The organism is Geodermatophilus sp. SYSU D00705 (assembly GCF_054050135.1).
Window position 1 is genome coordinate 1 of record NZ_JBJGYT010000008.1, and the last position, 57070, is coordinate 57070.

Genomic DNA, 57070 nt, shown 5'->3' on the forward strand with positions numbered 1-57070 from the left:
GGTTCTCGGCCCCGTCCAGGGCACCGCCCCGAGCGTGCGAGGGGTGGGGAGGACGGGGTCAGCCCTCGGTTCTCGGCCCCGTCCAGGGCACCGCCCCGAGCGTGCGAGGGGTGGGGAGGACGGGGTCAGCCCTCGGTTCTCGGCCCCGTCCAGGGCACCGCCCCGAGCGTGCGAGGGGTGGGGAGGACGGGGTCCTTTCTCATGCGGGTGAGCCGTCGTCCCGGCGGGTGCGGCGCTCGAGCTCGCGCAGGAACTCCGGGTCGTCGTCGGGCGCCAGCGGAGGGCCGCTGCGCGTCGGCCGCGGCCGAGGAGGCCGCATCGCGGGCCGCACACCCCTCCCGCCGGGCCCACCCGTCGGCGTCGCGCGCAGGACGAGCACCACCACGGCGACCACCAGAACCAGCACCACCAGGAACGCCATGGCGATCTCCCCCTCCACCGAGTCGAGCCCGAGTGCACCCCACAGTACGTCCGCGGCGATACTCGACCGCGGCACTGGAGCGCCGCGGGAGGGGAGAGCGCCATCGACGCCGTCGACCGGCAGCTGATCGACCTGCTCGGCGCGAACGGGCGGGCCAGCTACGCCGAGCTCGCCCGCCAGGTGGGGCTCTCCGCACCGGCCGTGCACGAGCGCGTCGGCAAGCTGGAGGCCGCGGGCGTGATCATGGGCTATCGGGCCGTCGTCGACCCGGCCGCCGTGGGCCTCGACGTGACCGCGCTGATCAGCGTCATCGAGAGCGACGCCGTCGACGACACCGGCATCGAGGACGCGCTGCGCGCCATGCCGGAGGTCGAGGACTGCTGGCGGGTCGCCGGCGCCGAGGGCTACGTGCTCAAGGTCCGCGTGACCGACATCCCGGCACTGGAGGCCACCATCAGCGCGTTGAACAGGATCCGGGGCGTCGCACGCACCCGGACGACCGTCGTCCTGAGTACCAAGTGGGAGGGCCGCCATGGCCGAGAACGCTGAGCCGACGGTGCCGGGGGCGCCGACGGGCGGGCCGGCGGCACCGCCGAAGATCGCACCCTGGCTGGTGATCTACACCGTCGGCCGGTTCGCCACCGCCGCCGCCCTGGTGCTCCTGCTGTGGTGGGTGGGCCTGGACTTCTGGTCCGGCGCGCTGTTCGGGCTGCTGCTGTCGATGCCGGTGTCCTACCTGTTGCTGCGCCCGTCGCGAGAGCGGCTCACCGAGGGGCTGGCCGCCCGCAGCCTGGCCCGGCAGCAGGCCAAGCGGGACGTCCAGGCCCGCCTCGCCGGCGACGACGCCTGACGGAGGCCCCGCTGCCCCGCTCGCAGGCTCGCGGCGGGAGCCTGCAGCGGGGCCTCAGCCGCTGAGAGCGAGGCCGGCGCCGAGCAGGACGCCGGTGACCAGTGTGAGCCGCCCGGTGCCGCCGAGGGCGCCGATGAGCGCCGGCCCCCGCCCGCCGGTGAGGACGGTGCGCACCGGCGGCACGGCCAGCGGGACGGCGAGCAGCGCGAGCAGCGCCTCCGGCCGGACGACGCCGATGCCGACCACGACGGCGAAGGCGACGACCGGCAGCGCCGCGAACGTGACGCGGGTGCCGCGGTCGCCCATCAGGACCGCCAGTGTGCGCTTGCCGACGGCGGCGTCGCCCTCGATGTCACGCAGGTTGTTGACCACCAGCAGGGCCACGATCAGCAGGCCGATCGGCACCGACGCGGCGACGGCCAGCCCCTCCACCGAGCGGGTCTGCACGAACGTCGTCCCGACGACGGCGACCAGGCCGAAGAAGACGAAGACGAAGACCTCGCCGAGGGCCCGGTAGCCGTAGGGGAGCGGGCCGCCGGTGTAGGTCCAGGCGGCGACGATGCACACCGCACCCACCGCGACCAGCCACCAGGACGACAGGGCCGCGAGCGCCAGCCCGGCCACCCCCGCGACGGCGAAGGACAGCACCGCCGCGACGAGCACCTGCCGCGCCGTGGCCGCGCCGGAGCCGACCAGCCGCATGGGCCCCACCCGCACGGTGTCGGTGCCGCGCTTGCCGTCGGAGTGGTCGTTGGCGTAGTTGACCGCGACCTGCAGCGCGAGCGCGACCACCAGGGCCAGCAACGCCGGCACCAGCCGGAAGCCGTCGAGCGCCGCGGCCGCGCCGGTGCCCACGAACACCGGGGCGACGGCGGCGGGCAGCGTGCGGGGGCGGGCGCCGGCCAGCCACTGGGCGGGGGTGGCCATCAGCGTGCGCTCCCGGGGTCGATGGAGGCGGCCAGCCCACGACGGTCGGGCTTGCCGGTGTGCAGGGTCGGGACGGCGGCGACGCGGTGCAGCTCCCGGGGTGCGGCCGGTGCGCCGAGCCGCTCGGCGACCCACGGCCGCAGCACGGCCAGCTCGGGCTCGGCTCCCGGCACCGGGACGACGGCGGCGACCACGCGCTGCCCCCACTCGGCGTCGGGGCGGCCGAAGACCACCGCGTCGGCGACGGACGGGTGCTCGCGCAGCGCCGCCTCGACCGCGGCCGGGGCGACGTTGACCCCGCCGGTGATGACGACGTCGTCCAGCCGGCCGTGCACGGTGAGCCGGCCGGCCGCGTCGAGGCTCCCGGCGTCGCGGGTGCGGAACCAGCCGTCGGCGAAGGCGGCCGCGGTGCCCTCGGGATCCAGGCGGTAGCCCAGCGCGAGCACCGGACCGGCCAGCTGGATCCCGCCGTCGCTCACCCGCAGGCGGACGCCGTCCAGCGGCTGCCCGTCGTACACGCAGCCGCCGGCGGTCTCGGTCATGCCGTAGGTGGTGACCACGGCGACGCCCTCGTCGCGGGCGCGCGCGAGCAGCGCGGGGTCGGTGGCCGCACCGCCGACGAGGACCCCGGCGAAGGCGCGCAGCGCGTCGGGCTCGGCGTCGAGGTACCGGCGCAGCTGGGTGGGGACCACCGCGGTGTAGCGCCGCTCCTCCGGCATGCGGGCGACCGCGGCGGCCAGCGGCTCACCGGCGGCCAGCACGGTGGGCTCCGAGCCGGCGAGCGCCGACCGGCAGAGCACCTGCAGCCCGGCGATCGCCGACACCGGCAGGGCGAGCAGCCACGCGCCGGGGCCGCCCAGCCGGCGCAGGGTCGCCTCGCCGGAGGCGCGCACCGCGGACGCCGGCAGCAGCACGCCGCGGCCGCTGCCGGTCGATCCCGAGGTGACGACGACGAGGTCGGCGCCCGCCTCGAGCGGCTCCTGCGGGCGCAGCACCCGCTGGGCCGCCTCGACCGCGGTGGGCGGCCCGGCGGGGAGCACGGCCAGCGGGGCGGTGCCGTCGAGGGCGGCTCGGAGGTGGGGCAGCAGCGCCAGGGGATCGGCGGGCGCGGGCACGAGGGTCAGGTGCCGGGCCACGGGTCCTGAGAGTAGGGGCCCTCCTGCCCCCCACCGCTCACAGGCTCGTGGCGGGGCCCCGCAGGAGGGCCTGACTACGCTGATGCGCGTGATCGACACCGACGGGGCTCGGGTCTGGTCGGTGCCGATGCGCACCCGGTTCCGCGGCATCGACGTCCGCGACGGCGTCCTGGTGCGGGGGCCGGCCGGGTGGGGCGAGTTCTCCCCGTTCTGGGACTACGACGTCGCCGAGAGCCGCCGGTGGTGGGCCGCGGCCGTGGAGGCGGCGGTCGACGGGTGGCCGCCGCCGGTGCGCGACACCGTGCCGGTCAACGTCACCGTCCCGGCGGTCGACGCCGAGCGGGCCCACGCCATCGTCACCGCGTCGGGCTGCCGCACCGCGAAGGTCAAGGTCGCCGAGCCCGGGCAGACACCGGCCGACGACGAGGCCCGGGTCGAGGCCGTGCGCGACGCGCTGGGCCCGGCCGGTGCGATCCGCGTCGACGCCAACGCGGCCTGGGACGTCGACACCGCCGTGGCCCGCATCCGCGCGCTGGACCGCGTCGGCCTCGAGTACGTCGAGCAGCCCTGCGCCACGCGCGAGGAGCTCTCCGCGCTGCGCCGGCGCATCGACGTCCGGGTGGCCGCCGACGAGGTGGTGCGCCGCTCGGCCGACCCGCTGCGGGTCGACCTGCGCGAGGTGTGCGACGTCGTCGTCCTCAAGGTGCAGCCGCTGGGGGGCGTGCGGGCCGCGCTGCGGGTGGCGGAGGCGCACGGCCTGCCCTGCGTGGTGTCCTCGGCGCTGGAGTCCTCGGTGGGCATCGCCGCCGGCGTCGCGCTGGCCGCGGCGCTTCCCGAGCTGCCGTTCGCCTGCGGCCTGGCCACCGTCGCGCTGTTCACCGGCGACGTCACCAGCGCGCCGCTGCTGCCGGTGGACGGCGTCCTGCCGGTGGTCCGGCCCGAGCCCGACCGGCTGGCCGACGTCCCCGCCGACCCGGCCACCGAGACGCGCTGGCGCCACCGGCTGGCCGCGGTGGCCGCCGCGTGAACCCGTCCACCGCCTGCGCGCGCGTGCTGGTCGACGAGCTGGTCCGTGGCGGCGTCACCGACGCGGTGCTCGCTCCCGGCTCCCGGTCGGCGCCGCTGGCGCTGGCGCTCGCCGAGGCCGAGCGCTCCGGGCGGCTGACGCTGCACGTGCGCGTCGACGAGCGGACGGCGTCGTTCCTCGCCCTGGGCCTGGCCAGGGCGTCGGGGCGGCCGGTGCCGGTGCTCACCACGTCCGGGACGGCGACGGCGCACCTGCACGCCGCCGTCCTCGAGGCCGACGCGGCCGGGATCCCGCTGCTCGCGCTGACCGCCGACCGCCCGCCGGAGCTGCGCGACACCGGCGCCAACCAGACGATCGCCCAGCCGGGGATGTACGGCCGGGCGGTGCGTGCCGCGGTCGACGTCGGCGTCCCGGAGGCCGGGCGGGAGGCGGCGCAGAACCGGTACTGGCGCTCCCTGGTGGCCAAGGCCCTGCTGACCGCGCGCGGCACGCTCTCCGGCGACCCCGGCCCCGTGCACCTCAACCTGCCGTTCCGCGAGCCGCTCATGCCCGAGGGGGCCGTCCCCGAGCTGACCGGTCCGTGGGCCGGCCGTCCGGACGGCGCGCCGTGGACGGCCGCGACCGCACCGTCCCCGGCCCCGGTCGGGGACGCCGGCCCGGCGCGCACCCTGGTCGTCGTCGGCGACGCACCCCCGGCGCTGGGCCGGGCGGCGGCCGCGCTGGCGACCGCGCAGGGCTGGCCGGTGGTCGCCGAGCCGTCCAGCGGCGCGTGGGGGGCGTCGCTGCGCGCCGGCGCGCTGCTGCTGGGCGCGCCGGACTGGCTGGCCGGGCACCGCCCCGAGCGGGTGCTGGTCGTGGGCCGGCCGACGCTGTCGCGGCCGGTGTCGGCGCTGCTGTCCGACCCCGCCGTCCGGGTCGAGACGGTCGCCGCCGCACCGCGCTGGGCCGACGCCGGACGGTCGACCGCCGCCGTGGGCGCGCTGCCGGCCGGTGGCGCGCCGGGCGACGCCGCCTGGCGGGGACGGTGGGCGGCCGCGGCCGCGCGGGTGGGGACGGCGGTCGACGAGCTGCTGGACGCGGCCGAGGGGCTGACCGCGGCCCGGCTGGCCCGTGACCTCGTCGCCGGCCTGCCCGACGGCGCGCTGCTGGTGCTGGGCTCCTCCACCCCGGTGCGCGACGTCGACCGGCTGGCCGTCCCCCGGGCGGGGGTGACCGTGCTGGCCAACCGGGGCGTGGCCGGCATCGACGGCACGGTGTCCACCGCCGTCGGCGCCGCGCTCGTGCACCAGCGGGCGGGGGGCGGCCCGGCCGTCGCGCTCCTGGGCGACCTCACGTTCCTGCACGACCTGCAGGGGCTGCTCGGCGGCGAGGGCGAGCCGCGCCCGGACCTCACCCTGGTCGTGCCCGACAACGACGGCGGCGGCATCTTCGCCCAGCTGGAGCCCGGGCAGCCGCAGTACGAGGCCGGCTACCGGCGGGTGTTCGGCACCCCGCACGGCCGCGACCTCGTCGCCGTGGCCGAGGCGCTCGGCTGGACCGCGGTCCGGGTCGACCGCCCCGACGACCTCGCCGCCGCGGTCGCCGCCGGAGGGCCCCGGGTGGTCGTCGTCCGCACCGGTCAGCGCGCCGAGGCCGACCTCGCCCGGCAGCTGCGCACCGCCGCGACCGAGGCCCTGGGCTGATGGCCGCGCCCGCCACCCTCGAGGAGTACCTGGCCGGGCTGCCCGAGGAGGTGCGGGGGCGGATGGCGGCGATCCGGGCCGCCATCCGGGACGCCGTCCCCGGGGTCGGCGAGACGATCCGGTACGCGATGCCCACGTTCACCCTCGACGGCCGGTCGGTGGTGCACGTCGCCGCCTGGAGGCGGCACATCGCGCTGTACCCGCTGCCCGAGCCGGGCGCCGACCCCGATCTCGGGGAGGAGGTGGCGCCCCACCGCGGTGCGAAGGACGCGATGCACCTCCCGCACCGCGACCCGCTGCCCCTGGACCTGGTGGTGCGGGTGGTGCAGGTCCTGGCCCGTCGCGCCGAGGGCTGATCGAGTGGCTGCCGGGAGGCCGGCGGAGCACGCTGTGACCCCCGTCCCACCGTGCTGGAGGAGCCTGCGATGGTGAGCCCCGAGCCCGAGACCGGCCGCGAGTTCTGGCGCGACATCAAGCCGATCGAGAACGTCTTCCGCAAGGACGCCGCCCCCGAGATCTTCCTGCCCGACACCCTCGACGACGACGAGCGGTACTTCATCCCGCTGTCGGACACCGTCGGCTCGCGCCCGCTGTGGATCTCACTGACCCAGAACCGGTGGGCCGACGTCCTCTGGGCGAGGGAGGCCGGGCTGGTGAACCGGCACTACCACCCGCACCAGGTCTTCGGGTACACGCTGTCGGGCAAGTGGAGCTACCTGGAGCACGACTGGGTGGCCACCAGGGGGACCTTCGTCTACGAGACGCCGGGCGAGGCGCACACCCTGGTGGCGCACGAGTCCGACGAGCCGATGCGGGTGCACTTCAACGTGACCGGCCCGCTGATCTGGCTCGACGAGGACGGCCAGCCCAACGGCACCTTCGACGCCTACGACTACCTGGAGCTCGCCCGCGAGCACTACGAGCGCGTGGGTCTGGGCGCCGAGGCGGTGGAGCGGCTGCTGCGCTAGCTCTCCAGTGCCGCCTGGAACGCGGCGAACTTGGCCTGGGTCTCGGCGAGCTCCGCGGCCGGGTCGGATCCGGCGACGATCCCGCAGCCGGCGAACAGCCGCGCCGTCGCCGGGTCGTCGTCGCAGAGCTGGGCGCAGCGCAGTGCGAGGCCGAACTCGCCGTCCCCGCGGGCGTCGAGCCAGCCGACCGGGCCGGCGTAGCGGCCGCGGTCCATGCCCTCGAGCTCGGCGATCAGCCCGGCGGCGGCCGGGGTGGGGGTGCCGCAGACCGCGGCGGTGGGGTGCACCGCGCCGACGAGCTCCAGCAGCCCGGCCCGGCCGCGGGCACCGCCGCGCGCCTGGACGCCGGTGACGTCGGTGGCCAGGTGGCGCACGTTGGCCAGCGTCAGGAGCTCCGGCTCCTCCGGGGCGGTGAGGGTGGCGCAGTAGGGCTGCAGGGCCCCCACCAGCGAGTCGACGGCGAGCGCGTGCTCGGCGCGGTCCTTGGCCGAGCCGAGCAGCGCCGCGGCGAGCCGGTCGTCGTCGGCGCCGGCCCCGCGGGGCGCGGTGCCGGCCAGCACGCGGGAGGAGAGGGTGCGGCCGGTGCGGCGCAGCAGCAGCTCCGGCGTCGCCCCGAGCAACCCGTCGACGGCGAAGGTCCAGCAGTCCGGGAACCGCGCGGCGAGCCGGGCCAGCAGCGACCGGGGGTCGAGCGGGGCGTCCGCGGTCACCAGCAGGTCGCGGGCGAGGACCACCTTCTCCAGCTCCCCCGCGGTGATGCGCTCGACCGCCGCCTCGACCGTCGAGCACCACGACGCCGGGTCCAGCGCGCCGTCGGCGTAGCGCAGTCGGCCCAGCGCGGCGGGCACCGCGGCCGGTGCGGACGCCAGCACCTCGGCGGGGTCGGCGTCGCCGACGGTGGTCACCCAGGCGACGCCGTCGCGCCGGCCGACGACCACCTCGGGGACGACGAACACCGACGTCCCCGCGGCGGGGTCGAAGGCGATGCCGGCGAAGAGGACCGGCCCGGACCCGGGGACGCCGATCGGGTCGTCGACGTCGAGGCCGGCGCCGTACTCGGCCCACCAGTCGGCCGCCTCGGCGAGCGCGGTCGGCCCCGAGACCTCCAGCCGGGCGGCCTCGCCCCAGCCGACCAGCCCCTCGCCGCGGCGCACCCAGGACAGCGCGCCGGTCGCGGGGAGGAGCTCCAGCAGGGCGGGGGCCGCGGGCAGCGGCGTCGTGGTGACGAGAGGGGTGACCGCGTCCCGGGAGGTCACGGCAGCCACTGTCACAGGACCCAGCGTAGGCAGCCCGGTAGCGTCGCCGCTGTGGGAGACCGGCGAGAGAGCGCACACACCGCGGGGTTGCGGGCCGGTCTGGACAAGCAGCCGGCCGACGTCGCGGCCATGTTCGACCGGGTCGCCCGGCGCTACGACGTCACCAACACGGTGCTCTCCGGCGGCCTGGACGCCTCCTGGCGGCGGGCCACCCGCGAGGCCCTCGGTGCGCGCCCGGGGCAGACGGTGCTCGACGTGGCGGCGGGGACCGCGGTCTCCACGGTCGAGCTGGCCGCCGGGGGCGTCTCCGCGATCGCCTGCGACTTCTCCCAGGGCATGCTGCGGGCAGGGGCGTCGCGCCCGGTCCCCAAGGTGGCCGGCGACGCGATGGCCCTCCCGCTGGCCGACGAGAGCGTCGACGGCGTGGTCATCTCCTTCGGCCTGCGCAACGTCGCCGACCCCGACGCGGCGCTGCGCGAGTTCTCCCGCGTCACCCGGCCGGGCGGCAGCCTGGTGGTCTGCGAGTTCTCCAGCCCGACCTGGGCGCCGTTCCGCACCGTCTACACCGAGTACCTGATGCGGGCGCTGCCGCGGATCGCCCGCGCGGTGAGCAGCAACCCCGACGCCTACGTGTACCTCGCCGAGTCCATCCGGGCCTGGCCCGACCAGCCGGCGCTGGCCGCGCGGCTGCAGGCGGCCGGCTGGGCCGACGTGGGCTGGCGGGACCTCACCGGCGGCATCGTCGCGCTGCACCGCGGCCGCAAGCCCCGCGCCTGACCCCCTCCGCGGGCGGGATCGCCGATCTCGCACACCTCCGCTCCCACGACCCGCGAGATCGGCGGTCTCGCTCGCCGGCTCGGCTCCGAGCTGCGGAGATCCCCTGTCCCGGCACCCTGGGCACGACCGTGACGTGCGTCTCCCGGAAGGGTGACTTGTCAGCAACGTCACACCCAGGCCTAGAGTGGAGCCGACGGACTTTGTGAACCATTTCACAAAGTCGGCACACTCCAGGGGAGGGGTCGACGGTGGACGTGCGCGACCGGCGGGCCGACGTGGTCGTCGTCGGTGCCGGTCCGGCCGGGTCGGCGGCGGCGTGGCACCTGGCCCGCGCCGGGCGGGACGTCGTCGTGCTCGAGAAGTCCCCGTTCCCGCGGGAGAAGGTCTGCGGCGACGGGCTCACCCCGCGCGGCGTGAAGGCGCTGGCCGACCTGGGCGTGGACACCACCGGGTGGGTCCGGCACAAGGGGCTGCGCGTCACCGGCGGCGGTCAGGTGGTCGAGGTCGACTGGCCGGTGCTGGAGCGGTGGCCCTCCCACAGCCTGGTACGCAACCGCCGCGACCTCGACGCGCAGCTCCTCGCGCACGCTCGGGACGCCGGCGCGCGGGTCGTCCACGAGATCACCGTCACCGCGCCGCTGCTCGACGACGCCGGCCGGGTCGTCGGCGTGCACGCCGAGCACGGGCCGGACCGGGAGCCGGCGACCTGGCGGGCGCCGCTGGTCGTCTCCGCCGAGGGGCTGTCGGGGCGGCTCGGCAAGGCCCTCGGGCTCGTCCGCCGGGAGGACCGGCCGCTCGGCGTCGCCGTCCGCCGGTACGTCCGCTCGCCGCGCACCGGCGACGAGTACCTCGACATCTCCTTCGACCTGTCGCCGACAGGCCCCAGCGCGGACTCGATGCCCGGCTACGGCTGGGTGTTCGGCATGGGTGACGGCACCAGCAACGTGGGCTTCGGGCTGCTCGACCGCCGCCGCGGCACGGGCGCCGAGCCGCGCACGGTGCTGCGCGAGTGGCTGGCCACGCTCCCGCCCGAGTGGGAGCTCGGGGAGGAGTCCGCGGTCACCCCGCTGCGCGGTGCGGGCCTGCCCATGGCGCTGCACCGCCGTCCGGCCTACACCCGGGGGCTGCTGCTGGCCGGCGACGCCGCCGGCGCCGTCAACCCGTTCAACGGCGAGGGCATCAGCTACGCGCTGGAGACCGGCGCCATGGCGGCGGCGGCGGCGATCGAGGGCCTGGGCCGCCCGGCGGGCCCCGCTCGCGAGGAGGCACTGCGCCGGTACCCGGCCCGGCTCCGCGAGGAGTACGGCCGCCACCACCGGCTCGGCATGGCCTTCCTTGCGCTCCTCGACCGCCCTGACCTGGTTCGCTTCGCCACCGCGCACGGGCTCAAGCGGCCGGCGTTGGTCGGTGCGGCCCTGCGGCTGATGGGCAACCTCTCCGACGGCCGGGACGGCGACCGCTTCGACCGCGTCGTCGCCGTCCTCACCCGACTGGCTCCGGCGGTCTGACCATGCATCCCGTCACGCCCCGCTGCCGTGTCGACACGTCGTGTCCACGATCACCTGTTACCGACAGCGTGATCTCCATCACCGTAGGGTGCCGCTGATGCTCTCGACCTACGTCCCGATCGTCGGGCTGTTCGCCCTGGCCGCGGCGTTCGCGCTGTTCTCGGTCACGGTCGCGCCGTTCGTCGGGCCCCGCCGCTACAACCGCGCCAAGCTCGCCGCCTACGAGTGCGGCATCGAGCCGGTCGACCAGCCGCTCACCGGCGGCCGGTTCCCGGTCAAGTACTACCTGGTGGCGATGTTGTTCATCGTCTTCGACATCGAGATCGTCTTCCTCTACCCGTGGGCCGTGGCCAACGACGCGCTCGGCGTCTTCGGGCTGGTCGAGATGGTCGTGTTCATCGGCACCGTCTTCATCGCGTACGCCTACGTCTGGCGCCGCGGTGGGCTCGACTGGGACTGACAGGAGCGCACCCATGGGACTCGAGGAGAAGCTGCCGAGCGGCGTCCTGCTGACCACGGTCGAGAAGCTGGTCAACTGGACCCGCAAGTCCTCGCTGTGGCCGGCCACCTTCGGGCTGGCCTGCTGCGCGATCGAGATGATGGCCACCGGCGCCGGGCGCTACGACCTGGCCCGCTTCGGCATGGAGGTCTTCCGGGCCTCGCCGCGGCAGGCCGACCTCATGATCGTGGCCGGGCGGGTGAGCCAGAAGATGGGTCCGGTCCTGCGCCAGATCTACGACCAGATGCCCGAGCCGCGGTGGGTGCTGGCGATGGGCGTGTGCGCCAGCTCCGGCGGGATGTTCAACAACTACGCGATCGTCCAGGGCGTCGACCACATCGTGCCGGTGGACATGTACCTGCCGGGCTGCCCGCCGCGGCCGGAGATGCTCACCGACGCCATCCTCAAGCTCCATCACAAGATCATGAACGAGCCGCTGGGCCCGAAGCGGGCGCGCGAGCTGGAGCGCGCGCGGGAGGAGGGCCGGGCGAAGGACCTCCTGGTCGAGATGCCGTCGACGGTGCGGGTGGACAAGGCGGCGCGGGAGGCCTACGAGCGGGCCGCCGCCGAGCGGCGCACCGGCCAGTTCGCGATCGAGCAGCGGGGCGGGAACGCCGTCCTGCTGCCGGAGCCCTACGTGCGGGGTGCCCGATGACCGGGCCGGGCGACCGCAGCGGCACCGACGCCGGCCAGGGCGCGGTGGCTCCCTCGGGTGGCTTCCGCAAGGGCGCGTTCGGGGTCTCCGGCAGCGGCGACACCTCCGGCTTCGGCGGGCTGGTGCGGGTCGAGCCCGGCGGCGCGGTCGCACTGCACTCGACCGACCGGCCCTACGGCGCGTACTTCGACGAGGTCACCGACGCGCTGATCGAGGCGGTCGGCCCGGCGACCTACGACGCCGCGGTGCAGCGGGTGCTGGTCGACCGCGGCGAGATCACCTACTTCGTCGCCCGGGAGCACCTGCTGACGCTCGTGCGGGCCCTGCGCGACGACGAGGCGCTGCGCTTCGAGCTGTGCAGCAGCGTCTCCGGCGTCGACTACCTCGACAGCGGCGGTCCCTCGGCGACGCCGGGCCGGCCCCGGCTGCACGTCGTCCTGCACCTGACGTCGATGACCTACCGGCGGCGCATCCGGCTGGAGGTCGCCGTCCCCGCCGAGGACCCGCACGTCCCGTCGGTCACCGGGATCTACCCGACGGCGGACTGGCACGAGCGCGAGACCTGGGACATGTTCGGCGTCGTCTTCGACGGGCACCCGGCGCTGACCCGGATCCTCATGCCCGACGACTGGGACGGCCACCCCCAGCGCAAGGACTACCCGCTCGGCGGGGTCCCGGTCGAGTACCACGACGCCACCATCCCGCCGCCGGACACCCGCCGGAGCTACCGATGACGAGCACGTACAACGCCAGCGACCCGTACGCCGGCTCCCGGGAGACCACCGAGGGCCGCGTCTACACCGTCACCGGCGGCGACTGGGACCAGACCCTCGGCACCGAGGCGTACGGCGAGGAGCGGCTCGTCGTCAACATGGGCCCGCAGCACCCGTCCACCCACGGCGTGCTCCGGCTCGTGCTCGACCTCGAGGGCGAGACGGTCACCAAGGCGCGGGTGGTCATCGGCTACCTGCACACCGGCATCGAGAAGAACACCGAGTACCGCACCTGGACGCAGGGCACGACCTTCGTGACGCGGATGGACTACCTGTCCCCGCTGTTCAACGAGGCCGGCTACTGCATGGCGGTCGAGAAGCTGCTGGGGATCGAGGTGCCGCAGCGGGCGCAGACCGTCCGCGTGCTGGTGATGGAGCTCAACCGGATCGCCTCGCACCTGGTCGCGCTGGCCACCTTCGGCATGGAGATGGGCGCGCTCACCGGCATGACCAACGGCTTCCGCGAGCGGGAGCTGGTGCTCGACCTGCTCGAGGAGATCACCGGGCTGCGGATGAACCACGCCTACATCCGCCCCGGCGGGCTGGCCCAGGACCTCCCCGAGGGCGTGGTCGAGCACATCCGCGAGTTCCTCGACGTGATGCCGGCGCGGGTGGCCGACTTCCACAAGCTGCTCACCGGCCAGCCGATCTGGCAGGCCCGGCTCAAGGACGCCGGCTACCTCGACGTCACCGGCTGCGTCGCGCTCGGCGTCACCGGGCCGGTGCTGCGCGCCGCCGGGCTGCCGTGGGACCTGCGCAAGGTCGAGCCGTACCTGGGCTACGAGACCTACGACTTCGAGGTGCCCACCGCCGACACCTGCGACGCGTGGGGCCGCTACCTGGTCCGCATGGCCGAGGTGAACGAGTCGCTGAAGATCATCGAGCAGGCGCTGGACCGGCTGGAGCCCGGGCCGGTGATGGTGCAGGACAAGAAGATCGCCTGGCCCGCGCAGCTGTCCCTCGGCCCCGACGGCATGGGGAACTCCCTCGAGCACGTGAAGCACATCATGGGCCAGTCGATGGAGGCCCTGATCCACCACTTCAAGCTGGTCACCGAGGGATTCCGCGTGCCGGCCGGACAGGTCTACGTGCCGATCGAGTCCCCGCGCGGCGAGCTCGGCTACCACGTGGTCAGCGACGGCGGCACCCGGCCGTGGCGCGTCCACGTGCGCGACCCCAGTTTCGTGAACCTGCAGGCGACGGCCGCGATGAGCGAGGGCGGCATGATCGCCGACGTCATCGCCGCGATCGCCTCCCTGGACCCGGTGATGGGTGGTGTCGACCGATGAGCGCGCTCCCGGGGAGTGCCGAGGGCACGGCGGTCACGGGGCTGGACTCCAGCGCCGTCGAGCCCGCGGCCGCCGACCTGCCGCCGCTGACCGAGCAGACCCGGCTGGAGGCGCGGGAGATCATCGCCCGCTACCCGCAGCCGCGGTCGGCGCTGCTGCCGATGCTGCACCTGGTGCAGAGCTACCAGGGCTACGTCTCGCCCGAGGGCGTGGCGCTGTGCGCCGAGGAGCTCGGCCTCACCAAGGCCGAGGTCGGCGCGGTCGCGACCTTCTACACGATGTACAAGCGCCGTCCCACCGGCCGGCACCTGGTCAGCGTCTGCACCAACACGCTGTGCGCCGTCCTCGGCGGGCAGCGGATCTTCGACGCGCTCGCCGCCGACCTCGGCGTGCACCACGACGAGACCGCGCCCGACGGCTCGGTCACCCTCGAGCACGCCGAGTGCCTGGCCGCCTGTGACTACGCGCCGGTGGTCACCGTCGACTACGAGTTCTACGACCAGCAGGACGTCGACAGCGCCCGCGCGCTGGTCGCGGCCCTGCGGAGCGGGGAGAAGCCGCATCCCACCCGGGGCGCCCCGCTCACCGACTTCCGTGGCGTCTCCCGCCAGCTGGCCGGGTTCGACCAGTACGGCGACCAGGCGTCCCGGCGTGCCGCCATCGACGCCGAGGGCGCGATCGAGCCGACGCTGGCCGGGCTGCGACTGGCCGCCGAGCGCGGCGAGTGGGCCCCGCCGATGCCCGGGCCCGAGCAGCCCGCGGCCGACACCGGTGCGCCGCGGGAGACCGTCGCGCCGTCGGGCCGCACGGAGAAAGGACTCCGTCCTCCCCACCCTTCGCAGGCTCAGGGCGGGACCCGGGACGGAGCCGGTCAGACACCGGAGGAGGAGGCGGCCGACGCCCGCGTCGCGGCCGCTGACACCCCGGCCGAGCGGGCCGGTGCCGCCCAGGCCCACCCCGACAGGGGGGCCGAGTACGGGCAGCCGCGGGGACGGCAGCGGGCCGGCACCGAGAACCCGCCCGCCGCCGAACCGGCCACCGGCACGAACCCCACCGACGGGAAGGCGTGACATGCCCCTCGCACCCGTGCTGACCACCCGCTGGGCGCAGCCGCAGTCCTGGCGGCTGGCGACCTACGAGCGGCTCGACGGCTACACCGCGCTGCGCACGGCGCTCGGCATGACCCCCGACGAGCTCGTCGCGCTGGTCAAGGACTCCGGCCTGCGCGGTCGCGGGGGCGCCGGCTTCCCGACCGGCATGAAGTGGAGCTTCATCCCGCAGCCCAAGCCGGGGGAGACGCCGACCGGCCCGGCCGCGATGCCCAAGTACCTCGTGGTCAACGCCGACGAGGGGGAGCCCGGCACCTGCAAGGACCTCCCGCTGATGATGGCCGACCCGCACTCGCTCATCGAGGGCGTGGTCATCGCGGCCTACGCCATCCGGTCGAAGCTCGCGGTCATCTACGTCCGCGGCGAGGCCGTGCACGCGCACCGCCGGCTGGTCAACGCCGTCCAGGAGGCGTACGCGGCCGGCTACCTCGGCACCGACGTCCTCGGCTCCGGCTACGACCTCGAGCTGATCGTGCACGCCGGGGCCGGCGCCTACATCTGCGGCGAGGAGACCGCGCTGCTGGACTCCCTCGAGGGCTACCGCGGCCAGCCGCGGCTCAAGCCGCCGTTCCCCGCCGTCGCCGGTCTCTACGGCGCCCCGACGGTCATCAACAACGTCGAGACGCTGGCCAGCGTGCCGTTCGTCGTCCGCGGCGGGTCGGACTGGTTCAAGGAGTTCGGCCCCGAGAAGTCGCCCGGCCCGAAGATCTACTCGCTGTCGGGGCGCGTCGTCCGTCCCGGCCAGTACGAGGCCCCCATGGGGACGACGATGCGTGAGCTGCTGGAGATGGCCGGCGGCGTCCGCCCCGGGCACCGGCTGAAGTTCTGGACGCCGGGCGGCTCGTCGACGCCGTACTTCACCCCCGAGCACCTCGACGTGCCGCTCGACTTCGACTCCGTCGCCGCGGCGGGTTCGATGCTGGGCACCACCGCGCTGATGGTCTTCGACGAGACCGACTCCATCGTCGAGGCCACCCTGCGCTTCACCGAGTTCTACGCGCACGAGAGCTGCGGCAAGTGCACCCCGTGCCGCGAGGGGACGTACTGGCTGGTCCAGATCCTGCAGCGGCTGGTCGACGGGAAGGGGACGGCGGCCGACCTCGACCTGCTGACCGACACCTGCGACAACATCCTGGGCCGCTCCTTCTGTGCCCTCGGCGACGGCGCGACCAGCTGCATCAGCAGCTCGCTGAAGTACTTCCGCGACGACTACGTCGCCCTGCTGCCGCCGGAGGAACAGGCCCGCCTCGGCCGCAGCCTCCGGCTCGAGCCCGTCGGAGTGGCCTCGTGACGACGCCCCCGCCCGCACCCGCCGCCGTCCCGGCCGTGCCGGGCCCGCACACCCCGCCGGACGCGGTGCACTGCGTCATCGACGGGTTCGACGTCGCCGTGCCCAAGGGGACGCTGATCATCCGGGCCGCCGAGATGATCGGCGTCCAGATCCCGCGGTTCTGCGACCACCCGCTGCTCGAGCCGGTCGGCGCCTGCCGGCAGTGCCTGGTCGAGGTGGAGGGCCAGCGCAAGCCGGTGGCCTCCTGCACCATGCCGGTCACCGACGGGATGGTGGTGAAGACGCAGCTCACCAGCCCGGTCGCCGACAAGGCGCAGCAGGGCACGATGGAGCTGCTGCTGATCAACCACCCGCTGGACTGCCCGGTCTGCGACAAGGGCGGCGAGTGCCCGCTGCAGAACCAGGCGATGAGCAACGGCCGCGCCGAGAGCCGCTTCGTCGACGTCAAGCGGACCTACCCCAAGCCGCTGCCGATCAGCAGCGAGGTCCTGCTCGACCGGGAGCGCTGCGTGCTGTGTGCCCGCTGCACGCGGTTCTCCCAGCAGGTCGCCGGCGATCCCTTCATCGAGCTGTTCGAGCGCGGCGCGCTGGAGCAGGTGGCGATCTACGAGGACGAGCCGTTCTCCTCCTACTTCTCCGGCAACACCACCCAGATCTGCCCGGTCGGTGCGCTGACCAGCGCCCAGTACCGGTTCCGTTCCCGCCCGTTCGACCTGCGCAGCGAGCCCAGCGTCTGCGAGCACTGCGCGTCGGGCTGCGCGCAGCGCACCGACTACCGGCGCGGCAAGGTCCTCCGCCGGCTGGCCGGCGAGGAGCCCGAGGTCAACGAGGAGTGGAACTGCGACAAGGGTCGCTGGGCCTTCCGGTACGCCACCGCCAACGACCGGCTCACCACGCCCCTGGTCAGGCGGGACGGCGTGCTGCAGCCGGCGTCCTGGCCGGAGGCGTGGGCCGCGGCGGCCGAGGGGCTGCGCGCGGCACGCGAGGCCGGCGGCGTCGGCGTTCTGCCCGGCGGCCGGCTGACGGTCGAGGACGCCTACGCCTACGCCAAGTTCGCGCGGGTCGCGCTCGGCACCAACGACGTCGACGCCCGCGCCCGGGCGCACTCGGCCGAGGAGCTGGCCTTCCTCGCCGCGCACGTGGCCGGTACGGGGCCCTTCAACGGCGCGGTCACCTACGCCGACCTCGCCGACGCCTCCGCGGTGCTGCTCGCCGGGTTCGAGCCGGAGGAGGAGTCGCCGATCGTCTTCCTGCGGCTGCGGCGGGCAGTGCGCACGCGCAAGCTGCCGGTGTTCGACCTCGCGCCGTTCGTCACCCGGGCGGCCGAGAAGCTGCAGGCCACCGTGCTCACCACGCTGCCCGGCACCGAGGCCCGCTCGCTGGCCGCGCTCGCCGAGGGCACGTGGGGCGGGCCGGCGGTCGAGGCGCTGCGGCAGCCGGGCGCGGTGGTGCTCGCCGGGGAGCGCCTGGCCGAGGTGCCCGGCGCGTTCTCCGCGCTGGCCGCCCTCGCCCGCACGACCGGCGCCCGCGTGGCCTGGGTGCCGCGCCGGGCCGGGGAGCGCGGCGCGGTGGAGGCCGGCGCACTGCCGACCCTGCTGCCCGGTGGCCGCCCCGTCTCCGACGCCGGGGCCCGCGCCCAGGTCGCCGCCGCCTGGGGCGTCGCCGAGCTGCCGGCCACCCCCGGCCGCGACACCGACGGCATCCTCGCCGCGGTCACCCACGGGCAGCTCAAGGGCCTGCTGGTCGGCGCCGTCGACCCGGCCGACCTGCCCGACCCGCGGCTGGCCGAGGCGGCGCTGGCCGACGCCGACTTCGTGGTCAGCCTGGAGCTGTTCCCGAGCGCGGTCACGGCGCACGCCGACGTCGTCCTCCCGGTCGCCGCCGCCCCGGAGAAGGCCGGGAGCTACCTGGACTGGGAGGGCCGGCTGCGGCCCTTCGACGCCACGCTGCACGGCACCGGCCAGCTGCCCGACGGCCGGGTGCTGCAGGGCCTGGCCGACGAGCTGGACGTCGACCTGCGGCTGCCCGCCCCCGAGGCGGCCCGCGCGGAGCTCGCCGCCCTGGGCGTCGTCGCGGTGCGGCCCGACGTGACCGGCCTCGACGTCCCCCCGCCGGACGACCCGCCACTGGCCGAGGACGAGGCGGTGCTCGCCTCCTGGCGGCAGCTGCTGGACGTCGGCACCCTGCAGCGCGACGAGCCCGAGCTGGCCGGCACCGCCCGCCCGCCGGTCGCCCGCCTCGGCAAGGACGCCGCCCGCCGGCTGGGCCTCGCCGACGGCGACCGGGTCACCGTGTGCGGCGCGATGGGGGAGATCAGCCTGCCGGTGCAGGTCACCGAGATGCCCGACCAGGTGGTGTGGCTGCCGATGCGCTCGCCCGGCAGCGAGGTCCGCAGCCGGCTGGGCACCGCGCCCGGCGGCGTCGTCCGTCTCGTCGCTGCGTCCTCACCCACCCCGACCACCCCGGCAGGTGCCGAGTGAGCGTGCTCGCCGCGACCGACCAGCCGACGCTCGCCGACTTCGGCACCGACGTCTGGTGGATCGTCCTCATCAAGATCGTCGGCGTCTTCGCCGTCCTGGTGCTGCTGACGCTGTTCGCCATCGTCTTCGAGCGCAAGGTCGTCGCCCGCATGCAGCAGCGGATCGGCCCCAACCGGGTCGGCCCCCGCGGCTACCTGCAGAGCCTCGCCGACGGGCTGAAGCTGGCGTTCAAGGAAGACATCATGCCGGCGCTCGCGGACAAGCCGGTCTACTTCCTGGCACCGGTGATCGCCACCATCCCGGCGTTCCTGGCCTTCTCGGTCATCCCGCTCGGCCCGACGGTGAGCATCTTCGGCCAGCGCACGCCGCTGCAGCTGACCGACGCCCCCATCGGCGTCCTCGTGGTGCTGGCCTGCTCGGCGATGGGCGTCTACGGCATCGTGCTGGCCGGCTGGGCGTCGGGCTCGACCTACCCGCTGCTGGGCAGCCTGCGCAGCGCCGCGCAGATGGTCAGCTACGAGATCGCGATGGGGCTGTCGATCGTCGCGGTGTTCCTCTACGCGGGCTCGATGTCGACCTCGGAGATCGTCGCGGCGCAGGCCGACGGCAACCCGGTCTCCTTCTTCGGCCTCGAGTTCACCGGGCCCAGCTGGTACGCGATCCTGCTGCCGGTCTCGTTCGTCATCTACGTCGTCGCCGTCGTGGGTGAGACCAACCGCGCCCCGTTCGACCTGCCCGAGGCCGAGAGCGAGCTGGTCGGCGGCTTCCACACCGAGTACTCGTCGCTGAAGTTCGCGCTGTTCTTCCTCGCCGAGTACATCAACATGGTCACCGTCTCGGCCCTGGCCGCGACGCTGTTCCTCGGTGGCTGGCGGGCCCCGTGGCCGCTGTCCATCTGGGACGGCGCCAACTCCGGCTGGTGGCCGCTGCTCTGGTTCTTCCTCAAGGTCGTCGTCGCGCTGTTCGTCTTCATCTGGCTGCGCGGCACCCTCCCCCGGCTGCGCTACGACCAGTTCATGCGGTTCGGGTGGAAGGTGCTGGTGCCGACGGCGCTGGTCTGGATCCTCGCCGTGGCCACCATGCGCACCGTGGCCCGGGAGGCCGACCTCTCCACCGGGCAGGTCGCGCTGTTCGTCGGCGTCCCGATGGCCCTGCTCGTGCTCGCCGTGCTGCTCGTGGCCAGCCGGGCCAGCAACCGGGCCACCCGGATCGCCGCCACGAAGGCCGCGGCCGGCTCGATCCACCCGACCGACGCCGAGCCGGAGGTGCTGCCCCCGGTCGGCCCGCGCCGCCGGCCCGCGCAGCGCACCGGCCCGAGCCGCGCCGAGGGCGGCTTCCCGATCCCGCCCATGGACCTCAAGGTGCCCCCGTCGCCGCGGCTGCGCGGCCGGGAGACCGTCCCCGCCGGCGGCGTGGTCGGCACCGGACGGCGCGCCGCGGCCCCCAGCCAGGAGGACGACGATGTCTGACCGGAACCCGCCCGCCGAGGGCGACGAGAAGGGGCTGGCGCAGGCCTCGCGCGGTGAGCTGGCCCGCCGCGACAGCAACGGCGGCCCGGTCAAGCGGGCCAGCTGGCTGCCCGGTCCCGGCCAGGGCTTCGGTGTCACCTTCGCGCAGATCTTCCGCAAGGTGACGACCGAGGAGTACCCCGAGGTCCCGAAGGTGACCAAGCCGCGCTACCACGGCCGGCACGTGCTCAACCGGCACCCCGACGGGCTGGAGAAGTGCGTCGGCTGCGAGCTGTGCGCCTGGGCCTGCCCGGCCGACGCCATCTACGTGGAGGGCGGCGACAACACCGAGGACGCGCGGTACTCGCCCGGTGAGCGCTACGGGCGGATCTACCAGATCAACTACCTGCGCTGCATCTTCTGCGGCCTGTGCATCGAGGCCTGCCCGACCCGCTCGCTGACCATGAGCAACGACTTCGAGCTGGCCGACGACAACCGCCGCGACCTCATCTACACCAAGGAGCAGCTGATGGCCCCGCTGCTGCCCGGCATGGAGGCCCCGCCGCACCCGATGCGGCTGGGCGAGGACGAGAAGGACTACTACGTGCGGACGCCGGACCGTGGCGTCCCGCCGGTCGACCCGTCCGCCGGTGCGCGCGCGGACCAGCCGGTCGCCGGGGGACGGGCATGAGCGTGCTCGCCGCGGCCGCCGACGAGACCGTGCAGCTCGGCACGGGTGAGGCGGTCGTCTTCTGGGTCCTGGGGCCGATCGCCCTGGCCGGTGCCCTGGGGATGGTGCTCTCCCGCAACGCGGTCCACTCGGCCCTGTGGCTGGTCAACACGATGCTGGCGCTGGGCGTCTTCTACGTCGTCCAGGAGGCGCCGTTCCTCGGCGCGGTGCAGATCATCGTCTACACCGGCGCGATCATGATCCTCTTCCTGTTCGTGCTGATGCTGGTCGGCCGGGACTCCTCCGACTCGGTGGTCGAGACCCTCCGCGGGCAGCGGGTGGCCGCGATCGTGCTGGGCATCGGCTTCGCCGGGCTGGTCGGTGCGGGCATCGCCCGGGCCACCCAGGAGCTCCCGGCCACCGGCCTGGACGCGGTGCAGGGCGGGGACACCAGCAACATCGAGGCGATCGCCGAGGTGCTGTTCACCCGGTACCTGCTGGCCTTCGAGGTGACCAGCGCCCTGCTCATCACCGCCGCCGTCGGCGCCATGGTGCTGGCCCACATCGAGCGCGAGCCCGGCACGCGGCGCACCCAGAAGGAGCTCTCCCGCGCCCGGTTCCTCACCGACCGGCCGCAGACCCTGCCCGGCCCCGGCGTCTACGCCCGGGCCAACTCGGTCGCCGCGCCGGCGCTGCTGCCCGACGGGCGGGTCGCCGAGGACAGCTTCGCCACCGGCATCGAGCCCCAGGAGGTCGAGCAGATGCCGCGTCCCACCGGCCGTGCCGAGCTCGGCAGCCCCGACGCGGCGCTGGGCACCCTCGACCCCGCGCCCCTCGACGGGAACGGTGAGCGATGAGTCTCACGCACTACCTGGTACTCGCCGCGATGCTGTTCACCATCGGCGCGGTCGGCGTGCTCGTGCGGCGCAACGCGATCGTCGTCTTCATGTGCATCGAGCTGATGCTCAATTCGGTGAACCTGACGCTGGTCACCTTCGCCCGGTCCAGCGGCACCGTCGACGGCCAGATCATGGCGTTCTTCGTCATGGTCGTCGCCGCGGCCGAGGTCGTCGTCGGCCTGGCGATCATCATGTCGATCTACCGGACCCGCCGGTCGGCGTCGGTCGACGACGCCAACCTGCTCAAGTACTGAGAACGGGGATCCGGGGATGGACACCGTGCCCGCCGACGGGCTGCTCGCCGCCTCCTGGCTGCTGATCGCGCTGCCGCTGGCCGGCGCCGCCGTGCTGCTGCTGGGTGGCCGGCGCACCGACCGCTGGGGTCACCTGCTGGGCGTGGCCACGGTGGTCATCGCCTTCGTCATCGGCCTGGCCTGCACGTTCCAGCTGGACGGGCGCTCGGTGAGCGTCGACCTGTTCACCTTCGTGGCCAGCGGGTCGCTGGACGTGCAGGCCGGGCTGCTCTACGACCCGCTGTCGGCGGCGTTCGTCCTGCTCATCACCGGCGTGGGCGCGCTGATCCACGTCTACTCCGTCGGCTACATGGCCCACGACCCCGGGCGCCGGCGGTTCTTCGCCTACCTCAACCTGTTCGTCGCGGCGATGCTGCTGCTGGTCCTCGGCAACAACTTCGTGATGCTCTACGTGGGCTGGGAGGGCGTCGGCCTGGCGTCCTACCTGCTCATCGCCTTCTGGTACGTCCGCCCGACGGCGGCCACCGCCGCGAAGAAGGCGTTCATCATGAACCGGGTCGGCGACGTCGGTCTGGCGCTCGCGATCTTCCTGATGTTCGCCCAGCTGGGCACCGTCACCTACGAGGGCGTCTTCGGCGCGGTCGGCACGCTGGCCGGCGGCACGGTCACCGCCCTGGGGCTGCTGCTGCTCCTCGGGGCCTGCGGCAAGTCCGGCCAGTTCCCGCTGCAGGCGTGGCTGCCCGACGCCATGGAGGGCCCGACCCCGGTCAGCGCGCTGATCCACGCCGCCACCATGGTCACCGCCGGGGTCTACCTCATCGCGCGCTGCGCGCCCGTCTACGACGAGACGCCGACCGCGCGGGCCGCGGTCATGGCCGTCGGCGCGATCACCCTGATGATCGGCGCCATCGCCGGCTGCGCGCAGGACGACATCAAGAAGGTGCTGGCCTACTCGACGGTCAGCCAGATCGGCTACATGTTCCTGGCCGTCGGCCTCGGCCCGGTCGGCTACGTCGCGGGCCTGGCGCACCTGCTCACCCACGGCTTCTTCAAGGCCGGGCTGTTCCTCGGCGCCGGCTCGGTCATGCACGCGATGGACGACTCGGTCGACATGCGCCGCTTCGGTGGTCTCGCCTCGAAGATGAAGATCACCTTCGTGACCTTCGGGCTGGGTTACCTGGCGTTGATCGGCTTCCCGTTCCTGTCCGGCTTCTACACCAAGGACGCGATCATCGAGGCCGCGTTCGACCGCGGCGACGGCTGGGGCTACGTGCTGGGCACGATCGCGATCCTGGCCGCCGGGCTCACCGCCTTCTACATGACCCGGCTGATGCTGATGACCTTCTTCGGCCGGCCCAGATGGGAGGACGGCGTCGACCCGCACGAGTCGCCGTCGGTCATGACCGTGCCGATGATCGTGCTCTCCGTGGGCTCGGTGCTCGCCGGCTCCCTGCTGGTCGTGGCCTTCCCGCTGGAGGAGTGGCTGGCCCCGGTGTTCGGCGAGCCGGAGGCGGCCGAGCACGTGGTCGCACCGCTGCTGGTCAGCGTGCTGGTGACGCTCGCGATGCTGCTGGGTGTCGGCGCCGCCTGGTTGTTCGTCGGCCGCCGCGAGGTGCCGCTGACCGCGCCGGTGCGGGTCGCGCTGCCGGTCCGTGCCGCCCGCCGCGCGCTCTACGCCGACACCGTCAACGAGTCGCTGTTCATGCGGCCCGGGCAGTGGCTGACCCGCGCCCTGGTGTTCGTCGACAACCGCGGGGTGGACGGCGCGGTGAACGGGCTCGCGGCCACGCTGGGCGGCTCGTCGTCCCGGCTGGGCCGCACCCAGACCGGCTTCGTCCGCTCCTACGCGCTGTCCATGCTCGGCGGCGCCGTCGTCGTGGCCGGGGCGCTGCTGGCGGTGACGACCGGATGAGCCGGACCCGGACCTCTCGAGAGGCGACTGCACAGTGAGTGACTTCCCGTGGCTGCTGACGATGATCGTGGTCCCGGCGGTCGGTGCGGCCCTCGTCGCCGCCCTGCCCAGGGGCCGGGACGAGCTCGCCAAGCAGGTGGCGCTCGGCGTGAGCGGCCTGGTGCTCCTGCTGGCGGTCCTCGCCACGGTGGCCTTCGACGCCGGAGGCGAGCGGTTCCAGCTCACCACCTCGGTGCCCTGGATCCCCGACTTCGGCGTCGACTTCGCCCTCGGCGTCGACGGCATCGCGCTGGTGATGCTGCTGCTCATCGGGGTCCTGGTGCCGGTGGTCGTGGTCGCCTCCTGGCGGGACACCCCGACGACCAACCGGTCGATGAGCACCTTCTTCGCCTGGCTGCTGCTGCTCGAGGCGATGATGGTCGGCGTCTTCGCCGCGACCGACGTCTTCCTCTTCTACGTCTTCTTCGAGGCGATGCTGGTGCCGATGTACTTCCTGATCGGCAGCTTCGGCGGGCCGCGACGGCAGTACGCGGCGGTCAAGTTCTTCCTCTACAGCCTGGTCGGCGGCCTGGTCATGCTGGCCGCCGTCATCGGGCTGTACGTGGTGAGCAGCAGCGAACTGGGGGAGGGCACCTTCGCCTTCGACGCGCTGCGGCAGATCGACATCGACCCCGGAGTGCAGAAGCTGCTGTTCCTCGGGTTCTTCGTCGCCTTCGCGATCAAGGCCCCGCTGGTGCCGTTCCACACCTGGCTGCCCGACTCCGGTGCCGAGGCCCCCATCGGCGGGGCGGTGCTGCTGGTCGGCGTCCTGGACAAGGTCGGCACGTTCGGCTTCATCCGCTACTGCCTGCCGCTGTTCCCCGACGCCTCCCGCGACCTCGCGCCGTTCGTGCTGGTGCTGGCCGTGGCCGGCATCCTCTACGCCGCGCTGCTGGCGATGGGACAGACCGACATGAAGCGGCTGGTCTCCTACACCTCGATCGCGCACTTCGGCTTCATCGCCCTGGGCATCTTCGCGTTCACCACCGAGGCCGGCACCGGCGCGGTGCTCTACATGGTCAACCACGGCATCGCGACCGGGCTGCTGTTCCTCGTCGTCGGCATGCTCATCGCCCGCGGGGGCTCCCGGCAGATCGGCGACTACGGCGGCCTCGCCACGAAGGCCCCCCTGCTGGCCGGGGTCTTCCTCGTCGCGGGCCTGGCCTCGCTGGCCCTGCCCGGCACGAACAGCTTCGTCAGCGAGTTCCTCGTGCTGATCGGCTCGTTCCCGACCCGGCCGGTGTTCACGATCCTGGCCACCGTCGGCATCATCCTGGCCGCGCTCTACATCCTGCTGATGTACCAGCGCACCATGCACGGCCCGCCGCGCGGCGTCCTCCTCGAACCCGACGAGGGGACGACGACGACGCCCGCGGCATCCGGGAGCAGCACGGCCACGCTGACGGCGCCGGCGCCGGCGCCGGCCCAGCTGCGGGCCCGGGACCTCTCCCGCCGTGAGCTCGCCGTCGCCGCGCCGATGGTCGCGCTGATCATCGCGCTGGGCGTCTACCCGCAGCCGCTGGTCCGCCTCATCGAGCCCGCCGTCGCCGCCACCATGAGCGACGTCGGCTCCGACCCCGCCGGTGTGCAGCCGGCCGCCGACGTCGAGGGGACCGACTGATGCTCAGCGCGGCCGACGCGATCACCGCTCCCAGCCTGTCCGCGGGCGCCCTGGCGCCGCTGCTGTTCGTCTTCGGCGCCGCCTGCGTCGGCGTCCTCGTCGAGGCCTTCGCCCCGCGGGAGAGCCGGCACCCGGTGCAGGTCGGCGTGGCGCTGGTCGGCACGGTCGGCGGCCTGGTCACCAGCCTCCTGCTGGCCGGCGAGCGGGAGGTCACCGCGGGCGGGGCGCTCGCCGTCGACGGCCCCGCGGTCTTCCTGATGGCCACGATCGCCGGTTTCGGGACGCTGTCGATCCTGCTGTTCGCCGAGCGCTCGCTGGACCCGGCGCGATCGGCGTTCGTCGCCGCCGCGGCGGTGCCGGCCGGCAGCCCGCGCGACCGCGAGCTGCTGACCGCGCCGCGGGTGCAGACCGAGGTCTACCCGCTGGCGACCTTCGCCATCGGCGGCATGATGCTGTTCGTCGCGGCCAACGACCTGCTCATCATGTTCGTCGCGCTGGAGGTGCTCAGCCTCCCGCTGTACCTGATCAGCGGGCTGGCCCGCCGCCGGCGGCTGCTGTCGCAGGAGGCGGCGGTCAAGTACTTCCTGCTCGGCGCCTTCGCCTCGGCGTTCTTCCTCTACGGCCTGGCGCTGGTCTACGGCGCCACCGGCAGCGTGCGGCTGACCGACATCCGGGCGGCGTCCGCGGCCACCGGCACCGACGTGCTGCTGGTGCTGGGGCTGGGCCTGTTGGTCGTCGGCCTCATGTTCAAGGCCAGCGTCGCGCCCTTCCACGCCTGGACGCCGGACGTCTACCAGGGCGCCCCGACGCCGGTCACCGCCTTCATGGCCGCCTGCACGAAGGTCGCCGCGTTCGGCGCCATCCTGCGGCTGCTCTACGTCGCCTTCGGCACCAGCGAGTGGACGTGGCGGCCGCTCGTCTACGGCATCGCGATCGTGTCGATGGTGGTGGGATCGGTCCTCGGCCTCACCCAGACCGATCTCAAGCGGATGCTCGCCTACTCCTCCATCGCGCACGCCGGCTTCCTGCTCACCGGTGTCATCGGCTACGGCGGCGGCTCCGACGGTCAGAGCACCGGTGTCCCGGCCACGATGTTCTACCTGCTCGCCTACGGCTTCACCACGCTCGGTGCCTTCGCCGTCCTCACGCTCGTCCGCGACGGCGACGGCGAGGCCACGCACCTGTCGAAGTGGGCGGGGCTGGCCCGGCGGTCCCCGCTGACCGCGGCGGTCATGGGCCTGTTCCTGCTGGCGCTGGCCGGTATCCCGCTCACCAGCGGCTTCACCGCCAAGTTCGCCGTCTTCCGGGCCGCCATCGACGACGGCGCGTGGCCGCTGGTCGTCGTCGCGCTGCTGACGAGCGCGGTGGCGGCGTTCTTCTACGTGCGGGTGCTCGTGCTCATGTACTTCAGCGAGCCCGCCGCCGACGGGCCCACCGTCGGCGTCCCGGGTCTGCCCACCACGATCGTGCTCGCGGTGACCGTCACCGCGACCGTCGTCCTGGGGATCGTCCCCGGGGCGGTGCTGGACCTGGCCGAGCAGGCGGCTATCTTCGTCGGTTGATGACCGGAGCCAGCGCCGCCGTCCACGGGGACACCCCGGCCGAGACCTGGCAGCGGACCTCGACCCCTGCCTCGACCATCGGGCCCTGGCTGCCCGAGGGGGAGCTCGGCGCCCGCCTCGCCGAGGGCCTGGCGCGGGTGGAGGCGGCGCTGCTCGAGGCCGTGGGCAGCGATCACGACTTCGTCTCGCAGGCGGCCGGCCACCTGGTGGCCGCCGGCGGCAAGCGGTTCCGCCCCCTGCTGGCGCTGCTCGCGGCCGAGCTGGGGGACCCGCTCGCTCCCGGGGTCACCGAGGCCGCGGTGGTCTGCGAGCTCACCCACCTGGCGACGCTGTACCACGACGACGTCATGGACGAGGCCGCCGTCCGGCGTGGGGCGCCCAGCGCCAACAGCCGGTGGTCCAACAGCATCGCCATCCTCACCGGCGACTTCCTCTTCGCCCGCGCCTCGGACCTGCTCGCCGACCTCGGCCCGGAGGCGGTGCGCATCCAGGCCCGCACCTTCGAGCGGCTGGTCACCGGGCAGATCCTCGAGACCGTCGGCCCGCGGCCGGGTGCCGATCCGGTCGCCCACCACCTGCAGGTCCTGGCGGACAAGACCGGCTCGCTGGTGGCGACGTCCGCCCGCTTCGGCGCCTCCTTCGCCGGGGCCGGTGAGGAGTTCGTCGCGGCGCTGACCGCCTTCGCGGAGGAGGTCGGGGTGGCCTTCCAGCTCTCCGACGACCTCCTCGACATCGTCAGCCAGGGCGGCGCCTCCGGGAAGTCGCCGGGGACGGACCTGCGCGAGGGCGTCGTGACGCTGCCCGCGCTGTTCGCCCTGGCCGGCGACGACCCTGCCGAGCAGCGGCTGCGCGAGCTGGTCTCCCGCCCCCTCCCGGACGACGCCGAGCACGCCGAGGCGCTGGCCCTGCTGCGCTCGTCGGCTTCACTGGACCGGGCCACCGAGGTGCTGCGGGAGTACGCCGACCGGGCCCGCGCGCGGCTCTCCGCGGTGCCGGCCGGGCCGGTCCGCGAGGCACTGTCGGCGCTGTGCGAGTACGTCGTCACGCGCACCAGCTGAGCGGGCAGGGCATGCTGGGCAGGTGCGCGCGCGCCTGACCTGCCTGGTCGTGATCCTGGCGGTGCTCGGCGGCTGCAGCGGCGGGCAGCCCAACCCTCCGGGAGCGGTCCGGACCCCGGCGTCGGGCACCAGCGGTCCATCCGCGACGGCGACGACCGAGCCCCCGGCCGCGGCCCCCGCGCTCGACGTCACGGTGGTCGCCGACGGCCTCGACCACCCCTGGGACGTCGCCCAGGCTCCGGACGGCACCCTGCTGGTCGACGAGCGCGGCGGCGGCCTCACCGCCGTTCTCCCCGACGGCACCGTGCAGGAGGTCGAGGCCGACTTCGACGACCTGTTCGCGACGGGGGAGACCGGGCTCATGGGCCTGCTGCTCGACCCCGCCTTCGAGCAGAACCGGCGCTTCTACACCTGCCAGGGTCGGCAGGACGGCGAGGGCCGCTCGATCGCCGTGGTCGCCTGGACCGTCGACCCGGCCTGGCGCACCGCCACCCGCGTCGCCGATCCACTGCTGGGGGGCATACCGGTCAACGAGGCCTCGGGCCGGCACGGGGGTTGCCGGTTGCGCCTCGACCCGACCGGCGCGATGCTGGTCGGCACCGGTGACAACGCCGTCAGCGCGAACCCGCAAGACCCCGGCACCCTCGCGGGCAAGGTGCTCCGCATCGACCCCGCCACGGGGGCGCCGGCCGCCGGCAACCCGTTCGCGGACCGCCCGGGCGCCGCCGCCTACCTGTGGACCTACGGGCACCGCAACGTCCAGGGGCTGGCCGTGCGCCCCGGCTCCGGCCAGGTCTACGCCGCCGAGCAGGGCACCGACCGGGACGACGAGGTCACCCTCCTGGAGTCCGGCGGCAACAGTGGCTACCGGCCGGGGCCGGGCTACGACGAGAGCGTGCCGATGACCGACCCCTCCCTGCCCGACGTCCTGCCGACGACGTGGGCCTCGGGCGACCCGACCATCGCCACGTGCGGGATCACCTTCCTGGAGGGCGACCAGTGGCAGGCCTACGAGGGGCTGCTGCTGGTCGGCGTCCTCAAGGACCAGGGCGTCCTGGCGCTGCGCGTGGCCGACGACGGCGCGCTGCTCGAGCAGTTCCGGCTGCCCGAGCTCGAGGGCCGGTACGGGCGCATCCGCACCGTCCAGCAGGGTCTCGACGGCTCGCTGTACGTCACCACCGACAACGGGGACGACGCCGACTCCCTACTCCGGGTCACGCCCCGCCCCTGACCCGTCCCCCGACCTCGGGCGAGTCTCCCGTTACGGTCTTGTGGCGGAACTGTGAGTCTCGGAAGGGTGCGCGACGTCCAGGAAGACGGTCGCAGGGACGCGGCCGATGTGGAGGGGGATCTCCCATGCAACGTCGTTCACGCCTGCTGCTCGCCGTACCTGCCGCCACCGCGCTGGTCTTCACCGGCATGTCACCCGCCTTGGCAGGTGGTGGCCATGACGGCCACCACAACGGGGACGACGACGCCTGGGCCAAGGTCGTCGAGATCGACGACGAGGCCGAACTCGACGGTGACTACCTCGAGGTGACGTTCTCGTACAAGTGCGAGGACGGCGACGACGACGACGAGAAGGTCTCGGCCGACGTGGTCGCTAGGAACCGCGGCGAGGACATCCGCTACGAGGTGGAGGACAAGGACCTCGACTGCAACGGCGACGAGGAGGAGATCACCGTCAGGCTGGAGAAGGAGGACGAGGCCGCCGAGGACGGCGACTGGGTCAAGGTGACGGTGACGCTCAGCGCCGATGGCGACGAACTCGACGAGGAGTCCGAGTGGGTCGAGGTCGAGGATGACGACAACGGCAACGGCGACAACGACGGCGATGACGACAAGGACAACGGCAAGGGCCACCACTGATCCCAGCGGTGTGACCCGGCGCTGAGCGCCGGGACGCAGGAGGGGCGTCCGGGAACGAAGTCGTTCCCGGACGCCCCTCCTGCTGCCTGGGCTCTCAGCTCAGGCGCTGACCGTCCAGGTGTCGCTGCCGGACAGGATCGCGTCCAGGTCGGCCGGCTGCTGGGCCGCGGCGACCTCGAGCTGGTCGGCCATCATCCGGTCGTAGGTCGGCTTCTGCACTGCCCGGAACACGCCCATCGGGGTGTACCGGAGGTCCTGGCTGGACAGCCGCGACAGGGCGAAGGCGTAGGACGGGTCCTGGCGGGTCACGTCGTGCACCACGATGTCGGCGGCGTCGACCTGGTTGGTCTCGGCGATGCGCAGCCCGCCGAAGTCGTCGCGGACCACGCACGAGGCGCCGTCCGGGCCGAACACCAGCGGCTTGCCGTGCTCGAGCGGGATCGACCACTGCGTGCCGGTGGTCGGGTCCTTGAGCAGGTCGAAGGCGCCGTCGTTGAAGATGTTGCAGTTCTGGTAGATCTCGACCAGCGCGGTGCCCTGGTGCTCCGCGGCCTGCCGCAGCACGTCGGTGAGCCCCTTGCGGTCGGAGTCCATCGCCCGGCCCACGAAGGTGGCGTCGGCGCCGATGGCCAGGGACACCGGGTTGAACGGGTGGTCCAGCGAGCCCATCGGGGTGGACTTCGTGACCTTGCCGACCTCGCTGGTGGGCGAGTACTGACCCTTGGTCAGCCCGTAGATCCGGTTGTTGAACAGCAGGATCTTCAGGTTCACGTTGCGGCGCAGCGTGTGGATCAGGTGGTTGCCGCCGATGGACAGCGCGTCGCCGTCCCCGGTCACCACCCACACGGACAGGTCGGGACGCGAGGCCGCCAGGCCGGTCGCGATCGCCGGCGCGCGGCCGTGGATCGAGTGCATCCCGTAGGTGTTCATGTAGTACGGGAAGCGCGAGGAGCAGCCGATGCCCGAGACGATGACCATGTCCTCGCGGGCGATGCCGAGGCTGGGCAGGAAGCTCTGGACCGCGTTGAGGATGACGTAGTCACCGCACCCGGGGCACCAGCGCACCTCCTGGTCGGTCTTCATGTCCTTGGCCTTGAGGACGGTCTGCTTCTCGCCGTGGGCCGCAACCGAGGCCGCGATCGCGTCGGCGATGGGGCCCTCGGCCGGCATGCCGAGGTCGATGGTGGTCATTCCGCTCCTCCGGTGGGGTCTGCGGCGAGCAGGGCGCCGCTGGTGGAGTCGATGACGTCCTGGATCACCGCGGCGAGCTCGGCGGCCCGGAAGGGCAGCCCGCGCACCTGCGTGTGGCTCTGGACGTCGACGAGGTACTTGGCGCGCAGGAGCAGGGCCAGCTGCCCGAGGTTCATCTCCGGGCAGACGACGCGGTCGTAGCGGCGCAGGACGTCGCCGAGGTCGGCCGGCATCGGGTTGACGTGGCGCAGGTGGATCTGGGCCACCGACCGCCCCGAGCGCCGGATGCGGCGGCAGGCGGCACCGATCGGGCCGTAGGTGGAGCCCCAGCCGATGACGGCCACGCGGGCGTCGCCGTCCGGGTCCTCGACCTCGGTGGGCGGCAGGGTCGCGGCGATGCCGTCGACCTTGGCCTGCCGCAGGCGGGTCATCAGGTCGTGGTTGGCCGGGTCGTAGGAGATGTTGCCGGTCTTGTCGGCCTTCTCCAGCCCGCCGATCCGGTGCTGCATCCCCGCCGTCCCCGGGATCGCCCACGGGCGGGCCAGGGTCTCCGGGTCGCGCAGGTACGGCAGGAACTCGCCGTCCTCACCGTTGGGCTCGGTCGCGAAGTCCACCCGCAGGTCCGGCAGCGACTCGACGTCCGGGATGGGCCACGGCTCGGCGCCGTTGGCGAGGTAGCCGTCGGACAGCAGCATCACGGGGGTGCGGTAGGTCAGCGCGATCCGCGCAGCCTCCAGGGCCGCGTCGAAGCAGTCACCGGGGGAGCGGGGCGCGATGACCGGCAGGGGGGCCTCGCCGTTGCGGCCGAACATGGCCTGCAGGAGGTCGGACTGCTCGGTCTTGGTCGGCAGCCCCGTGGACGGGCCACCGCGCTGCACGTCGATGACCAGCAGCGGGAGCTCGGTCATGACCGCGAGGCCGATGGCCTCGGACTTCAGCGAGATGCCCGGGCCCGACGTCGTCGTGACGCCGAGCGCGCCACCGAAGGACGCACCGATCGCCGAGGCGACGCCGGCGATCTCGTCCTCGGCCTGGAACGTGCGGACGCCGAACGCCTTGTGCCGGGACAGCTCGTGGAGGATGTCCGACGCCGGGGTGATCGGGTAGGCGCCGAGGAAGACCGGCAGCCCCGACCGCTGACCGGCGGCCACGATGCCCAGGGCGAGCGCCTGGTTGCCGGAGATGTTGCGGTAGCGGCCCGGCGCCATCGGGGCGGGCTTGATCTCGTAGGAGACCGCGAACGCCTCGGTCGTCTCGCCGTAGTTGTAGCCGGCCCGGAAGGCGGCGATGTTGGCCGCGGCGATCTCGGGCTTGCGGCGGAACTGGCGCTCCAGGAAGCGGACGGTGCCCTCGGTGGGCCGGTGGTACATCCAGCTCAGCAGGCCGAGGGTGAACATGTTCTTCGAGCGCTCGGCCTCCTTCTTGCCGAGGCCGGAGTCGGCGAGCGCGTCGAGGGTCATGCTGGTCAGCGGCACGCTGACCAGCTGCCAGCCGTCGAGCGAGCCGTCCTCGATCGGGTTGGTGGCGTAACCGACCTTGGCCAGGTTGCGCGGGGTGAACTCGTCGGAGTCGACGATCAGCAGCCCGCCGCCGGGCAGGTCGGACAGGTTCGCCTTCAGCGCGGCCGGGTTCATCGCGACCAGCACGTCCGGGGCGTCGCCCGGGGTCATGATGTCGTGGTCGGCGAAGTGCAGCTGGAAGGAGCTGACACCCGGCAGGGTCCCCGTTGGCGCGCGGATCTCGGCGGGGAAGTTGGGCAACGTCGACAGGTCGTTGCCGAACGACGCCGTCTCGCTGGTGAAGCGGTTGCCGGTCAGCTGCATGCCGTCGCCGGAGTCGCCGGCCAGGCGGATGACGACCCGGTCGAGCTCGACGACGCTCTTGACGAGGCCGCCGGGAGCCGAGCTGCCCGCCGCGGCGGTGAGGGGCGGGTTGGTCGCAGTCATCAGTGGTGTACCTCCACCGGCCGAGATTACGTGGCTGTCGTGTCGCGGGCCCGTGACGAGAGCCACAGTGCACCTGCCGGGCACGGCCGGCACCAGAACTGGCAACCCCCGCGCGCGTGGAGGCATTCCGTGAGCGCGGTCGCAGTGGCCCACCTGGCCGGGTGGCGGCCCGCACCGAGGGGAACGACGCCCCCCGGTGCGCCGTTGGTCGGGTCGTGCAGCGCTGGAGCAACGGACTGAAGACCGCGGTGCTCCTGGGCCTCATGGGCGGGCTGATCCTGGCCGCCGGTGCGCTCATCGGCGGCCGGAGCGGGCTGTTCATCGCCCTGCTCGTGGCCCTCGGGGTGAACGGCTACGCGTACTTCAACAGCGACAAGCTGGCCCTGCGGGCCATGCGGGCCTTCCCGGTCACCGAGACCCAGGCCCCCGCGCTCTACGCGATCGTGCGGGAACTGGCCACCGAGGCCCGCCAGCCGATGCCCCGGCTGTACGTGAGCCCGACCGACCAGCCCAACGCCTTCGCCACCGGGCGCAACCCGCGCAACGCCGCGGTGTGCGTCACCCAGGGGATCCTCGAGCTGCTCGACCGCCGGCAGCTGCGCGCGGTGCTCGCCCACGAGCTGTCCCACGTCTACAACCGCGACATCCTGATCAGCTCGGTCGCCGGCGCGATGGCGACGGTGGTCACCTATCTGGCGCACATGGCGATGTTCGCGTCGCTGTTCGGGGGCCGGTCCGACGACCGCGGCGGCGGGAACGCCCTCGGCAGCCTGCTGCTCGTCGTCCTCGGCCCGGTGGCGGCCGGCCTCGTCCAGATGGCGGTCAGCCGCAGCCGGGAGTACCAGGCCGACGCCTCCGGGGCGGCGCTGTCGCACGACCCGCTGGCCCTGGCCGACGCGCTGCGCCGGATCGAGCGCGGGGCAGCGGCCCGCCCCCTGCCGCAGGAGGACCGGCTGGTCACCCAGAGCCACCTGATGATCGCCAACCCCTTCCGGGGTCAGGGGCTGGCGACGCTGTTCGCCACCCACCCGCCGATGGCGCAGCGGATCGCCCGGCTGGAGGCCATGGCGCGCGAGTCCGGACCCTCCTGACGGCGGCGGCACCACCGGTCGGCCGATGTGTGAGGACGGCGGCGACGCGGCGACCAACACCGTGCGTCACGCCCTGCGGCTGACCGGTGCCTCGCCCGGTGTGCACGCACTCGTGTTCCGGGTGGCGGGCGCAGCGCGCGCTGCCCGCCGCCCACGTGCCGAGCAGCGTCGGCACCCGCTACGCGTCCACCGCCGCCCGATCGCGTGGCCCGGGCTCAGCGGTAGTTGTCGAACTGGAGCGCGACGTCGAGGTCCTTGCCGCGCAGCAGCTGCTGGACCGCCTGCAGGTCGTCCCGCTTCTTGCCGCTGACCCGCAGCTGGTCGCCCTGGATCTGCGCCTGCACGCCCTTCGGGCCCTCGTCGCGGATGATCTTCGCGATCTGCTTGGCCTTGTCCGACTCGATGCCCTGCTTGATCCGCGCCGAGATCTTGTACGACTTCCCGGAGGACTGCGGCTCGTCGGCGTCGAGGGACTTCAGGGAGATGCCGCGCTTGACCAGCTTCTCCTTGAAGACGTCGAGCGCCGCGGCGACCCGCTCCTCGGTGTCGGCGCTGAGGCTCACGCCCTCCTCCCCGGCCCAGGCGATCGTGGCGTTGGTGCCGCGGAAGTCGAACCGCTGGGCGAGCTCCTTGGCGGCCTGGTTGAGCGCGTTGTCGACCTCCTGGCGGTCGACCTTGCTCACCACGTCGAAGGACGAGTCGGCCATCTGGGGTGCTCCTCTCGGTGTGCCACCGCGTCGTCGGGCCCCTGGGGGGACACCGGACGGACCGGGTGACGGCGTCTTGTACGCTCTCTCCCCGTACCACCACGGCGGGTTGCCCGAGTGGCCAATGGGAGCGGACTGTAAATCCGTCGGCTTAGCCTACGAAGGTTCGAATCCTTCACCCGCCACAGGTACGAGAAGGGCCCCCGACCTCCGCAGAGGTCGGGGGCCCTTCGCCGTTCCGGGGGCCGTCCGCCCTCGCCGCTCAGGGCACGGTCGGGGCGCGGGCGCTGGCGACGGCGGTGCGCTCGAGGGGCTGCCCGCCGAGGAACAGCCAGCCGAAGGCGATCTCCACGCTGCGGGTGCAGGTCACGGTGACCTCCACGCCGTCGGTCTCGGCCGCCCAGGCGTCGAGCCGGGTGCCGCCGTCCGCGAGCTGGTCGGCGATGGCCGCCGCGGCCCCCGCGCGGGTCAGCGGGAGGGTCCGGCCCACGCCGGCGGCGTAGAGCGCCGCCTCGTCGGTCGCGTTGGCCGCGGCGAGCGCCGCGCCGTCGCAGACCGCCTGCACCTCCTGCTGCTCCAGGAACGCGTCGGAGGCCGCGATCGCCCCGAGCGCCATGAGTGCCGCCACCAGCCAGCACACCAGGACCAGGGGCAGCGTGGAGCCGCGCTCGGCACCCCGGTCGTCCTGTCGCACGCGGGGCAGCGTAGAGGGGCCCGTGCCAGGTCCACGGCCTGTGGACGGCGCTGTGGACGGGTGTGGACCCGTGGGGCCGGTCCCCGGTCCAGGGCGAGTCGGCCTGTGGATCCAGCCCTGACACGCGGCAGGCAGACTCGTCCGCACCACCCGCACCACCCGTCCCGGTGATCCCACCGATGGGTGACACAGAGGTACATGGAGTGACGGTGAGTGACGGCATGACGGTTTGTCACACCGTCGTGATCTTCCGTGCTTGTCCCGATCGGGTGACGGGCAGCAATGTCTCGGGCGCGGTCCGTACCGAACGACGCTCTGCCCCCGCGCCTGGGTGACTGCCGCAACAACGAGCAGTTCTTCATGCCTGAGGAGGCGTCATGAACACGCAGCGCGGTGCACGGTGGGGTCGGGGAGCTCGGTGGGGTCGCGGGGCCCGTTGGGGTCGTGGGGCCCGCTGGGGCTGCTGACCGGCCTGGTCTGAACGATCCAGAGCTCGCGAGGTGGGTGGCCGGTCGCCGGGCACCCACCTCGCTCGGGTGAGGTCGCTCCCGTCCGGGCCCCTGCGCTGTTAGCGTCTGGCCCGCTCATTCCCCCCACGAGGAACCGGGTCACCGTGGCCGAATCGCCCCTGCCTGCACCGCCGTCCTCGCGGCCGCGTGTGCGGAACCCCTGGGGTCTGGCGGCCCCGGCTCTGGGGCTGGCCGTCGTGTGCCTCGTCGCCGTCCTGGCGCCGCACGCCTCCGGTGGTCCCGGCTGGTTGTTCCTCGTCGTGACGGCGGCCTTCCTCGTCACGGAGTCCGTCCCCCTGCAGATCGAGTTCCGGCGCCAGACCTTCGGCTGGTCGGTCAACGAACTCGCGCTGGTCATCGCGCTCGTCGCCGTCGACGGCTTCTGGGCCGCGGTGGCCCGCACCCTGGCCCTGAGCCTGGTGCTCGCCAAGCAGCGCTACAGCCTGGCGAAGTCGGTCTTCAACGTCGCCAACGCCGTCACCGAGACGGCGGTCGCGCTCATCGTGCTCGACCTGATGCCGATGGGCGCCACCACCGACCCGCTGTCGTGGCTGAGCCTCCTCGTGGCCGTGCTGGCCGCCGACGTCGCCGGCGCGCTGCTGGTCGCGGCCGCCATCGCCGCCACCGCCGGCCTGGCCGGCCACTCGCTGTGGGCGGACCTGTTCGTGCCGATCGTCGTGGTGGGGCCCCTGGCCGTCGCCACCGGCCTGGTCGCTCTGCTGCTGGTCGAGGTGAGCGCCTGGACGTGGGTGCTGATCGTCCCGGTGGTCCTCGCCGTGGTCCTGCTGTTCCGGCGGTTCGCCGACGTCGCGCGAGAACGCAAGAGCCTGGAACGGGTCTACGAGTTCGCCCGCCGCGTGGAGCAGGTCAGCTCGGACGAGGACGGCACCCGCCGCATCGTCGAGGCGGTCAAGGAGCTGCTCAACGCCGACCGGGTGGCGCTGTGGCTGCCGCCCTACCTCGACGAGGAACCCCGCCTGGTGGTCGCCGCCGAGGACGGCCGCAGCTGGTACGACGGCCCAGGCGACCCCGACGACCTCATCCGCAGCCGCGCCACCGACGGCTCGGTCGACGGCCCGGTCCTGGTCTCCGCGGTGCGCGCCACCGAGGCCGAGGCCGCCGCACTGGCCCGCCGGGGAGCGCAGGACCTGCTCGCCGCGCCGGTCGCCACCGCCGCGGGCGAGCCCGGGTACCTGGAGATCTGCGACCGGCAGAGCGACGTCGTCTCCTTCGCCGACGGCGACCGCGCCGCGCTGGACTCCATGCTCACCCACGTCAACGCCGCCATCCGGCAGCAGCAGCTGCTCACCCAGATCCGGTACGACGCCGACCACGACCGCCTCACCGGCCTGCCCAACCGGCAGCGGCTGGCGGTCGAGATCGACGCGACCCTCGCCGCCGACCCGGTCGCCGGCCGGGTCGGGCTGATCCTCGCCGCGCTGGACAACTACACCGAGGTCACCGACACCCTCGGGCACGCGGCCAGCGACGAGCTGCTGCTCGTGACCGCCGGCCTGCTGCGCGAGCACGCCCCACCGCAGGCGCTGGTGGCCCGGATGGAGGGGGAGCAGTTCGCCGTCCTGCTGCCGGGGCTGTCCCTGGCGGCCACCGAGCGGGCCGCGCGGCGGCTCCGGGAGGCCACCTCCACCCGCGCCCGGGTCGCCGGCCTCGACCTCGAGGTCACCCTGTCGATCGGCGTGGCCGCCGCCCCCGTCCACGGCACGGACGCCGGCACGCTCATGCAGCGGGCCGACGTCGCGCTGCTGGCCGGCGCCGGCTCCAGCGGCGTGGCCAGCTACCACCCGGTGCTCGACCAGCAGAGCCTGCGCCGGCTGCAGCTGGGCACCGAGCTGGAGTCGGCCATGGCCGAGGGCCAGATCAGCGTGGTGTTCCAGCCGATCATCGACGCCCGGACCTCCGACATCGTCTCGGTCGAGACGTTGGTCCGCTGGGCGCACCCGCGCTACGGCGCCATCGCGCCCGACGACTTCATCCACCTCGCCGAGCAGATCGGCCGGATCGGCCTGCTCACCGACCACGTGCTCGACCTGGCGCTGGCCCGCTGCCGCAAGTGGCTGGACCAGGACATCGCGCTGTCGGTCGCGGTGAACCTCTCCGCCCGCTGCCTCACCGAGCCCGACCTCGTCGACCGCGTCCGGCGGGCGCTGCGGCGGCACGGGGTCCCGGGGGAGCTGCTCACCCTCGAGCTCACCGAGGGCAGCGTCGTGGACGACTCGGTGCGCAGCAGCACCGTCCTGGCCGACCTGCACGCCCTGGGGCTGCGGCTGTCGATGGACGACTTCGGCACCGGGTACTCGTCGCTGTCCCAGCTGCGCCAGCTGCCGATCGACGAGGTGAAGATCGACAAGTCCTTCGTGCTGACGATGTCGACCAGTCAGGGCGAGTCGTTCATCGCCCGCTCGATCATCGAGCTGGCGCACAACCTCGGCCTGCGGGTCGTCGCCGAGGGCGTCGAGGACGAGCTGACCCGCAACCTCCTGGCCGAGATGGGCTGCGACAAGCTGCAGGGCTTCCTGGTCAGCCGACCGCTGCCCGACGACCGCCTGGAGAGCTGGATCCTCGCCCGCACCGGCGTCCGGTCCGCCGTCCCGGGCACGCCGCACCGGCGGCTGTTCGTCCGCACCTGACACCCCGGGGGGACCCCCTGCGACAGACCCCCGGAGCCGTCAGGTACAGTTCTCCACGGCTTCGGCCACCGCCCCTTTAGCTCAGTCGGCAGAGCGTCTCCATGGTAAGGAGAAGGTCTACGGTTCGATTCCGTAAAGGGGCTCCGACCAGCCGGTCCTGTCGCGAGACCGGGCCGCACGGTCTTCCCGGCGGTGTAGCTCAGCCAGGCAGAGCAAGCGGCTCATAATCGCTGTGTCACCGGTTCAAATCCGGTCACCGCTACTCTCGACGGACCCCGCACCCCGGGGTCCGTCGTCGTGTGGGCGCCGCCCACACGCCGGGCCTGGCAGGCCCGTCCCACAAGGCTAGGAGAACTCCATGGCAGCCACCGACATCCGTCCGAAGATCACCCTGGCCTGCCAGGAGTGCAAGAACCGCAACTACATCACCCGCAAGAACCGGCGCAACGACCCCGACCGGCTCGAGCTGAAGAAGTACTGCCCGAAGGACCGCAAGCACACCATCCACCGCGAGACGCGCTGACGCGGTCTCGAGGCACCGCGTAGACGCGCTGACCCAGCGGTCGCACGCAGCAGGAGGGCGGGAGCATGGCGCTTGATCCGACACTGGTCGGGCGCAGCTACCCGCCCTCCGCCGTCTACGAGGTCGGCCGCGAGAAGATCGCCGAGTTCGCCACCGCGATCGGCGAGGACAGCCCGGTGCACCGTGACGCCGACGCCGCCCGCGCCGCCGGCCACCCCGACGTCATCGCGCCGCCCACCTTCGCCATCGTGCTGACCCTCTCGGCGGCCGGCGTGGTGGTCGAGGACCCGGACGTCGACCTCGACTACAGCCGCGTCGTCCACGGCGAGCAGCGGTTCACCCACCACCGCGCCATCCGCGCCGGCGACCGCCTGGTCGCCACCCCCACGATCGAGGCCGTGCGCAGCGTCGCCGGCAACGACCTGCTCACCACCCGGGTCGACGTCGCCACCGAGGACGGCGAGCCGGTCTGCTCGGCCACGTCCATGCTCGTCGCCCGGGGGACCGCATGACCGTGCGCGCCGCCGATGTCGCCGTCGGCTCCGAACTGCCCGAGCAGAGCTACCGGGTCACGCGGGCGGACCTGGTCCGCTACGCCGGGGCGTCGGGCGACTTCAACCCGATCCACTGGAACGAGCGCGTGGCCACCGAGGTCGGCCTGCCCGGGGTCATCGCCCACGGGATGCTGACGATGGCCCTCGCCGCGCGTGCGGTCATCGCGTGGACCGAAGATCCTTCCGCGCTCGTGGAGTACCAGGTCCGGTTCGGCCGGCCGGTCCTCGTGCCCGACGACGAGACGGGGGCCGAGGTCGTCGTCCGCGGCAAGGTGGGGGCGCTCGGTGAGGACGGCCGGGCCCGCCTCGACCTCACCGTGACCAGCGGTGGCGAGAAGGTCCTGTCCCTGGCCCGCGCGACCGTCCGCCTGGCGTGATCCCCCGGCGTCGCGCCGCCCTGGCCGCCGCGGCGCTGCTGTTCCTGCCCGCCTGCGGGTCCTCGTTCGTCGACACCGTCGCCGCCGAGGCCCGCGCGTCGGCGGACACCGGACGGGACGGGGAGACCCAGGGCGGCTGCGCGCAGCGCGCCGCCCCGGATCCCGACCGTCCGCGGGTCGACCTCGACCTCCGCCTGGAGGACGACCGGCGCACGGTCCGCGGCACCGAGACGGTCGTGTTCACCCCGGACCTGCCCACCCGTGAGCTGGTGTTCCGGCTCGTGCCCAACGACCCCGGCGCGGCCGACGCCGGCAACGCCCTGACCGTGGACGCCGTGCGGGGAGAGGACGTGGCCGGGAGCGGCTACGAGGACGCCGGCGCCGAGGAGCCCGGGGGCCTCTACGTCGTCGACCTGACCCGCGAGCTCGCGGCGGGAGAGCGCACCGAGGTGGCGCTGGACTTCACGCTGCGGCTCGGCGGGGGCGGCTTCGAGCGCATCGGCACCGCTCAGGGCGTGTCCTGGTGGGCCAGTGGCGCGCCGCTGCTGGCGTGGGAGCCCGGCGTCGGCTGGGCGCGGGACCCCTTCGTCGGCATCCTCGGAGAGACCGCCACCAGCCCGGTGGCCGACACCCGTGTCCGTGTCTCCGCGCCCGCCGACCTCACCGTCCTGATGACCGGAGACCAGGAGCCCCCCACGGCCGTCCAGGACGGACGCCGCACGTGGATCTCGAGCGAGCCGGTCGCCCGGGACGTGAGCGTCGCGGCGGGGGAGTTCACCACCGCCTCCACCACCACCCCCGGGGGCGTCGAGGTGACGACCGGTGTCCTGCCCGGCGCACCCCTGACCGCGGACGTCCTCGCGGACCGGACCGTGACGGCCATCGGCGACCTCGAGGAGCGCTTCGGCGCGTTCCCGTACCGCACGCTCACCGTGCCGCTGCTGCCCGACTACGGCGGTGGCATCGAGTACCCCAGCTCGATCCTGCTGGCGTCGCCGGACCAGCTGGTGCTCCTGCACGAGGTGGCGCACATGTGGTTCTACGGGATGGTCGGGGACTCCCAGTTCCGCGACCCGTGGCTCGACGAGGCCTTCGCCAGCTACGCCGAGTCGGTCGCCTTCCCGCCGGGCGACGTGGAGCAGCGGCTGTCGGTACCGGGAGACGTGGGGTCGGCGATGGACGAGTTCGCCGACCCCGTCGAGTACTTCCAGCGCGTGTACGACAAGGGCGAGGCCGCCCTGCTCGCCGCCCGGGACGCCGCCGGGCCGGCGGCCTTCGACGCGGCGCTGCGCTGCTACGTCGACGCCAACGCCTGGACGATCGCCACCCCCGCCGACCTCGCCCGGGCGCTGGCCGACCTGCCCGCCGCGCTCGACGTCCTCACCGAGGCGGGCGCCCTCGACGAGGACGACCTGCCCCGTTAGGCGCCCTGCGGGCTCCCTTCAGCCCGCCGACCCCAGCAGGCGCTGCATCCGGCCGACGCCCTCGACGAGGTCCTCGTCGCCGAGCGCGTAGGACATCCGCAGGTAGCCGGGCGTGCCGAACGCCTCGCCAGGGACGACGGCCACCTCGGCCTCCTCGAGGACGATCTCGGCCAGCTCCACGCTGTTGCTCGCCGTCCGCCCGGCGATCTCCCGCCCGAGCAGCGCCTTCACCGACGGGTAGACGTAGAAGGCCCCCCGCGGCTCCGGGCACGCGACGCCCGGGATCTCGCGGAGCATCGAGACGATGGTCCGGCGGCGGCGGTCGAAGGCCTCCTTCATCGTCGCCACCGCGGAGAGGTCGCCGGTCAGCGCCGCGATCGCCGCGGCCTGAGACACGTTGGCCACGTTCGACGTGGCGTGCGACTGCAGGTTGGTGGCGGCCTTGACGACGTCGGCCGGGCCGACGATCCAGCCGACCCGCCAGCCGGTCATCGCGTAGGTCTTGGCGACCCCGTTGACCACGACGCACCGGTCGGCCAGCTCGGGCACCAGCACCGGCATCGAGGGTGCGGTCGCCCCGTCGTAGGTGAGGTGCTCGTAGATCTCGTCGGTGAGCACCCAGATGCCGTTGTCCAGCGCCCAGCGGCCGATCTCCTCGACGACCTCCGGCGGGTACACCGCCCCGGTCGGGTTGGACGGCGAGCAGAACAGCAGCACCTTCGTCCGCGGCGTCCGGGCGGCTTCCAGCTGGGCCACCGACACGAGGTAGCCGCTCTCCTCGTCGGCGACCACGGGCACCGGGACGCCACCGGCCAGCGCGATGGCCTCGGGGTAGGTCGTCCAGTACGGGGCCGGCAGCAGCACCTCGTCGCCGGGGTCGAGCATCGTGGCGAACGCCTCGTACACGGCCTGCTTGCCGCCGTTGGTCACCAGCACGTTGGCCGCCGAGACCTGCAGGCCGGAGTCGCGGACGGTCTTGGCGACGATCGCCTCCTTGAGGGCCGGCAGCCCGCCCGCGGGCGTGTACCGGTGCATCGCCGGCTGTGAGCAGGCGGCGACGGCGGCCTCGACGATGTAGTCCGGCGTCGGGAAGTCCGGCTCGCCCGCGCCGAAGCCGATCACCGGCTTGCCCGCGGCCTTGAGCGCCTTGGCCTTGGCGTCGACCGCGAGCGTCGCGGACTCGGCGATCGCCGCGATGCGGCGGGAGATGCGCCGCTCGGCGGGCGGCAGCTCGGTGGACGGGGCGGCGGGCTCCGAGGAGGAGACGGCGGTCATGCGTCCATCGTGTCAAAGGGCGGCGCCCGGGGTCGCCCCCGTTCCGGACCGGTCCGGCCGCAGCCGCACGTGCGCGACCACGGGTGAGGGGGCGTACTCCACGCACGTCCAGCCGTCGAGCGCCGGGCCGAGGTCGCCGAACAGCCGCTCCCCGGCCCCGAGCAGCACCGGGACCACGACGACGTGCAGCTCGTCGAGGAGACCGGCGCGCAGGTACTGGCGGACGGTGGACGCGCCGCCGCCCAGCCGGACGTGCCCGCCGCCCGCCGCGTCCCGCGCCTGCTCGAGGGCGGCCTCGATGCCCTCGGTGACGAAGTGGAACGTCGTGCCGCCGGCCATCTCCAGCGGCGGCCGCGGGTGGTGGGTCAGCACGAACACGTCGTGGTGGAACGGTGGGTCCTCGCCCCACCAGCCCGACCAGCCGGAGTCGGACCACGGCCCCCGGATCGGGCCGAACATGTTGCGGCCCATGATCGTGGCCCCCGCGTCGTGCACCCCGGCGGTCCAGAAGCGCTCGTCGACGGGGGAGCGCTCGCCCTCGAACGCCCAGTCGTGCAGGCGCTCGCCGCCCACGCCCAGCGGGGCGTCGACGCTCTGCGACGGGCCGGCGGCGAAGCCGTCCAGGGACACGGACAGGTTGTGCACGCGCAGTTCGGTCACGCCGGTTGAGACCGCTGGACGGCCGGGGGGTCATCGGTGGTCTGCGCCACGGTTCGGGAGGACGTTCGCTGCCCCGCCCGCCGGTCCCGTACACTGGCTGTCCTGGGGCAGTTGACCCCGCCACCGGCGTGCCCCGGATGCCCTCGCGGGGCTGGGTGCCGAGCGTGGTGGGTCCGGCGGTCCCAGAGCCCGGCTCAGGGCACTAGGGGTGTAGCTCAATTGGCAGAGCAGCGGTCTCCAAAACCGCAGGCTGCAGGTTCAAGTCCTGTCACCCCTGCCCGTGCCGCCGGCTCCGCGCCGGCGACGTGCACGACCCGTACGACACCCGACCGACGGCCCCCAGCAGCGGCCACCACCACGAGGCGAGCGAGGCGCAGTGAGCGACGAGAAGTCGGGACGCGAGGACGATCCTCGCGCCGCCTCCGACGCCGAGCTGACCGACGAGCAGATCGACCGCGAGGCCCCGGGCGTCGAGGACGCCGCCGAGCTCGAGGCCGCGGAGGCCGACGTCGCCGCCGAGGCCGAGGCCGAGGAGGACAAGGTCGTGGCCACGCCCGCGCGTCGCCGTGGGGGGCGGATCACCGCCGGTGACGAGGACGAGGACGACGAGCCTGCCGCGCGCACCCGGCGTCCGGTCCGCGAGCGCACCGCCGAGGGGGCCGGCACCCGGTCCCGGGCCGCCGCCGAGCGGGCGCGCGCCGAGGAGATCCGGCAGAAGCGCAGCGTGGGCCGGTTCCTGCGCGAGGTCGTCGCCGAGCTGCGCAAGGTCATCTGGCCCGGCAGGCGCGAGCTGATCACCTACACGACCGTCGTCATCGTCTTCGTGGCCTTCATCGTTGCGCTGGTGGCCGGCCTGGACCTCCTCTTCTCCCAGGCCGTGCTCGCCGTCTTCGGCTGAGCCCATCCGCGCCTGCACGCCACCGACAAGGAAGAGATCCCCGTGACCGACCCCCGCGAGCCCTTCGACACCGACAGCGCCGTCGAGGGGATCGACCTCGACGACGCCCGCTTCGACGTCCGTGGCAGTGCGGACCTCGAGACCGGCGCGGGCGAGCCCGGCTCCGCCGAGGGTTCCACCGACACCGCCGACCTCGACGCCCTGACCGGCGTGGCCGACGCGACCCCCGAGGTCGAGGACGGCGACGTCGACAGCCTGGCCGGCGACCCGCTGACCGCCCCGGCGGCCGACTCCGACCTGGTCGAGCCGGAGGAGGACGAGGACCCCGTCGAGGCGCTGCGCAAGGCCCTGCGGATCGCCCCCGGCGACTGGTACGTCGTGCACTCCTACGCCGGGTACGAGAACAAGGTGAAGACCAACCTCGAGTCCCGCATCCAGTCGCTGGACATGGAGGACTTCATCTACCAGATCGAGGTGCCCACCGAGGAGGTCACCGAGATCAAGAACGGCAAGCGGACCCAGGTCAACCGCAAGGTGTTCCCCGGGTACCTGCTGGTGCGCATGGAGCTCAACGACGAGTCCTGGGGCGCGGTGCGCAACACCCCCGGGGTGACCGGGTTCGTCGGCGCCACCTCGCGCCCCTCGCCGCTCACCCTCGACGAGGTCGTCAAGATCCTCGCCCCGACCACCACCGCGCCGGCCGCCAAGGCGACCGAGACGACGACCACGACCGCCGCCGCGCCGGCCGCCGTGGTCGACTTCGAGGTCGGCGAGTCGGTGACCGTCATGGACGGGCCGTTCGCCACGCTCCCCGCCACGATCAACGAGATCAACGCCGAGCAGCAGAAGCTGCAGGTGCTCGTCTCGATCTTCGGCCGGGAGACGCCGGTCGAGCTCTCGTTCAACCAGGTCCAGAAGATCTGAGCCGGCCCCCCGGGCCGGATCAGCGACAGAGAAGGAAGTCATGCCCCCCAGGAAGCGGTTGACCGCGGTCATCAAGCTCCAGATCAACGCCGGTGCGGCCACCCCCGCGCCGCCCGTGGGTCCGGCGCTCGGCCAGCACGGCGTCAACATCATGGAGTTCTGCAAGGCGTACAACGCCGCCACGGAGTCGCAGCGCGGCAACGTGATCCCGGTCGAGATCTCGGTCTACGAGGACCGCTCGTTCACCTTCGTCACCAAGACCCCGCCCGCGGCGCGCATGCTGCTGAAGGCGGCTGGTGTGGAGAAGGGCTCCGGCGAGCCGCACAAGACCAAGGTCGCCACCGTGACCCGTGACCAGGTCCGCGAGATCGCCCAGACCAAGATGGCCGACCTCAACGCCAACTCCCTGGACGAGGCCGAGAAGATCATCGCCGGCACCGCCCGGTCGATGGGCATCACCGTCCAGTAAGCAGCAGGACCCGGCGCCCCGGTGCCGGACCGCTCCAGCACGTCACACGTGGGAGGGCCGCGCCAGGCCCGTTCACCACACGACTCCCGGCCGCGCGCCGGGGGAGAGGACACACCATGGCGAAGCACGGCAAGAAGTTCCGCGAGGCGGCCGCCAAGGTCGACCGCGACAACCTGTACTCCCCGCTGCAGGCGGCCACCCTGGCCAAGCAGACGTCGCCGACGACCTACGACGCCACCGTCGAGGTCGCCATGCGCCTGGGCGTCGACCCGCGCAAGGCCGACCAGATGGTCCGTGGCACGGTCAACCTGCCGCACGGCACCGGCAAGACCGCCCGCGTCATCGTCTTCGCGACCGGCGACAAGGCCGCCGAGGCCGAGGCCGCCGGCGCCGACGTCGTCGGCTCGGACGACCTGATCGAGCGCATCCAGGGCGGCTTCCTGGACTTCGACGCGGCGATCGCCACCCCCGACCAGATGGCCAAGGTCGGCCGGATCGCCCGCATCCTCGGCCCCCGTGGCCTGATGCCGAACCCGAAGACCGGCACCGTGACCCCCGACGTCACCAAGGCCGTCAACGACATCAAGGGCGGGAAGATCAACTTCCGCGTCGACAAGCAGGCCAACCTGCACCTGGTCATCGGCAAGACCTCGTTCGACGAGACCAAGCTGGTGGAGAACTACGCCGCGGCGCTCGACGAGGTCCTGCGGGCCAAGCCGTCGGCCGCCAAGGGCCGGTACCTGAAGAAGGTCACCGTCTCCACGACCATGGGCCCGGGCATCCCGGTCGACCCGAACCGGACCCGCAACCTGACGGTGGACGAGCCCACCGCCTGAGATCGGCCCGTCCGCCGGGACGGGACCACACGCAGGTCGCCGAGGCCCCGCAGCGCACACGCGCTGCGGGGCCTCCGCGCGTTCCGGGCCGGCGGGTGACGACGGCGACAGCGGTGCCCTGTCGACATGGCGTATGCTCGACGCCGTTCCCCCCAAGACCGCTGGTCGTCGCACGTCCGCGTGCGATCGAAGGTCCCGGACCCCGGGCGACCCGCGCAGGAGGACGGTTCGATCGCCGGGCGCTGCGCCCGGCCCTCGCCCCGTGCGCCCTGCGCCGGGGCGTTCCTCGTCTCCGGGCCCTTGATCGCCCGCCGTCGTGCACCGGCCGGTGGTCGCCCGACAGACGAGAGGAGGCCCATGCCCACGCAGGCGAAGGCCGCGGTGATCGACGAGATCACCCAGCGGTTCCAGTCGTCCAGCGCAGCGGTGCTCACCGAGTACCGCGGGCTGACCGTGGCCCAGCTGACCCAGCTGCGCCGTTCCCTCGGTGAGGGCAGCAGCTACGCCGTCGTCAAGAACACCCTGACGAAGCGGGCCGCGGAGGAGGTCGGTTTCGCCGATCTCGCGCCGCTGCTCAACGGCCCGACCGCGATCGCCTTCATCGAGGGCGACCCGGTGAACGCCGCCAAGGCCATCCGTGACTTCGCGCGCGCCAACCCGCTGCTCGTCGTCAAGGGTGGCGTGGTCGAGGGCCGCACGGTCGGCGCCGCCGAGGTCACCGCCCTCGCCGACGTCGAGCCGCGTGAGGTGCTCCTCGCCAAGCTGGCCGGCGCGATGAAGGGCAACCTCACCAAGGCCGCGGGTCTGTTCCAGGCCCCGCTGTCGCAGGTCGCCCGCCTGGCCGCCGCGCTGCAGGAGAAGAAGCCCGCCGAGGGCGCTCCCGCCGCCGACACCGCTGCTGACACCACCGCCGACACCGACGCTGCCGCCGCGGACGCCGCGGCCAGCACCGACTGACCCCCGAAGGAGAGATCATGGCCAAGCTGTCCACCCAGGACCTGCTCGACGCGTTCAAGGAGATGACGCTGCTCGAGCTGTCCGACTTCGTGAAGCAGTTCGAGGAGACCTTCGAGGTCACCGCTGCTGCCCCTGTCGCCGTCGCGGCCGCCCCGGCTGCCGGTGGTGGCGACGGCGGTGCCCCCGCCGCCGAGGAGCAGGACGAGTTCGACGTCATCCTCGAGAGCGCCGGCGACAAGAAGATCCAGGTCATCAAGGAGGTGCGCGGCCTGACCTCGCTCGGCCTCAAGGAGGCCAAGGACCTGGTCGACGGCGCGCCGAAGCCGGTCCTGGAGAAGGTCGCCAAGGACGCTGCCGAGAAGGCCAAGGCCGCCCTCGAGGGCGCCGGCGCCACCGTCACCGTCAAGTGACCCGGTGCCCGGCGGCGGCCTGACCGCCGCCGGGCAACGCACCACCTCGCACGACCCGCAGGGGCCGTCCTCCACCCGGGGGGCGGCCCCCGCGGCGTCTCCGGGGCGTCCGGTCCGGCGCCGAGAAGTGCGGCGTGGCTGCTGACCGGAGGCTCCCGGACTGGCATCATGGCTCTGCCGTCATGGAGAGGGTCCACTGGTCCCCGCCGGTCGGCTGCCCTTCCTGGGAGTGTGTCCGGTTGCACGGACCCCCCGACGTGGACAGCTCGCCGCAGCAGGGGTAGGGTTCTCTGTTGCGCTGCCCCCTGACTGCCTGCCCGCTACTGACGGGTCACCAGTGGTGCCCGGGATCCGTCCCGGATGCCCGGTGGACCCCCATGGTGCAGGACGACGCGGACAGCCCCGCCATTACCGACGACGACCCAGGACGAACCAGCACCCACCGCCCGCACGTCGTGAGGTCCTTGGAAGGACGCATCTTGGCAGGCTCTCGCCCCACCAGCATCAACCCCGGCACCACCGAGTCAGCTACCACCCAGAACACCCCGCAGTCCGGCCCCCGCACCGGTGAGGCCGACCAGCAGAAGATCCCCGGCGCGCCGCTGCGCGTCTCCTTCGCCAAGATCTCCGAGCCCCTGGCGGTGCCGGACCTGCTGGCCCTGCAGACCGCCTCGTTCGACTGGCTGGTCGGCAGCCCCGAGTGGCGGGCCACCCTCTCGCCCGAGGAGCAGGCCGACGCCGTCGGCGGTCTGGCCGAGATCCTCGAGGAGATCTCCCCGATCGAGGACTTCAGCGGCTCGATGTCGCTGTCCTTCTCCAACCCGCGCTTCGAGGACGTCAAGGCGTCCCTCGAGGAGTGCAAGGACAAGGACATGACCTACGCGGCGCCGCTGTTCGTCACCGCCGAGTTCATGAACAACACCACCGGCGAGATCAAGAGCCAGACGGTGTTCATGGGCGACTTCCCGATCATGACGAACAAGGGCACGTTCGTCATCAACGGCACCGAGCGCGTCGTCGTGTCGCAGCTCGTCCGCAGCCCGGGCGTCTACTTCGACAAGACCCTGGACAAGACGTCGGACAAGGACGTCTTCAGCGCCAAGGTGATCCCCAGCCGCGGTGCGTGGCTGGAGTTCGACGTCGACAAGCGCGACACCGTCGGCGTCCGCATCGACCGCAAGCGCCGCCAGCCGGTCACCGTCCTGCTCAAGGCGCTGGGCTGGACCGAGGACCGCATCCGCGAGCACTTCCAGTGGTCGCCGACCGTCCTGGCCACCCTGGAGAAGGACCACATCGCCGGCCAGGACGAGGCGCTGCTCGACATCTACCGCAAGCTGCGGCCGGGCGAGCCCCCGACGCGTGAGTCGGCGCAGGCGCTGCTGGAGAACCTGTTCTTCAACCCGAAGCGCTACGACCTGGCCAAGGTCGGCCGGTACAAGGTCAACAAGAAGCTCGGCGTGGAGATCCCGCAGAGCACGCTGACGCTGACCGAGGACGACATCGTCGCCACCATCGAGTACGTGGTGCGCCTGCACGCCGGCGAGCCCGAGCACGGCGTCGACGACATCGACCACTTCGGCAACCGTCGCCTGCGCACCGTCGGCGAGCTGATCCAGAACCAGATCCGGGTCGGCCTCTCCCGCATGGAGCGCGTCGTCCGCGAGCGGATGACGACCCAGGACGTCGAGGCGATCACGCCGCAGACCCTGATCAACATCCGGCCGGTCGTCGCCTCCATCAAGGAGTTCTTCGGCACCAGCCAGCTGTCCCAGTTCATGGACCAGACCAACCCGCTCGCGGGCCTGACCCACAAGCGCCGCCTGTCGGCGCTGGGCCCGGGTGGTCTGTCGCGTGAGCGGGCCGGCATGGAGGTCCGGGACGTGCACCCGAGCCACTACGGCCGGATGTGCCCGATCGAGACGCCGGAAGGCCCGAACATCGGCCTCATCGGCTCGCTGTCCTCGTTCGGCCGGGTCAACGCCTTCGGCTTCATCGAGACGCCGTACCGCAAGGTGGTCAACGGTGTGGTCACCGACCAGATCGACTACCTGACCGCCGACGAGGAGGACCGCTTCGTCGTCGCCCAGGCCAACTCGCCGCTGGACGCCAGCGGCCGGTTCGCCGAGGAGCGGGTCCTGGTCCGCACCAAGGGCGGGGAGACCACCGACCTCGCCCCGGAGAACGTCGACTACATGGACGTCTCGCCGCGACAGATGACCTCGGTCGCGACGGCGATGATCCCGTTCCTCGAGCACGACGACGCCAACCGCGCGCTCATGGGCGCGAACATGCAGCGTCAGGCCGTGCCGCTGCTGCGCAGCGAGGCCCCGCTGGTCGGCACCGGCATGGAGCTGCGTGCCGCCGTCGACGCCGGCGACGTCGTCGTGGCCGAGAAGGCCGGTGTGGTCGAGGACTCCACCGCCGACTACGTCACGGTCATGGCCGACGACGGCACCCGGCAGACCTACCGGCTGCTGAAGTTCCGCCGCTCGAACCAGGGCACCTCGATCAACCAGACCCCCGTCGTCGACGAGGGCCAGCGGGTCGAGGTCGGCCAGGTCATCGCCGACGGTCCGTGCACCGACCAGGGCGAGATGGCGCTGGGCAAGAACCTGCTCGTCGCCTTCATGCCGTGGGAGGGCCACAACTACGAGGACGCGATCATCCTGTCGCAGCGCCTCGTGCAGGACGACGTCCTGTCCTCGATCCACATCGAGGAGTTCGAGGTCGACGCCCGCGACACCAAGCTCGGTGCCGAGGAGATCACCCGGGACATCCCGAACGTCTCCGAGGAGGTCCTCGCCGACCTCGACGAGCGCGGCATCATCCGCATCGGTGCCGAGGTCGTCCCCGGCGACATCCTCGTCGGCAAGGTCACGCCCAAGGGCGAGACCGAGCTGACCCCCGAGGAGCGGCTGCTGCGGGCGATCTTCGGCGAGAAGGCCCGCGAGGTCCGCGACACGTCGCTGAAGGTCAAGCACGGTGAGTCCGGCAAGGTCATCGGCGTCCGCGTGTTCTCGCGCGAGGACGGCGACGAGCTGCCCGCCGGCGTCAACGAGCTGATCCGGGTCTACGTCGCCCAGATGCGCAAGATCTCCGACGGTGACAAGCTCGCCGGCCGCCACGGCAACAAGGGCGTCATCGCGAAGATCCTGCCGCAGGAGGACATGCCGTTCCTCGAGGACGGCACCCCGGTGGACATCGTCCTCAACCCGCTGGGCGTCCCCGGCCGGATGAACGTCGGCCAGGTCCTGGAGACCCACCTCGGGTGGGTCGCCAAGTCCGGCTGGCAGGTCGAGGGCAGCCCGGAGTGGGCGGCCAACCTGCCGCAGGCCGCCCGCGCGGCCGAGCCCGGCACCCGGACCGCGACGCCGGTGTTCGACGGTGCGCGCGAGGAGGAGATCGTCGGCCTGCTCAGCTCGACCATCCCCAACCGCGACGGCCAGCGGATGGTGGCCCCGACCGGCAAGGCGCGGCTGTTCGACGGCCGCTCCGGCGAGCCGTTCCCGGAGCCGATCTCGGTGGGCTACGTCTACATCCTGAAGCTGCTGCACCTGGTCGACGACAAGATCCACGCCCGGTCGACCGGCCCCTACTCGATGATCACGCAGCAGCCGCTGGGTGGTAAGGCGCAGTTCGGTGGCCAGCGCTTCGGTGAGATGGAGTGCTGGGCGATGCAGGCCTACGGCGCGGCCTACGCGCTGCAGGAGCTGCTCACCATCAAGTCCGACGACATCCTGGGCCGCGTCAAGGTCTACGAGGCGATCGTCAAGGGCGAGAACATCCCCGAGCCGGGCATCCCGGAGTCGTTCAAGGTGTTGCTCAAGGAGCTGCAGTCGCTCTGCCTCAACGTCGAGGTGCTGTCCGGCGACGGGCAGGCGATCGAGCTGCGTGACACCGACGACGAGGTCTTCCGGGCCGCGGAGGAGCTGGGCATCGACCTGTCCCGCCGGGAGCCGTCGTCCGTCGAAGACGTGTGATCGGCCGCCGGCCGGCCCTCGGGCCGGCCGGCGCCACCACTGCCACTAGAAGCGAAGAACTAGCCCCGGAAAGGGGTCCACTCAGTGCTCGACGTCAACTTCTTCGACGAGTTGCGCATCGGTCTGGCCTCTGGCGACGACATCCGCCAGTGGTCGCACGGTGAGGTGAAGAAGCCCGAGACCATCAACTACCGGACGCTGCGTCCGGAGAAGGACGGTCTCTTCTGCGAGAAGATCTTCGGTCCCACCCGGGACTGGGAGTGCTACTGCGGTAAGTACAAGCGGGTCCGGTTCAAGGGCATCATCTGCGAGCGCTGCGGCGTCGAGGTGACCCGGGCCAAGGTCCGCCGCGAGCGGATGGGCCACATCGAGCTGGCCGCGCCGGTCACCCACATCTGGTTCTTCAAGGGCGTCCCCTCGCGCCTGGGCTACCTGCTCGACCTGGCGCCCAAGGACCTCGAGAAGATCATCTACTTCGCCGCCTACCTGATCACCTCGGTCGACGACGAGACGCGCCACCGCGACCTCCCGACCATCGAGGCCGAGATCAGCGCGGAGAAGCACAACCTCGAGGGCCGCCGCGACGCCGACGTCGAGGCCCGCCAGCAGAAGCTGGAGGCCGACCTCGCCGAGCTCGAGGCGGAGGGCGCCAAGTCCGACGTCCGCCGCAAGGTCCGCGAGGGTGGCGAGCGGGAGATGCGCCAGCTGCGCGACCGCGCGCAGCGGGAGATCGACCGCCTCGAGGAGGTGCTCGACACCTTCCGCAAGCTCGAGGTGAAGCAGCTCATCGCCGACGAGGGCCTCTACCGCGAGCTGCGCGACCGCTTCGGTGAGTACTTCGAGGGCGGCATGGGCGCCGCGGCGCTGCAGAAGCTGCTCGCCGACTTCGACCTCGACGCCGAGGCCGCCTCGCTGCGCGAGACCATCCGCAGCGGCAAGGGCCAGCGCAAGCTGCGTGCCCTCAAGCGGCTGAAGGTCGTCGCGGCGTTCCAGCAGACCCGCAACTCGCCCATGGGCATGGTGCTGGACTGCGTCCCGGTCATCCCGCCGGACCTGCGCCCGATGGTGCAGCTCGACGGTGGCCGGTTCGCCACCAGCGACATGAACGACCTGTACCGCCGCGTGATCAACCGGAACAACCGGCTCAAGCGACTGCTCGACCTGGGCGCGCCGGAGATCATCGTCAACAACGAGAAGCGGATGCTCCAGGAGTCCGTGGACGCGCTGTTCGACAACGGCCGTCGCGGCCGGCCGGTCACCGGCCCGGGCAACCGTCCCCTGAAGTCCCTGAGCGACCTGCTCAAGGGCAAGCAGGGGCGGTTCCGGCAGAACCTGCTCGGCAAGCGGGTCGACTACTCCGGCCGTTCGGTCATCGTCGTCGGCCCGCAGCTGAAGCTGCACCAGTGCGGCCTGCCCAAGCAGATGGCGCTGGAGCTGTTCAAGCCGTTCGTCATGAAGCGGCTGGTCGACCTCAACCACGCGCAGAACATCAAGTCCGCCAAGCGCATGGTCGAGCGTGCCCGCCCCGTGGTGTGGGACGTGCTCGAGGAGGTCATCACCGAGCACCCGGTGCTGCTCAACCGCGCGCCGACGCTGCACCGTCTGGGCATCCAGGCCTTCGAGCCGCAGCTGGTCGAGGGCAAGGCCATCCAGATCCACCCGCTGGTCTGCACCGCGTTCAACGCGGACTTCGACGGTGACCAGATGGCGGTGCACCTGCCGCTGTCGGCCGAGGCGCAGGCCGAGGCCCGCATCCTCATGCTGTCGAGCAACAACATCCTGAGCCCGGCCGACGGTCGCCCGATCACCGCGCCGACCCAGGACATGGTGCTCGGCCTCTACCACCTGACGACCCTCACCGGGTCGGCGGAGCTGGCCGAGGGTGAGCTGCCCAAGTCGTACTCGACGACCGCCGAGGCGGTCATGGCCTACGACAAGGGCGCCCTGGGCCTGCAGGAGCGGGTGTCCATCCGCCTCGACGAGGTCTACGGCGTCGACAACGGGCCGAACGACCCGTGGGTCGCCCCGGAGGACTGGGAGCCGGGTCAGCCGGCGCTGGTCTCCACCAGCCTGGGCCGCGTGCTGTTCAACGAGGCCCTGCCCGAGGACTACCGCTTCGTCAACTACCAGGTGCCGAAGAAGGAGCTCGGGGCGATCGTCAACGACCTCGCCGAGCGCTACCCCAAGGTGCAGGTCGCGGCGACGCTGGACGCCCTCAAGTCCGCCGGGTTCCACTGGGCCACCCGCGCGGGGATCACGATCGCCATCGACGACGTGGTCACCCCGCCGGCCAAGCAGGAGATCCTGGACCGGCACGAGGCCGAGGCCCGGCAGATCGAGAAGCAGTACGAGCGCGGCGTCATCACCGACGCCGAGCGTCGTGGCGAGCTGATCGAGATCTGGACCCGTGCCCGGGCCGAGGTCAGCCAGGCGATGGTCGACAACTTCCCGACCACCAACCCGGTCTGGGTCATGGTCAACTCGGGCGCCCGAGGCAACATGATGCAGATCAGCCAGATCGCCGGTATGCGCGGTCTGGTCGCCAACCCGAAGGGCGAGATCATCCCGCGGCCGATCAAGGCCAACTTCCGGGAGGGTCTGTCGGTGCTGGAGTACTTCATCTCCACGCACGGTGCCCGCAAGGGTCTGGCCGACACCGCGCTGCGGACCGCCGACTCCGGTTACCTCACCCGCCGGCTGGTCGACGTCTCCCAGGACGTCATCATCCGCGAGGAGGACTGCGGTACCGACCGCGGCGTGATCATGCCGATCGGCACCGTGGTCGACGGCACGCTGACCCGCGACGCGCACGTCGAGACCAGCGTGTACGCCCGTGCGCTGGCCGCCGACGTGGTGGCCGAGGACGGCACCGTCATCGCCACGGCGAACTCCGACCTCGGTGACGTGCTCCTGCAGACGCTCATCGACGCCGGTGTCGCGGAGGTCAAGGTCCGCTGCGTCCTGACCTGCGAGTCGCTGCTCGGCACCTGCGCCACCTGCTACGGCCGGTCGCTGGCGACCGGCAAGCTCGTGGACGTCGGCGAGGCGGTCGGCATCATCGCTGCCCAGTCGATCGGTGAGCCGGGCACCCAGCTGACGATGCGCACCTTCCACACCGGTGGTGTCGCGGGTGAGGACATCACCCACGGTCTGCCGCGTGTGGTGGAGCTCTTCGAGGCCCGCGTCCCCAAGGGCAAGGCCCCGATCGCCGAGCTGGCCGGCACCGTCCGCATCGAGGACGGCGAGCAGTTCCGCAAGCTCACGATCACCCCGGACGACGGCTCCGACGAGGTCGTCTACGACAAGCTGTCGCGCCGGTCGCGGCTGCGGGTCGAGGACGGCGGCCACGTCGAGGTCGGCGAGCAGCTCACCGAGGGCGCGGTCGACCCGCACGAGGTGCTGCGGATCATGGGCCCGCGCGAGGTGCAGCTGCACCTGGTCCGCGAGGTCCAGGAGGTCTACCGCAGCCAGGGCGTGTCGATCCACGACAAGCACATCGAGGTGATCATCCGCCAGATGCTGAAGCGGGTGACCATCATCGACTCGGGCGCGACGGAGTTCCTGCCCGGTGCGCTGGTCGAGCGGACGCTGTTCGAGACCGAGAACCGCCGGGTCGTCGCCGAGGGTGGCGAGCCGGCCTCGGCCCGCCCGGTGCTCATGGGCATCACCAAGGCCTCGCTCGCGACCGAGTCGTGGCTGTCGGCCGCCTCCTTCCAGGAGACGACCAAGGTGCTCACCGACGCCGCGATCCAGGGCAAGAGCGACAGCCTGCTCGGCCTCAAGGAGAACGTGATCATCGGGAAGCTGATCCCGGCCGGTACCGGCATCAGCCGCTACCGGAACATCACGGTCGAGCCGACCGAGGAGGCCCGCGCCGCCGTCTACACGATGGCCGGGTACGACGACGGGCAGTACTACAGCCCCGACGTCTTCGGTCAGGGCTCCGGCGAGGCCGTCCGCCTGGAGGAGTACGACTGGCGGGGCTGAGGTAACACCTCCCTCCCCCCGCCGCTCGCACGCTCGCGGCGGGCCCCCTGAGGGAGACCGCAGTGACGAAAGGGCCCCGCAGGCGCGACACGCCTGCGGGGCCCTTCCGCGGTTCCGGGCCGGTCAGCCGAAGTCGGGCTGGGTGCAGGTGAACCGGGCCTCGACCGTCGCGGAGACCGTCTGCGGCACCGGCTCGACCTCGAAGATGAGCTCGTCGGCGACGCTCGAGTCGGCGGCCGTGCGGAACATCGCCGCGGGGGCGACCGCGAACCCCTCGGGGGCGGCCATCCCGACGTCGGCGATCTGCACCAGTCCGGTCAGCCGCGCACCCGCCGCGGCCGCGTACTCCTCGGCCCGCCGCCGGGCGTCGCGGACCGCCTCCGTCCGCGCACGCCGGTACGCCCCACTGTCGGGCCTCAGCGCCCAGAACGGCCCGTCCAGCGAGACCATGTCACGGTCGGCCAGGCGCACCAGCAGGTCACCGAGGACGGCGGGGTCGACCACCACCGCGGTGAGCGACAGGCCGGCCACATGGCCGGTGACCCGTTCCCGCGGGCGTCCGTCCTTGAGCTGCGGCCGCACCCAGAGCGCTCCGGCCTCGACCGACTCGACGGCCGCGCCGTAGCCGCCCAGGGCCCCGCGGACGTCGTCCGCCCGGCGGGTGACGTCGCGCAGCGCCTGCGCGCGGTCACCGGAGCGTGCGCCCACGGACACCCGCACCCGCGCCAGCTCCGGCGGGACCTCCGCCGTCCAGGCTCCCCGGACGGCGATCGTGGCCGCTGCCGGCAGCGTGTCGGCCACGTCAGCCGGCCAGGCGGCGCATCGTCTCCACCGTCGCGAGCCGGCCCTCGGAGCTGCCGTCGAGGGGCTGCAGCATCAGGGTGGTCACCCCGGCCTCGCGGAAGGCGGCGATCCGCTCGGCCACGTAGGACTCCGGGCCGATCAGCGAGGTGGCCCGGACCAGCTCCTCGGGCACCGCGGCCGCGGCCTGGTCCTTCTTGCCGTCCAGGTAGAGGTCCTGGACGGTGCG

At 73.0% G+C, this 57070-nt stretch carries 51 protein-coding genes and 4 tRNA genes (1 of these 55 cut by a window edge); 43 read left to right on the plus strand and 12 right to left on the minus strand.

Annotated elements, in window-relative coordinates:
- Positions 1–199: 199 nt before the first annotated feature.
- Entirely contained in the window at positions 200–421 is a 222-nt protein-coding gene (locus ACI78Q_RS08365; RefSeq protein WP_456922879.1) for a hypothetical protein, read from the minus strand.
- Between the two features lie 102 nt (positions 422–523).
- Between ACI78Q_RS08365 and ACI78Q_RS08370 the strand changes: the two genes are divergently transcribed.
- Together ACI78Q_RS08370 and ACI78Q_RS08375 are read left to right on the plus strand one after the other, a co-directional pair.
- A complete protein-coding gene (locus tag ACI78Q_RS08370) occupies positions 524–970 on the plus strand; it encodes an Lrp/AsnC family transcriptional regulator (RefSeq protein ID WP_456923036.1) in 447 nt (148 codons plus the stop codon).
- Positions 954–1271 (plus strand): DUF4229 domain-containing protein, encoded by a 318-nt coding sequence (locus ACI78Q_RS08375; protein ID WP_456922880.1) that lies wholly within the window; start codon positions 954–956, stop codon positions 1269–1271. The genes ACI78Q_RS08370 and ACI78Q_RS08375 overlap by 17 nt, the downstream gene beginning before the upstream one ends.
- Positions 1272–1325: 54 nt before the next feature.
- Here the strand turns inward: ACI78Q_RS08375 and ACI78Q_RS08380 are convergent, their stop codons facing one another.
- Positions 1326–2198 carry a 1,4-dihydroxy-2-naphthoate polyprenyltransferase gene (locus tag ACI78Q_RS08380; protein ID WP_456922881.1) on the minus strand — a complete coding sequence of 291 codons (873 nt, stop codon included), beginning with the start codon at positions 2196–2198 and terminating at the stop codon, positions 1326–1328.
- Positions 2198–3334 carry an o-succinylbenzoate--CoA ligase gene (gene menE, locus ACI78Q_RS08385; RefSeq protein ID WP_456922882.1) on the minus strand — a complete coding sequence of 379 codons (1137 nt, stop codon included), beginning with the start codon at positions 3332–3334 and terminating at the stop codon, positions 2198–2200. Before menE ends, ACI78Q_RS08380 begins: the two co-directional genes overlap by 1 nt.
- Positions 3335–3422: 88 nt before the next feature.
- Between menE and ACI78Q_RS08390 the strand changes: the two genes are divergently transcribed.
- The 4 genes from ACI78Q_RS08390 to ACI78Q_RS08405 all read left to right on the plus strand — a co-directional run bounded on the left by ACI78Q_RS08390 (position 3423) and on the right by ACI78Q_RS08405 (position 7011).
- Entirely contained in the window at positions 3423–4361 is a 939-nt protein-coding gene (locus ACI78Q_RS08390; protein WP_456922883.1) for an o-succinylbenzoate synthase, read from the plus strand.
- A complete protein-coding gene (gene menD, locus ACI78Q_RS08395) occupies positions 4358–6043 on the plus strand; it encodes a 2-succinyl-5-enolpyruvyl-6-hydroxy-3-cyclohexene-1-carboxylic-acid synthase (protein WP_456922884.1) in 1686 nt (561 codons plus the stop codon). Before ACI78Q_RS08390 ends, menD begins: the two co-directional genes overlap by 4 nt.
- A complete protein-coding gene (locus ACI78Q_RS08400) occupies positions 6043–6399 on the plus strand; it encodes an iron chaperone (RefSeq protein ID WP_456922886.1) in 357 nt (118 codons plus the stop codon). The genes menD and ACI78Q_RS08400 overlap by 1 nt, the downstream gene beginning before the upstream one ends.
- A 69-nt stretch (positions 6400–6468) precedes the next feature.
- Positions 6469–7011: a 2,4'-dihydroxyacetophenone dioxygenase family protein gene (locus ACI78Q_RS08405; protein ID WP_456922888.1), complete on the plus strand. Its 543-nt coding sequence runs from the start codon at positions 6469–6471 to the stop codon at positions 7009–7011.
- Here ACI78Q_RS08405 and ACI78Q_RS08410 read toward each other — a convergent pair.
- On the minus strand, positions 7008–8267 hold the full coding sequence (locus tag ACI78Q_RS08410) for an isochorismate synthase (protein WP_456922889.1): 1260 nt from the start codon (positions 8265–8267) through the stop codon (positions 7008–7010). The two genes, ACI78Q_RS08405 and ACI78Q_RS08410, sit on opposite strands and share 4 nt — an antisense overlap.
- A gap of 51 nt (positions 8268–8318) precedes the next feature.
- Between ACI78Q_RS08410 and ACI78Q_RS08415 the strand changes: the two genes are divergently transcribed.
- From ACI78Q_RS08415 to ACI78Q_RS08505, 19 genes are all read left to right on the plus strand, one after another.
- Positions 8319–9044 carry a demethylmenaquinone methyltransferase gene (locus ACI78Q_RS08415; protein WP_456922890.1) on the plus strand — a complete coding sequence of 242 codons (726 nt, stop codon included), beginning with the start codon at positions 8319–8321 and terminating at the stop codon, positions 9042–9044.
- A gap of 248 nt (positions 9045–9292) precedes the next feature.
- The gene (locus ACI78Q_RS08420; RefSeq protein ID WP_456922891.1) at positions 9293–10552 is read left to right on the plus strand and encodes a geranylgeranyl reductase family protein; all 1260 of its coding nucleotides are present in this window, start codon (positions 9293–9295) and stop codon (positions 10550–10552) included.
- 97 nt (positions 10553–10649) lie between these two features.
- Entirely contained in the window at positions 10650–11012 is a 363-nt protein-coding gene (locus tag ACI78Q_RS08425) for an NADH-quinone oxidoreductase subunit A (RefSeq protein WP_456922892.1), read from the plus strand.
- 13 nt (positions 11013–11025) lie between these two features.
- A complete protein-coding gene (locus tag ACI78Q_RS08430; protein ID WP_456922893.1) occupies positions 11026–11706 on the plus strand; it encodes a NuoB/complex I 20 kDa subunit family protein in 681 nt (226 codons plus the stop codon).
- Positions 11703–12440 (plus strand): NADH-quinone oxidoreductase subunit C, encoded by a 738-nt coding sequence (locus ACI78Q_RS08435; RefSeq protein WP_456922894.1) that lies wholly within the window; start codon positions 11703–11705, stop codon positions 12438–12440. Before ACI78Q_RS08430 ends, ACI78Q_RS08435 begins: the two co-directional genes overlap by 4 nt.
- Positions 12437–13768, plus strand: coding sequence for an NADH-quinone oxidoreductase subunit D (locus tag ACI78Q_RS08440; protein ID WP_456922895.1), 1332 nt, complete (start codon positions 12437–12439; stop codon positions 13766–13768). The genes ACI78Q_RS08435 and ACI78Q_RS08440 overlap by 4 nt, the downstream gene beginning before the upstream one ends.
- Positions 13765–14838, plus strand: coding sequence for an NADH-quinone oxidoreductase subunit NuoE (gene nuoE, locus ACI78Q_RS08445; RefSeq protein ID WP_456922896.1), 1074 nt, complete (start codon positions 13765–13767; stop codon positions 14836–14838). The genes ACI78Q_RS08440 and nuoE overlap by 4 nt, the downstream gene beginning before the upstream one ends.
- Before the next feature lies 1 nt (position 14839).
- Positions 14840–16168, plus strand: coding sequence for an NADH-quinone oxidoreductase subunit NuoF (gene nuoF, locus ACI78Q_RS08450; protein WP_456922897.1), 1329 nt, complete (start codon positions 14840–14842; stop codon positions 16166–16168).
- Positions 16165–18648, plus strand: a complete 2484-nt coding sequence (locus ACI78Q_RS08455; RefSeq protein ID WP_456922898.1) for an NADH-quinone oxidoreductase subunit G — start codon at positions 16165–16167, stop codon at positions 18646–18648. Before nuoF ends, ACI78Q_RS08455 begins: the two co-directional genes overlap by 4 nt.
- Entirely contained in the window at positions 18645–20117 is a 1473-nt protein-coding gene (nuoH, locus tag ACI78Q_RS08460) for an NADH-quinone oxidoreductase subunit NuoH (protein WP_456922899.1), read from the plus strand. Before ACI78Q_RS08455 ends, nuoH begins: the two co-directional genes overlap by 4 nt.
- On the plus strand, positions 20110–20787 hold the full coding sequence (gene nuoI, locus ACI78Q_RS08465) for an NADH-quinone oxidoreductase subunit NuoI (RefSeq protein ID WP_456922900.1): 678 nt from the start codon (positions 20110–20112) through the stop codon (positions 20785–20787). The genes nuoH and nuoI overlap by 8 nt, the downstream gene beginning before the upstream one ends.
- The gene (locus ACI78Q_RS08470; RefSeq protein ID WP_456922901.1) at positions 20784–21623 is read left to right on the plus strand and encodes an NADH-quinone oxidoreductase subunit J; all 840 of its coding nucleotides are present in this window, start codon (positions 20784–20786) and stop codon (positions 21621–21623) included. Before nuoI ends, ACI78Q_RS08470 begins: the two co-directional genes overlap by 4 nt.
- Entirely contained in the window at positions 21620–21919 is a 300-nt protein-coding gene (gene nuoK, locus ACI78Q_RS08475) for an NADH-quinone oxidoreductase subunit NuoK (RefSeq protein WP_436692552.1), read from the plus strand. The genes ACI78Q_RS08470 and nuoK overlap by 4 nt, the downstream gene beginning before the upstream one ends.
- 16 nt (positions 21920–21935) lie before the next feature.
- Positions 21936–23831, plus strand: a complete 1896-nt coding sequence (gene nuoL, locus ACI78Q_RS08480) for an NADH-quinone oxidoreductase subunit L (RefSeq protein WP_456922902.1) — start codon at positions 21936–21938, stop codon at positions 23829–23831.
- A 34-nt stretch (positions 23832–23865) separates the two neighbouring features.
- A complete protein-coding gene (locus ACI78Q_RS08485; RefSeq protein WP_456922903.1) occupies positions 23866–25491 on the plus strand; it encodes an NADH-quinone oxidoreductase subunit M in 1626 nt (541 codons plus the stop codon).
- Positions 25491–27053, plus strand: coding sequence for an NADH-quinone oxidoreductase subunit NuoN (gene nuoN, locus ACI78Q_RS08490; RefSeq protein WP_456922904.1), 1563 nt, complete (start codon positions 25491–25493; stop codon positions 27051–27053). The genes ACI78Q_RS08485 and nuoN overlap by 1 nt, the downstream gene beginning before the upstream one ends.
- Positions 27053–28111, plus strand: coding sequence for a polyprenyl synthetase family protein (locus ACI78Q_RS08495; RefSeq protein WP_456922905.1), 1059 nt, complete (start codon positions 27053–27055; stop codon positions 28109–28111). The genes nuoN and ACI78Q_RS08495 overlap by 1 nt, the downstream gene beginning before the upstream one ends.
- Positions 28112–28133: 22 nt before the next feature.
- Entirely contained in the window at positions 28134–29342 is a 1209-nt protein-coding gene (locus tag ACI78Q_RS08500) for a PQQ-dependent sugar dehydrogenase (RefSeq protein WP_456922906.1), read from the plus strand.
- A gap of 125 nt (positions 29343–29467) precedes the next feature.
- The gene (locus ACI78Q_RS08505; protein ID WP_456922907.1) at positions 29468–29980 is read left to right on the plus strand and encodes a hypothetical protein; all 513 of its coding nucleotides are present in this window, start codon (positions 29468–29470) and stop codon (positions 29978–29980) included.
- 99 nt (positions 29981–30079) lie between these two features.
- Here the strand turns inward: ACI78Q_RS08505 and ACI78Q_RS08510 are convergent, their stop codons facing one another.
- On the minus strand, positions 30080–31171 hold the full coding sequence (locus ACI78Q_RS08510) for a 2-oxoacid:ferredoxin oxidoreductase subunit beta (RefSeq protein WP_456922908.1): 1092 nt from the start codon (positions 31169–31171) through the stop codon (positions 30080–30082).
- Entirely contained in the window at positions 31168–33117 is a 1950-nt protein-coding gene (locus ACI78Q_RS08515; RefSeq protein ID WP_456922909.1) for a 2-oxoacid:acceptor oxidoreductase subunit alpha, read from the minus strand. The genes ACI78Q_RS08510 and ACI78Q_RS08515 overlap by 4 nt, the downstream gene beginning before the upstream one ends.
- 215 nt (positions 33118–33332) lie before the next feature.
- Between ACI78Q_RS08515 and htpX the strand changes: the two genes are divergently transcribed.
- Positions 33333–34208: a zinc metalloprotease HtpX gene (htpX, locus tag ACI78Q_RS08520; RefSeq protein WP_456922910.1), complete on the plus strand. Its 876-nt coding sequence runs from the start codon at positions 33333–33335 to the stop codon at positions 34206–34208.
- 215 nt (positions 34209–34423) lie between these two features.
- Here htpX and ACI78Q_RS08525 read toward each other — a convergent pair whose 3' ends face one another.
- Positions 34424–34915 carry a YajQ family cyclic di-GMP-binding protein gene (locus ACI78Q_RS08525; RefSeq protein WP_456922911.1) on the minus strand — a complete coding sequence of 164 codons (492 nt, stop codon included), beginning with the start codon at positions 34913–34915 and terminating at the stop codon, positions 34424–34426.
- Between the two features lie 103 nt (positions 34916–35018).
- On the opposite strand from ACI78Q_RS08525, the gene ACI78Q_RS08530 reads away from it, so the two are divergent.
- A tRNA-Tyr gene (locus ACI78Q_RS08530) sits at positions 35019–35100 on the plus strand.
- A gap of 77 nt (positions 35101–35177) precedes the next feature.
- On the opposite strand, the gene ACI78Q_RS08535 is transcribed toward ACI78Q_RS08530, so the two are convergent.
- Entirely contained in the window at positions 35178–35609 is a 432-nt protein-coding gene (locus ACI78Q_RS08535; protein ID WP_456922912.1) for a pilus assembly protein TadG-related protein, read from the minus strand.
- Positions 35610–36222: 613 nt separating this feature from the next.
- Here ACI78Q_RS08535 and ACI78Q_RS08540 point away from each other — a divergent pair.
- From ACI78Q_RS08540 to ACI78Q_RS08570, 7 genes are all read left to right on the plus strand, one after another.
- Complete coding sequence (locus ACI78Q_RS08540) at positions 36223–38766, plus strand: putative bifunctional diguanylate cyclase/phosphodiesterase (protein WP_456922913.1); 2544 nt, start codon at positions 36223–36225, stop codon at positions 38764–38766.
- Between the two features lie 70 nt (positions 38767–38836).
- Positions 38837–38909 (plus strand) — tRNA-Thr (locus ACI78Q_RS08545).
- Between the two features lie 45 nt (positions 38910–38954).
- Positions 38955–39028: transfer RNA gene (locus tag ACI78Q_RS08550), tRNA-Met, on the plus strand.
- A 96-nt stretch (positions 39029–39124) separates the two neighbouring features.
- The gene (gene rpmG, locus ACI78Q_RS08555; protein WP_097205646.1) at positions 39125–39289 is read left to right on the plus strand and encodes a 50S ribosomal protein L33; all 165 of its coding nucleotides are present in this window, start codon (positions 39125–39127) and stop codon (positions 39287–39289) included.
- 65 nt (positions 39290–39354) lie between these two features.
- The gene (locus ACI78Q_RS08560) at positions 39355–39801 is read left to right on the plus strand and encodes an FAS1-like dehydratase domain-containing protein (RefSeq protein ID WP_456922914.1); all 447 of its coding nucleotides are present in this window, start codon (positions 39355–39357) and stop codon (positions 39799–39801) included.
- Positions 39798–40220, plus strand: a complete 423-nt coding sequence (locus ACI78Q_RS08565) for a MaoC family dehydratase (RefSeq protein WP_456922915.1) — start codon at positions 39798–39800, stop codon at positions 40218–40220. Before ACI78Q_RS08560 ends, ACI78Q_RS08565 begins: the two co-directional genes overlap by 4 nt.
- Positions 40217–41644 carry a M1 family aminopeptidase gene (locus tag ACI78Q_RS08570; RefSeq protein ID WP_456922916.1) on the plus strand — a complete coding sequence of 476 codons (1428 nt, stop codon included), beginning with the start codon at positions 40217–40219 and terminating at the stop codon, positions 41642–41644. Before ACI78Q_RS08565 ends, ACI78Q_RS08570 begins: the two co-directional genes overlap by 4 nt.
- Positions 41645–41662: 18 nt before the next feature.
- Here the strand turns inward: ACI78Q_RS08570 and ACI78Q_RS08575 are convergent, their stop codons facing one another.
- Complete coding sequence (locus ACI78Q_RS08575) at positions 41663–42919, minus strand: pyridoxal phosphate-dependent aminotransferase (protein WP_456922917.1); 1257 nt, start codon at positions 42917–42919, stop codon at positions 41663–41665.
- Between the two features lie 12 nt (positions 42920–42931).
- A complete protein-coding gene (locus ACI78Q_RS08580; RefSeq protein ID WP_456922918.1) occupies positions 42932–43579 on the minus strand; it encodes a dihydrofolate reductase family protein in 648 nt (215 codons plus the stop codon).
- A gap of 204 nt (positions 43580–43783) precedes the next feature.
- Here ACI78Q_RS08580 and ACI78Q_RS08585 point away from each other — a divergent pair.
- The 9 genes from ACI78Q_RS08585 to ACI78Q_RS08625 all read left to right on the plus strand — a co-directional run bounded on the left by ACI78Q_RS08585 (position 43784) and on the right by ACI78Q_RS08625 (position 56040).
- A tRNA-Trp gene (locus ACI78Q_RS08585) sits at positions 43784–43856 on the plus strand.
- A 99-nt stretch (positions 43857–43955) separates the two neighbouring features.
- Positions 43956–44477 carry a preprotein translocase subunit SecE gene (secE, locus tag ACI78Q_RS08590; protein ID WP_456922919.1) on the plus strand — a complete coding sequence of 174 codons (522 nt, stop codon included), beginning with the start codon at positions 43956–43958 and terminating at the stop codon, positions 44475–44477.
- A 42-nt stretch (positions 44478–44519) separates the two neighbouring features.
- Positions 44520–45401, plus strand: coding sequence for a transcription termination/antitermination protein NusG (gene nusG / locus ACI78Q_RS08595; protein ID WP_456922920.1), 882 nt, complete (start codon positions 44520–44522; stop codon positions 45399–45401).
- Positions 45402–45441: 40 nt separating this feature from the next.
- Complete coding sequence (gene rplK, locus ACI78Q_RS08600) at positions 45442–45870, plus strand: 50S ribosomal protein L11 (protein WP_012950499.1); 429 nt, start codon at positions 45442–45444, stop codon at positions 45868–45870.
- A gap of 116 nt (positions 45871–45986) precedes the next feature.
- Positions 45987–46706, plus strand: coding sequence for a 50S ribosomal protein L1 (gene rplA, locus ACI78Q_RS08605; RefSeq protein WP_456922921.1), 720 nt, complete (start codon positions 45987–45989; stop codon positions 46704–46706).
- Between the two features lie 357 nt (positions 46707–47063).
- Entirely contained in the window at positions 47064–47663 is a 600-nt protein-coding gene (gene rplJ, locus ACI78Q_RS08610) for a 50S ribosomal protein L10 (protein WP_456922922.1), read from the plus strand.
- 17 nt (positions 47664–47680) lie between these two features.
- Positions 47681–48073 (plus strand): 50S ribosomal protein L7/L12, encoded by a 393-nt coding sequence (gene rplL / locus ACI78Q_RS08615; RefSeq protein WP_456917536.1) that lies wholly within the window; start codon positions 47681–47683, stop codon positions 48071–48073.
- A gap of 479 nt (positions 48074–48552) precedes the next feature.
- Positions 48553–52053: a DNA-directed RNA polymerase subunit beta gene (gene rpoB / locus ACI78Q_RS08620; protein WP_456922923.1), complete on the plus strand. Its 3501-nt coding sequence runs from the start codon at positions 48553–48555 to the stop codon at positions 52051–52053.
- 84 nt (positions 52054–52137) lie between these two features.
- Positions 52138–56040 carry a DNA-directed RNA polymerase subunit beta' gene (locus ACI78Q_RS08625; RefSeq protein WP_456922924.1) on the plus strand — a complete coding sequence of 1301 codons (3903 nt, stop codon included), beginning with the start codon at positions 52138–52140 and terminating at the stop codon, positions 56038–56040.
- A gap of 123 nt (positions 56041–56163) precedes the next feature.
- Here the strand turns inward: ACI78Q_RS08625 and ACI78Q_RS08630 are convergent, their stop codons facing one another.
- Entirely contained in the window at positions 56164–56841 is a 678-nt protein-coding gene (locus ACI78Q_RS08630) for an SIMPL domain-containing protein (protein ID WP_456922925.1), read from the minus strand.
- Between the two features lies 1 nt (position 56842).
- Positions 56843–57070 carry the 3' end of an LLM class F420-dependent oxidoreductase gene (locus tag ACI78Q_RS08635; protein ID WP_456922926.1) on the minus strand. It continues 813 nt past the right edge of the window, so only the last 228 of its 1041 coding nucleotides appear in the window; its start codon lies off the right edge, out of view; its stop codon occupies positions 56843–56845.

Excerpts from the sequence above, each read along its gene's own strand:
- ACI78Q_RS08365 (WP_456922879.1), bottom strand. The coding sequence starts at position 421 with ATGGCGTTCCTGGTGGTGCTGGTTCTGGTGGTCGCCGTGGTGGTGCTC.
- ACI78Q_RS08375 (WP_456922880.1), top strand. The coding sequence starts at position 954 with ATGGCCGAGAACGCTGAGCCGACGGTGCCGGGGGCGCCGACGGGCGGG.
- ACI78Q_RS08380 (WP_456922881.1), bottom strand. The coding sequence starts at position 2,198 with ATGGCCACCCCCGCCCAGTGGCTGGCCGGCGCCCGCCCCCGCACGCTG.
- ACI78Q_RS08400 (WP_456922886.1), top strand. The coding sequence starts at position 6,043 with ATGGCCGCGCCCGCCACCCTCGAGGAGTACCTGGCCGGGCTGCCCGAG.
- ACI78Q_RS08405 (WP_456922888.1), top strand. The coding sequence starts at position 6,469 with ATGGTGAGCCCCGAGCCCGAGACCGGCCGCGAGTTCTGGCGCGACATC.
- ACI78Q_RS08425 (WP_456922892.1), top strand. The coding sequence starts at position 10,650 with ATGCTCTCGACCTACGTCCCGATCGTCGGGCTGTTCGCCCTGGCCGCG.
- ACI78Q_RS08430 (WP_456922893.1), top strand. The coding sequence starts at position 11,026 with ATGGGACTCGAGGAGAAGCTGCCGAGCGGCGTCCTGCTGACCACGGTC.
- ACI78Q_RS08435 (WP_456922894.1), top strand. The coding sequence starts at position 11,703 with ATGACCGGGCCGGGCGACCGCAGCGGCACCGACGCCGGCCAGGGCGCG.
- ACI78Q_RS08440 (WP_456922895.1), top strand. The coding sequence starts at position 12,437 with ATGACGAGCACGTACAACGCCAGCGACCCGTACGCCGGCTCCCGGGAG.
- nuoE (WP_456922896.1), top strand. The coding sequence starts at position 13,765 with ATGAGCGCGCTCCCGGGGAGTGCCGAGGGCACGGCGGTCACGGGGCTG.
- nuoF (WP_456922897.1), top strand. The coding sequence starts at position 14,840 with ATGCCCCTCGCACCCGTGCTGACCACCCGCTGGGCGCAGCCGCAGTCC.
- nuoI (WP_456922900.1), top strand. The coding sequence starts at position 20,110 with ATGTCTGACCGGAACCCGCCCGCCGAGGGCGACGAGAAGGGGCTGGCG.
- ACI78Q_RS08470 (WP_456922901.1), top strand. The coding sequence starts at position 20,784 with ATGAGCGTGCTCGCCGCGGCCGCCGACGAGACCGTGCAGCTCGGCACG.
- nuoK (WP_436692552.1), top strand. The coding sequence starts at position 21,620 with ATGAGTCTCACGCACTACCTGGTACTCGCCGCGATGCTGTTCACCATC.
- nuoL (WP_456922902.1), top strand. The coding sequence starts at position 21,936 with ATGGACACCGTGCCCGCCGACGGGCTGCTCGCCGCCTCCTGGCTGCTG.
- nuoN (WP_456922904.1), top strand. The coding sequence starts at position 25,491 with ATGCTCAGCGCGGCCGACGCGATCACCGCTCCCAGCCTGTCCGCGGGC.
- ACI78Q_RS08495 (WP_456922905.1), top strand. The coding sequence starts at position 27,053 with ATGACCGGAGCCAGCGCCGCCGTCCACGGGGACACCCCGGCCGAGACC.
- ACI78Q_RS08505 (WP_456922907.1), top strand. The coding sequence starts at position 29,468 with ATGCAACGTCGTTCACGCCTGCTGCTCGCCGTACCTGCCGCCACCGCG.
- ACI78Q_RS08510 (WP_456922908.1), bottom strand. The coding sequence starts at position 31,171 with ATGACCACCATCGACCTCGGCATGCCGGCCGAGGGCCCCATCGCCGAC.
- ACI78Q_RS08515 (WP_456922909.1), bottom strand. The coding sequence starts at position 33,117 with ATGACTGCGACCAACCCGCCCCTCACCGCCGCGGCGGGCAGCTCGGCT.
- ACI78Q_RS08525 (WP_456922911.1), bottom strand. The coding sequence starts at position 34,915 with ATGGCCGACTCGTCCTTCGACGTGGTGAGCAAGGTCGACCGCCAGGAG.
- rpmG (WP_097205646.1), top strand. The coding sequence starts at position 39,125 with ATGGCAGCCACCGACATCCGTCCGAAGATCACCCTGGCCTGCCAGGAG.
- ACI78Q_RS08560 (WP_456922914.1), top strand. The coding sequence starts at position 39,355 with ATGGCGCTTGATCCGACACTGGTCGGGCGCAGCTACCCGCCCTCCGCC.
- ACI78Q_RS08565 (WP_456922915.1), top strand. The coding sequence starts at position 39,798 with ATGACCGTGCGCGCCGCCGATGTCGCCGTCGGCTCCGAACTGCCCGAG.
- ACI78Q_RS08575 (WP_456922917.1), bottom strand. The coding sequence starts at position 42,919 with ATGACCGCCGTCTCCTCCTCGGAGCCCGCCGCCCCGTCCACCGAGCTG.
- rplK (WP_012950499.1), top strand. The coding sequence starts at position 45,442 with ATGCCCCCCAGGAAGCGGTTGACCGCGGTCATCAAGCTCCAGATCAAC.
- rplA (WP_456922921.1), top strand. The coding sequence starts at position 45,987 with ATGGCGAAGCACGGCAAGAAGTTCCGCGAGGCGGCCGCCAAGGTCGAC.
- rplJ (WP_456922922.1), top strand. The coding sequence starts at position 47,064 with ATGCCCACGCAGGCGAAGGCCGCGGTGATCGACGAGATCACCCAGCGG.
- rplL (WP_456917536.1), top strand. The coding sequence starts at position 47,681 with ATGGCCAAGCTGTCCACCCAGGACCTGCTCGACGCGTTCAAGGAGATG.